Consider the following 57,671-nt stretch of genomic DNA (forward strand, 5'->3'; position numbering starts at 1 on the left):
CCTCTTTGAAGGTAGCGGGTAACTGTCATTGGGCTAGTGCCAATGTGTTGGGCTGCTTCTTTACGCGAAAGCTCTTTTAAGAAAACTAGTTCAACTGCAATTCTTGTTTTTTCCTCCATTTGACTCATTGCGCCTTGTAGTTGCTGGCGATCCTCTTCTTGTTGCTGTAAGCTCGTAGAGCGAGGGTCAGCAAGTGCTTCTCCTAAAGTAATTGGGCAATCGACATGATGAACAACAGTAGTATCTAGGCTTAAAGTAATTCGGTTTTGAATTGCTAATTTGCAATCGAGCCACTCTTGTATAGAAACTTGTAAGCAGCAAGCAATTTCGATATCTGTTGGACAGCGCCCTAATGAAGAAGTTAGTTTTTTACGTACTTTTTGTCCCTGGTTATAAATTTCTTGCCAACGTCGAGGAATTTTAATAGCACACGCGCGATCGCGTAAAAAATGAAGAATTTCCCCACGAATATAAGGCACAGCAAAAGAACTAAAAGCATAGCCTTGACTCGGATCAAATCGTTCAATTGCTCGAATCAAGCCCAAGTAGCCAATTTGTTCTAAATCTTCGTATGGCTCAGTACATTGATGGCTGAATTGATGTGCTATTTTCCTGACTAAACCACTGTGCAATTTAACCAGTTTATTTCGTAATTTAATCGAAGGTTTTTGATGATATGAAACAAGTAAGTTCCGTGCTTCTGAATAGTCAGCGTATTGAGTTTTCGGCATAAAAACTCCGATAATAATTAAAAAAGAGATTTTTAGATATTTGTGTAAAAAAATAACTAAGCTTGAATCCAAGCTGCAATTATTGTCGGTAGAGAAAGCATAAGAAACCATCGTTATTCCACTGAATTTATCAAGGTTGCCCTTTGACAAATCGGGATTTTTACGTATATTTTCTGAGTAAGTAGCATCGCTTCATTGTCTTCATAGCTAGACAGATCGCTCTGAGAATCATCGGGTAGTTATTCATTGGAAGTCTTCAGTAGCATTCAGTAACGACCGATTAAGACGAAAAAGGCTTGGCAAATTCACACATCTGAAAACGACAAAAAATTCAGTAGCTTGAGTAGGAACTAACCTCAAGCGGGTTCTACTGTCTTCAGTAGTGCGTGGAGGAACTAAAAGTCTTATCCAAAGACTTGGATTGAGAGGTTGTCGATAATCGTTAAAATCAAAATACAGTTCAACACACGATCGCAAAAAAAATACTGTCTACTTAGGGGATATGGAAGTCTTAGAAATCAAACGCGAAGTCGAAAGGTTATCTCAGCGCCTGGGTAAAACCCAGGACTATCTTTGACGTACCAGCACTAACCGCCAAAATTCAAGATCTTGAGCAAATCGCAGCGCAACCAGAATTTTGGGAAGATCAAGCAAGTGCGCAGCAAACGTTGCAAGAAATGAACGATCTCAAAGCACATTTACAACAACACGCACAATGGCAAGCGAGTTTAGAAGATACTAAAGCTGTGCTGGAACTATTAGAGTTAGAAGCAGACGAAGCACTGCTAAACGAAGCTGCCGCGAATGTAACGCAACTTAATCGAGAACTCGATCAGTGGGAGCTACAGCAGTTACTCTCTGGTCCTTATGATGAAAAAGGCGCAGTTCTCACAATCAATGCAGGTGCAGGAGGAACAGACGCTCAAGATTGGGCAGAAATGCTGCTCCGGATGTACACGAGGTGGGCAGAAAATCAAGGATATAAAGTCAATCTTGCTGAACTTTCTGAAGGCGATGAAGCGGGAGTTAAGTCAGCTACGCTAGAAATTTCTGGTCGTTATGCTTATGGGTACTTGCAAGGCGAGAAGGGAACGCATCGCCTAGTACGCATTTCCCCTTTCAACGCCAACGGTAAGCGACAAACAAGCTTTGCTGGTGTGGAAGTCATGCCACAAATAGATAATTCTGTGCAGTTGGACATACCAGAAAAAGACTTAGAAATTACAACATCAAGGGCTGGTGGTAAAGGCGGACAAAACGTTAACAAAGTAGAAACCGCAGTCCGCATCGTCCATATTCCTACTGGGATTGCAGTGCGCTGTACTCAAGAGCGCAGTCAGTTGCAAAATAAAGAAAAAGCACTGGCGATCCTCAAAGCAAAGCTGCTGATCGTTGCGCAAGAACAACGAGCGCAAGAAATCGCCCAAATTCGTGGCGATATGGTAGAAGCTGCTTGGGGAAACCAAATTCGCAACTACGTCTTTCACCCCTATCAATTAGTGAAGGACTTGCGGACTAATGTGGAAACAACAGCGATCACCGATGTTATGAATGGCGAAATCGATTTGTTTATCCAAGCCTACCTACGTCAAGAAAATCAACTTGTAGAGAGTAACATTGCTTAGTTGAGGAGAAATAGAGGAAACAGAGGGTAGGCGGGCAGTTGGGTTATTGAGTATTAAAGAGCAATCATCATCAAAATCAAATTTCTCCCACACTCCCACTAGCCTCTAGCTGCTGCTTTAACAAACTGTTACATTAAAGGAAGAATATTTCTAGCCGTATATCGCGTGCAAGCGACAATACTTAATTATGAGCAATTCGTCTTTACCAGAGCAAACTGTAAGCCATCCGACGCAATCACCTTCAACCACCACCGAACTGCGACCAAGTTATGTTAAGCTTGCCATGCGTAATATGGTGCGTAAGCGAGCTACTTCGTTGCAACATTTTGTTTTAACGACTGTTGGACTTTTAGCTGTTCTGGTAGGGCTTGCTTATCTAACTCGATGACAAAACAACTGCAAGTCGAAATCAATGTCGAAAACTGTTTTTTAGATTCCCCAACAGCAAAAGATTTATTAGTAAACCAACAAGTTAATTCCAATTTCATCGCCATAGAGACGTGGGAAGCTTGGTTTGCGTGTTGGATCGAAAGCCTGCAAAAATATCTTCCTCCAGCATTGGGATACGAACTGAGCCTGCGCTTAACTGACGATGCAGAAATTCAAGTGTTAAATGCGCAGTATCGACAGCAAAACAAGCCTACCGATGTACTAGCATTTGCAGCATTAGAGACAAATTTCCCTCTGCCGAGTGAGATGCGATCGCGTCTTCCTTTATATCTTGGTGATATAGTAATCTCGGTTGATACAGCTGCACGGCAAGCAAATCAGCAGAATCACTCGCTGACAATTGAGCTAGCTTGGTTAGCAGCGCATGGTTTGCTTCATCTTTTAGGTTGGGATCATCCCGACGATGACAGCCTCAACCAAATGCTCAACGAGCAAACTCACTTACTAAACAAAGTTAATCTTGTCGTGATGTAGCTAATCAAATTTCTATTGCCAGTTGTTACTTTCCTGTGAGACGATGAATTACCGCTATTCAAGCAAGTTTCCTCAATAACTCCTGTGTTCTGGTTTCGTGTATATGTCCCAAGAAATTTCTACATCACAGCCAAACCGACCAGAAATAGCTTCGAGAAAGCGGGAGTTTTCTTGGCGAGTCGCTGCCAATTTATTAATTAGTTTTAAATATGCCTGGAATGGGATAAGTTACACTTTTGTTACCCAGCGCAATTTTCGGATTCATTTATTAATTGGCGCTCTAGCAATCAGCTTGGGCATTTTATTACATTTACAACCGATTGAGCTAGCCGTTATTAGCATTACGATTGGATTAGTACTGGCATTAGAGGTCTTGAACACAGCAATCGAGTCGGTCGTCGATCTCACAGTCAAGCAAACTTATCACGAACTCGCTAAAATTGCTAAAGATTGCGCAGCAGGCGCTGTTCTTGTTACTGCGTTAGCCGCTGTATTTGTTGCCGGAATTCTCTTATTACCTCCCTTGCTCGTCTTATTACGCGCCGCTTTATGATAAAGAAGAGTAAGAATGAGGATAAATAACCTTGCTCATCGTTATCGATAACTACGACAGCTTCACCTACAATTTGGTTCAGTATCTCGGAGAACTCGCAGCCGATTTTCCGGTAGCGGCAGAAATCCAAGTTTACCGTAACGACCAAGTTACCTTAGAGCAAATTCGCCAGTTGCAACCAGCAGGTATTGTCATCTCGCCAGGACCTGGACGCCCCGACGATGCTGGAATTTCGTTAGATATCATTCGTCACCTAGGACCAGATTTACCGATTCTCGGTGTGTGCTTGGGGCATCAAAGCATTGGTCAAGTTTTTGGCGGCAAAATTGTTTCTGCGCCAGAACTCATGCACGGTAAAACATCTGAAGTTTCACATACAGGTATTGGTGTTTTTAAAGGATTAGAAAATCCTTTGACCGCAACTCGGTATCATAGTTTAGCGATCGATGGGCAAACCTGCCCAGACGTACTAGAAATTACGGCTTGGGTAGACGATGGCACAATTATGGGTGTAAGACACCGAAACTATCCGCACATTGAAGGCGTCCAATTTCACCCAGAGAGTGTGCTGACAAATTCAGGAAAGCAGCTACTACGAAATTTCCTGGAACAACTGGAGAAAAGATGAAACGGCGACAATTAATGCAATATGCTGGGGCGGGGTTGCTGACAACCGTGGCGACGACCCTAGGCAAATTTCAACCTGCTGTCGCACAAGCAGGTTCGTTAACAGTTCAATGGTTAGGTCATACGTGTTTTCTGTTTAATGGAGGCGGAACCCGCGTTTTAGTCAATCCTTTTCGGACATTGGGTTGCACCGCAGGCTATCGCCCTCCAAACGTTGCGGCAGATCTAGTACTGATTAGTAGTCAGTTACTCGATGAAGGTGCTGTAGAATCAGTGCCAGGAAATCCCCGCTTGGTTTTTGAACCAGGCGTTTATGATTTTAATAATATCCAGTTTCAAGGAATCGCCACCGACCATGATCGCGTCGGCGGAAAACGTTTTGGTACAAATGTCGCGTGGCGCTGGACACAAGCAGGTATCAACATTCTGCATTTGGGAGGTGCGGCGGCACCAATTACGACTGAGCAAAAAATCTTAATGGGAACTCCTGATGTCGTTTTTGTTCCTGTGGGAGGCGGTCCTAAAGCTTATAATCCTCAGGAAGCAAGAACAGCAGTGCAAGCACTGAATGCAAAACTTGTTATTCCGACGCACTATCGTACCCAAGCCGCAGACGAAGCTAGCTGCGATATTGTTGCGCTTGACGAATTTCTGGCAGTCATGGACGGAATGCCTGTACGCCGCGCAAATTCTGACACAATTAGCTTGAGCGCAGTAGACTTACCACAAAATGGTTCGGCAATTCAAGTTTTAAGTTATCAATTTTAGCGATCGCCTCACACACCCACCTTAGCAGCCTTGTTCAAGGTGGTTCGACTACAATTAAGCATAAAGAGCAACTTTAAAAGCAGCAATGCAAGCAGAATATCGCCAGCGTCGCGAACAGCTGATGACGAAAATCGGTAATGGAACTGCAATTTTTCGCAGTGCGCCGACGGCAGTTATGCACAACGACGTGGAATATACTTACCGTCAGGATAGCGACTTTTTCTATCTAACAGGATTTAATGAACCTGAAGCTGTCGCAGTTTTAGCGCCGCATCACCCAGAACATCGCTTTATCTTGTTTGTCCAGCCCAAAGAACGAGAAAAAGAAGTTTGGACGGGCTATCGTTGTGGCGTGGAAGGGGCAAAAGAACGCTATGGCGCAGACGAAGCGTATCCGATCGCCGAACTCGATGAAAAATTACCGCAGTATCTCGAAAAAGCCGACCGGATTTATTACCGCTTGGGACGCGATCGGGCGTTTAATGACAAAATTCTCAAACACTGGCAGCGCCTACTCGCAACGTATCCTAAACGCGGTACAGGACCAATCGCCATAGAAGACGTTGGCATACTGCTACACGCGATGCGACTAACAAAAAGTCCAGCCGAATTAGAATTAATGCGCAAAGCGGCGGAAATTTCAGTCGAAGCCCACAATCGGGCAATGGCGATCACGCAACCAGGGCGTTACGAGTACGAAATCCAAGCCGAAATTGAACACGTCTTTCGCCGACGCGGTGGTATGGGACCTGCGTACCCCTCGATAGTTGCTTCTGGTACAAATGCGTGTGTGTTGCACTACATCGAGAACAACTGCCAAATGCAGGATAATCAACTGCTACTCATCGACGCCGGATGTGCTTACGAGTACTACAACGGAGATATCACGCGGACTTTCCCTGTCGGCGGTAAGTTTACACCGGAACAAAAAATACTGTACGAAATTGTCTTAGAAGCACAACAGCAAGCGATCGCACAAGTAAAACCAGGAAATCCTTACAATGCCTTTCACGATACAGCCGTGCGCATCCTTACTGAAGGTTTAGTCGAATTGGGTATCCTCAAAGGTGAAATCGACAAACTCATCGAGGAAGAAAAATACAAACTTTTCTATATGCACCGTACAGGACACTGGCTAGGTTTAGATGTTCACGATGTTGGCGTTTATCAACATGGTGACAATCCTCAAATTTTACAGCCTGGGCAAGTTCTCACCGTCGAACCAGGGCTTTACATCGTTCCCGATACCAAACCCGCCGAAGACCAACCCGAAATTGATCCCCGCTGGAGTGGTATTGGTATCCGGATCGAAGATGATGTGTTAGTCACGGAAACTGGTAACGAAGTTTTAACCGCAGGTGTTCCTAAAGCAATTTCAGAATTAGAAAGGTAAAGATGGTAAACAGTTGACAGTTTGTAAGCATTTATAATGTCCTAACGCTATTGACTAGGTTGACAGTTGATAATGGTACTACTTCCACGACGGCTACTTCGTGCTGATTGGTTCTCACCAAAGCAGAACGTTATTTTGGTCGATACACCATCTGCGGCTAACGAAATAGCCTTTATGCTAGGCGGCGAGTGGGACGGATGCAACAGCGTTGTGTTAGATAAATGTGACGAGGTAGCTGTCAATACTGCTGCTAGCCTGATCCAAGCGCAATGGTGTTATGCAGGGGCAGAAGTGACTTATCTTGCCCGATTAACTGCTAACGAGTTACTACGACGCTATCAAGCAGGCGAGAGAAATTTCACCAATGCTAACTTAAGAGGAATCTCGCTCGATTCTGACAACTTAAATGCCATCAATCTTAGTTGGGCAAAGCTTACAGGAGCTACACTTCAACAAACAAACTTAACTTATGCTGATTTAACCGCAGCCGACTTAATAGCGACTAATTTAAGTTTGGCAAACTTAAGTAGAACAACGCTAGCAATGGGCAACCTAACACGGGCGAACTTATCACAAGCAAACCTCATCGGTGCAAATTTATATCGCGCTTGCCTGAGAAATGCCGACCTCACACAAGCAGACCTCACCGGCGCAAACTTAACTCTAGCAGATCTCACTGGTGCAAACCTCAATCAAGCTAAACTAACTCACGCCAATTTAACAGGGACAAAGATACAGCTTTTAGATGAATAGTAGAGGTCAGGGTTTTTGAGAGTACAGGCACAAGGGAGACTTTGTATTCTTTGTGGTTCTTTTCAACACCGCACCAACTGCGACTCTTTGCCTACCTTATTCATCTCAGCTTCAGCCGCCGCTAAATGCTTCAACAAAGTCGTCTGTGCAAGTGGTCCTTGAATGTGACTCCAAGGCAAAACCTGATCGCGCGACCAATCGCTATACACGTAAAAATCTAAATCAGGAATCTGCCCGCGTAACGTTTTAAACGCCCGTCGGTAACTCCCCAACGAGTCGCCGTAATGCCGCGTTAACTCTAATAACTGTGATAAACGGCGATCGCCCCGCGACAACAAAGCTTGAATCACCGACCAATTGTAACTTTCTGGACGAAAATCAATTCCTTGGGGTTTAAGTTGCTTCTGCAAAAACTGCGATCGCTTCTCAGCTTGGCGGTTGACTCCATACCACTGAAACGGCGTATGCGCTTTCGGAACAAACGTACTGCATCCTAACGTTAATCGTAATCCAGGTGCGGCTTTTTTCAGCAATTTCATCATCGCGACAGTTTGTTCGAGATCTGCCATGTCTTCTCCAGGAACTCCCACCATCCCGTAGAGTTTTAAACTGCTTAATCCTCCAGCTTTGGCATTAACCGCAGCTTGCATAATTTCATCATTATCGAGTTTTTTATTAATGATCCGCCGCAAACGTTCTGAACCACTTTCGACGGCAATTGTCAACGATCGCGTGTCACGTTTTGCTAATAATCGCGCGAGTTTTTCTGTTACGGTATTTGTGCGTACCGAGGCAATACTTAAACGGATATGGTTGTACTCTGGCTTACTCAAGTACTTTAACAAAGCATCAAACTCAGGATGCTGAGTCACCGACGCGCCTAATAGACCAATGCGATCCGTTACAGCTAATCCTCGTTCTATTGCTGGAATGAGTGAACTCTCAAAACTTGCAGTCCGAAATGGAAGTGTTAAGTAACTTGCCAAGCAAAAGCGACACATTTCAGGACAACTGCGTACCACTTCCACCATGTAAATATTCTCCCACGCAGCTTTTTCGGTGACTACGGTAGAAGCAGATAACGTGTTACCGCGATAAGTTTGCTTTTCTACAACGTTGGGAACTGCTGCGAGAGGTTCAATTAACTCAATCGTACCTGTAGGATCGTGATACGTAACTTCGTACAAACTGGGGATATAAACTCCTGGAACTTGTGCCAAATGTTGCAACTGAGTTGGGCGATCACTATTACGAACTTCTTTGTAAGCAGCAATAAAATCTCCTAGTAAATTTTCCCCATCGCCTAGCAAAATAACATCAAAAAAATCCGCAAACGGTTCTGGGTTTGCTGTCAATACTGGACCACCGCCAAAAACCAGGGGATCGCTGTTACTGCGCGCCTTTGCCCGAATTGGAATTTCCCAAGACTCAAGTAAATTGAGAATATTAACGTAATCGAGTTCCCACGACACAGAAAAACCAACCAACTCAGGATCGCGTGGTAATTGTTCGTGAATATCAGTAAATAAGCGGCTTACTTGCACATCTGACCGCATTGCTAAAGTTGCCCACACGACTTGATAACCCAAGCTAGTGATTCCCACGCTGTATTCATTGGGAAAGGCAAAAATCGTACGAATCGCATCGCTATCTGGAGTTGCTGGGTTAAATAAAAGGCGTTCGTTGGCAAAAACAGAGGCAGTCACTGGCGTTAATTAGCTTCATTTAGCTATTGAGTCATCTATATCTTATTTTAAGCCCTAAAATTATTAAGTTGAAAATGAGTGTAATTAAGTTAGCAAGAATAATAGGTAATGCTTGTAGATAAATTCCATAAACTAACCACAAAAATACACCAGTTGAAAATATCATTAGCATCCCTAAAGAAACATCTTTAGCTGATTTTGATTGCCAGGTTTTAAATAATTGCGGTAGGAAAGCAATTGTGGTTAATGTTCCGGCTATTAGCCCTAAGATTGTGACGGAATTCATTTAATTTAGTAAGTAGGTGGGCATAATTAAATATCACATACAATATTTATCGGGTAATAGGTAATGGGTAATAGCTCATACTTAACCAATGACCAGTTAGCAACCCTTAAGTTACGTTTATTTTTACTCATTTACTTAGATAATATAAGCAAACTACTTCAGGAACAGAGAAAGCATAGACAGAAGTAAGCTGTTAGCTAAGATATGTTTTCAGTGAATTCTCTTTCTATTTCTTGAAGCGTTTGATGCAAATTTTCTGAGTGCAACCAACCAACAAAACCACTGTAGAGACATTTACCTTCGGGACAACTGACGAAAACGTGATCTATTCCTAATAGGTTTTTCCACGTGCAAATAGAAATCCCACTTTCTAAAGTAAAGCAAACTTGGGCTTTGCTAAAGTCTCGATGATGCGTGTCTGTGATACCAGAAACGAGTTGCAAACGCTGAATGAGTAAGTCAGTTAATTCAGGTTCGGAAATGTCGCTTAGTGTTTTTTCACTAGCCCAAAAATCTTGAATGACAATTGTAACATCCGAGTGATGGCGCATAATTGCGTGCGATAAGCCAGGAAGTAAAACAAACTGGGCATTGCGAAACTTAGTTGAACTTATCGGAATTGTGCCATCGCTACCGTTGTCAAAATCTCCGGCAATGATTAACGTGGGGATCGCTTTGGCGATCGCTTCGGCAATTTCTCGGCGATTTTTGCCTAAGTCGCGTGCAATACCTACTCCCAAACTTAGGGGATCAAGCAATCTTGCTAAGTCTGCCCCTCCGACAGGTGAGGCGATCAGCACTAATGATTCTACTCTTGACCACCATTCGGGATGACGATTGAGGACTTCAAGCCAGATTAATCCTCCCATCGAATGACCAATAATCCGGATAGGCATGTTGGGATATCGCAAATTGGTTTCAATCGCAATTTTTTCGACCGCCGCGATTAAAGGTTCAATGCGCAACCAAGTATTGATAAAGCCCAAGTTGGGGGAGACAACAAGTGTTTTTGGAGTTGCGAGACGATTTGCTAATGATGTGATCGCCCTACCTGTATCTGCCCATCCGTGTTGGGCATAAAGGATAAAATCTGGTTTATCAATTGGCATTGTGTGCAAAAAAGTTATCTACCCAGTGCTATATTAACGATCTTTAATATAATTAGACTTTTCAATTTCTTTCGTATTTACCCAACCCTGATACTGAAATTAGCCCTTCAGTGAGTAATAACTGATCCAGATTATTTAGCAAACCATTGATTTTGTCGAGGCTCTTACTATCCATTGATAATCCTCCCAGAAGATTTTTCAAATCAATTTCAAAAGATTTTGGTAATTTCTTGCATAAAGATTTAGCAAATTGTACCAAGCGTTTTTCTCCTGGATGAGGTAGATAATTAACTGCAAAAATAATAACAAAATAACTTGCGACTAATGCCGCTACACGATGATTAATACTCACAAAGTCACTCTACGACTCATAGCTAATTTTATTTGGTGTGTATAATGAGATGTGCTGGCGGAGAATTGGGTAATTTTTAGCAACGATCGCACGTCTTAATTCTTCGGGATACGGTTGCAAAGCTTGATGTTGCAGATATTTGAACCAACCATCGCGATCGGACACAGGATGTGATTTCAAAATATTCCACCACAGACAGGTTGAATAGCCGACAGATGCTTGGTGATTGACTAAAATGCTTTCTAACTGTTTTTCTATCCAATTAGGCGTCCTGTACATCACATCAACACCACATCCTGTAGCTGTATCGAGCCATTCATCACCAGATTCCCAAAATTGATTATTAATTTCTATCCGAGTTGCAAATTTGTTGGCAATATCAGCACGAACATTTGTAAGAATTTATTATGTCAGGATAATTCGATATTTTGCGCTTGTTAACCGACGAATTAATTTGTTAACACTTTACACTGTCCTTGATGGCGCAATAGATGATCGCACAGCACCAAAGCTACCATGGCTTCTACCATAGGTACAGCACGGGGTAACACGCAGGGATCGTGTCTTCCTTTAGCCGCCAATAACGTATCTTCACCTTCACGAGTAACCGTACGCTGTTCCTTGCGAATCGTCGCCGTCGGTTTAAACGCTACGCGCAAAATAATATTTTCCCCGTTAGAAATTCCTCCCTGAATGCCCCCTGAACGATTTGTGAGAGTACGTACTTCGCCGCGTTCATCGGTGTAGAACTCGTCATTGTGTTTGCTACCTGTTAGCAGCGTACCGGCAAAACCAGAACCGATTTCAAAACCTTTAGACGCAGGTAAAGACATTACGCCTTTAGCAATATCAGCTTCTAGTTTGTCAAAAACAGGTTCTCCCAAACCTTTGGGAACATTCCGCGCCACACATTCTACAACCCCACCAATTGAATCTCCCTGACGCCCAATTTGTTCTATATGTTCGATCATGCGTTCGGCACATTCCGCATCAGGACAGCGGACGATATTACTTTCAACTTGTGCAGTCGTTACCGTGTTGGGATCGATAACACCTTCTAAATCTTTGATACGCTTGACATAACCAATAATTTCAATACCAGCCACCGCGAACAGGATTTTTTTGGCGATCGCACCAGCGGCGACTCTCCCGATTGTCTCGCGGGCAGAAGATCTACCACCACCTTGCCAGTTACGAATGCCATATTTTGCATCATAAGTCGCATCCGCGTGTGATGGACGGTACTTTTGCGCCATTTCATCGTAGTCTTGCGGGCGAGTATCTTTGTTACGGACTAAAATTGCGATCGGTGTCCCCAAGGTTTTGCCTTCAAACACGCCTGATAAAATCTCGCACGTATCTGCTTCTTTGCGCGGTGTGGTAATTTTGCTTTGACCTGGACGCCTGCGGTCGAGTTCTTGCTGAATTTCTGCGGCAGAAATTTCTAGGCGCGGGGGACAACCATCAATCACTACCCCAACGCCACCGCCGTGAGATTCGCCAAAGGTTGTCACCCGAAATAATTGTCCAAAAGTATTACCCATAGTGTTGGGGTGAATGATGTTTTTACCAAACTTAAAGATATCAAGATTTTACTGCTTAGTTTGGGTGTCTTGCTGGTTAGGTATGAGACAGTATACGCATTTCCTCTCATATACTCATATACATGGAAGTCTTAGTAGCTTGTGCGCCTTCTTCACTTGTCTGGGAAAACGGCATAGGCATTCGTGCCAAATACCACAAAATTACTGAATGACCAGCAGCGATCGCCAAATAAATTCGGTAGGATTACTGTGGACACTTGGCGATAACTTCTACAAAAGTGTTACTCACGGCGCAATAATCATGTCAAAAACATCATTAACGTTAATCAATACTTAAAGTTTTCTTGTACGGTGCATCAGTTTTGTTTTGTTATAAACTTTGCATCATCTCGTACAAGATCTAAAATATCCAGAACGATATGCAAAGGTTGAAACACGAGTTATCTTTTGTAGAACTGCTAGTAGTAAGGTAGGATGACCAGCATCGAATCAGTTTCGCGCTCAGACTTAGAGCAAAGACGACAAATGTTGCGTACTCACAGACGCCTTAAACTGTTACACGCTGCATGGCAAACCTTGGCAGTCAGTGGAATACTTGGTGGCTTAGTTTGGGCTACGACTCGACCGATTTGGGTATTACGCGAGTCGAGTCAAGTGACGATCGAAGGAAACCAACTCCTCGCAACACAAGCAATTAAATCATTGTTACCGATTACCTATCCACAGTCATTATTGCAAATTCAACCTGAAGCGATCGCAAAAACGCTAGAGTCGCAACCCACGATCGCCGATGCGAATGTGACGCGCGAATTGTTTCCCCCAAGTTTACGCGTCCAAGTTACCGAAAGAATTCCGGTGGCGATCGCCTACATTAGACCACCCCAAACTGTGACAACCGACGCGCAAGCTAACATGGGATTTGTCGATGCGCAGGGAGTGTGGATTCCTTTTCAAACTTATGCTGCCCAATCTACAAATTTGAAACTACCACAATTAAAGGTTATTGGTCCCTTGGAACGTTATCAGTCTTATTGGGCTTCAGTATATCAAGGTGTTAGTCGTAGCCCAGTTAAAATAACCGAAATTGACTGTCAAGATCCCACGAATATTATTCTTAAAACTGAATTAGGAGTTGTGCATCTTGGTGCCTATACTTCGAGACTAAATCAGCAACTACAAGTCCTCGACCAAATGCGGCAACTTCCTCAACAATTAAATTCTAATCAGATTGCTTATATTGATCTTTCTAATCCCGATGCTCCTACAGTACAAATGAACCAGGTGGAAACGGTTAAACCTGATACGCCACACCAGTAAGGTTAGTGTCAATATGTCAAGATGTATAAGCACAATTCGTGATTTTTCTTTATAGTAAAGATTTTTTTTGCGTTTTTTTACCTGCAATGTCCCTCAAATTCAATAGAGAACTGTCTTGTAAACCAAGTATAGTAAACTTATTCAAGAAGTTTTAATACTGGCGAATCCACAAGTAAAATCATTATTTTTCAAAGCAAAAAGAGTTGAGTTCATTTAATTAAATTGATAAAGAGGATAGTGTAGGCTATTTCCTATGCAGGATATCGCATTCTCAATTGTCGAAAGTCGCTAGGCGATCATGAAAACAGTGTAGCAGTGCATGAAAAAGTAAAAGTATTGGCAAGCAAAGTTAACTACATGCGAAAATTTTACAGAAGATTTAATGAAATAAACACATTATCATCAATTAGAGTAGCGTGACAATTCCACAAACAAAGTTGTTTTATCAAAACTATCAACGCTTCACTTTGGATTGAAAGATAAATCATTTATAAAGGTGAATTTATTAATTCTATTAATTATGTGTAACTCAATCAATTGCCAAAACTTAATATGTAGCCTTGAGTACTTGGCAAAGGGATTTGCTATTTACCAGTAAACACAATATTATAAATTCGATTAGGAACACCAACGAAAAGAGTTAGCAATTTGTATACACTCAGATTTTTATAAAGAACCGCAGCAATCCAATTGCTGTATTGACTCTACTTAAACTAGTAACAATACTAAGTTTCTAGCGATAGAGCGACATTTACAGTCATACCGAAGATCGATGGCAGAGTCAGAGGCGGTCAACCTATAGTAGACTCTTAGAAAAATCAAATCTAAAAAGTTGTTTACATATCCTTGTTAATGCCAATGGTGCTTAATAGTAAAAGAGAGCCTACGGATAAAAGCTCACAATCTACAGGACAGCCAGGCTATTCGCTGACTGTTAACTCGAATAATCCTTTTAACTCGTCAGGGATTCATTTTGGACAAAATTACGATTCTAAAGGAGTTCCTGAAGCAGACGATCAATTCGATGATATCGTGCCAGGTCGAGTCGCCAATATTAAAGTTATCGGTGTTGGTGGTGGTGGTGGTAATGCAGTTAACCGGATGATTGCCAGCCAAGTAAGTGGCATTGAGTTTTGGTCAATCAATACCGATGCCCAAGCTTTAACGAACACGTCGGCGACTCGGCGGTTGCAAATTGGACAAAAGCTGACACGCGGTTTAGGTGCAGGTGGTAATCCAGCGATCGGTCAAAAAGCTGCCGAAGAATCGCGTGAGGAAATTGCCGCAGCTTTAGAAAATGCCGATCTTGTTTTTATTACTGCTGGTATGGGTGGCGGAACAGGGACAGGCGCAGCACCAATCGTGGCAGAAGTTGCAAAAGAATTAGGTGCATTGACGGTGGGAGTGATTACACGTCCTTTTATGTTTGAAGGGCGGCGGCGTACCTCACAAGCCGAACAAGGTATTGAGGCACTTCAAAGCCGTGTAGATACGCTAATTGTTATTCCTAATGATAAGCTGCTTTCGGTCATTTCAGAACAAACACCTGTACAAGAAGCTTTTCGGATTGCAGATGATATCCTCCGGCAAGGCGTACAAGGAATTTCTGACATTATTACAATCCCAGGATTAGTAAACGTTGACTTTGCAGATGTCCGCGCTATTATGGCAGACGCAGGTTCCGCATTAATGGGCATTGGTATTGGTTCCGGCAAATCGCGCGCTAGAGAAGCCGCCAACGCAGCAATTTCGTCACCTCTGCTCGAATCTTCGATTGAAGGAGCTAAAGGCGTCGTTTTTAATATTACTGGCGGTCACGATCTAACCTTACACGAAGTCAATGCCGCAGCTGAGACAATTTATGAAGTTGTGGACCCTAACGCCAATATTATTTTTGGTGCAGTTATCGACGAAAAACTACAAGGTGAAATACGAATTACAGTAATTGCTACAGGATTTTCTACAGAAGCTGCTGCCGAACCACAAGCAAGTACGCGAGTCATCTCGAAGCCGCAACCACAAGCCACACCAAGCGCACCATCTTCTCCCACAATTGAGATAGAAACAATAGAAAAGCCAGGTTTGGATATTCCTGAGTTTCTCCAAAGAAGGCGCAATCCTCGGTCTTGAGGCAAAGCGTAGACGTTAAAGCCACGTCTATGCCCGCACTGCTTTTAACTCCAACCACTGAATCACCTGTTCGCCTAAGCGAGTACCCTCTAGATGATCAATTTCCCGAATGCCCGTAGGACTTGTGACGTTGACTTCGGTAAGGTAGCCGCCAATCACATCGATCCCCACAAAATATAAGCCGTCTTGGTGCAATTTCTTGGCAATATCGGCGCACATAGATTGTTCGCGTTCGGTAATGCCAATTTGAGCTACAGTCCCACCTGCTGCCATATTGTTACGAAACTCATTTCCCGACGAAAGTCGATTGAGTGCGCCAATAGGTTTACCGTCAAGGAGAATAATCCTTTTGTCGCCTTCTTGGGCAGCGGGTAAGTAAGTTTGTACCATAACGGGTACGCTGCCTTGCAAGGTACTTAACTCAACCATCGAGTTAAAATTGCGATCGCCTGCTTCTAAATACAGAATTCCTTCTCCGGCTTTATTTCCCAAAGGTTTCAGAATTGCTGCGCCTTGTGCCTCGACAAACTCGCGGATTGTTTGTTTATTAGAACTGACAATCGTTTCTGGAATCCAGTCGGTAAATTGCAGCGCATACATTTTTTCGTTAGCTGCCCTGATCCCTTGGGGATCATTGATAACTAAGGTTTTCGCAGAATCGATATAATCCAAAATGTATGTCGCATAAAGGTAAGAAACCGTTACCGGTGGATCGGTACGCATAAAAACGGCGTCCATGCTTTCTAAGGGGGCGAAAGTGCGATCGCTTAACTCAAACCAAGGATTCTCCGCAACCCATCGTCCTTGCGCGAGTTGCACAGGTTTTAGCTGTACTCGTTCTAATACAGCCCAAGCTTTACCAGTGATAACACTTAACAAGTTTGCTTGAGTTACCCAAATAGAATGACCTAGCGCTTGTGCGGCTTCCATCAAGGCGACGCTCGTATCATGTCCTGGATCGAGCCGTGCAATGGGATCAATAATAAAAGCAAGTTTCATCGCTTTTTTACGCTGCTAATAGTTGATCGAGCTTGCCTTGAAATTCCAATTCGTACAAGTCGTCACAGCCGCCGATATGATTGTCATTAATAAAAATCTGCGGTACCGAACGTCTACCATTCGCGCGTTTTGCCATCTGTGATCGCGCTGCCTCATCACCATCAATCACGTATTCTGTAAACTCGACGCCTTTCTCTTTCAGCAAAGCTTTGGCGCGAATACAAAAAGGGCATCGGCTCCAGGTATAAATTTCGATGTTGGGATTCATAAGCTCTTCCAAGGTTGAAACAAAAACCGCTGAGTAATAATTCTTAAACTTTATTTTAAACTGTGTCAGATGCGGTAAGCGGGGATCATATTAATCAAAATAAGAGACTAGAATTCATGCTAGTTCACTGCATGAGAGCTAAAAATAAACTGTTCCCTGCACCGACGCTCTGTAAAAACTACGACTCCTCGGCTTCTTGATAAAGTTGCTCTAGTGCTTGATGTTGAGTCCTTCGTGAATGCTGCCGATATTTTGTGTCTAGCTTGGGTTCGTATTGTCTTTTACCGCGCTTGGTTTTCAGTTTCAAACTCGACTCAGGGTCGGCTTGCTGATTGATTTGCTCTTGATATGCGATCGCTTCCTCTAGAAAAGCTAAATAATGCTCGTAGCGTTCCCAATCACCGCGCACCGCACAATTAGGCTCATTACGGTGTAAACAATCGCTAAACTGACAACTTTGTTGTGCTAGTCGCTGTCGTGCTTCTGGAAAATAATTTGCTAACTCGTGTGGGTGGCACGTCAAATCTGGTTGATTAAACCCAGGAGTATCTGCGAGTAATCCGCCGTCAGGTAATGTAAAGAGTTCTACATGACGAGTCGTATGTCGCCCGCGACTTAGTTTTCCAGAAACCTCGTTGGTACGCAGGTGAACTGTCGGAATCAAAGCATTAATCAAACTTGATTTTCCCACTCCCGAAGGTCCAGCCACCGCAGAAATACGCAGTTTGAGCAGGTCGCGTACTTCTGAAATACCGATTCCATCACGTATGCTGATAAATACGGGTTGATAGCCCCATTGCTGTAAGCGATCGCGCCATTGTTGCTGTTGTTCCAGCGTCAGTAAATCGCTTTTGTTAAAACATAAACGCACGCCGAGTCCTGTAGATTCAGCTTTCACCAAAAAGCGACTCAGTTGGTAGGGTTCTAGGGGGGGTTCTGCTAAAGCAAAAACCAAAAGAATTTGCTCAGCATTGGCGATTGGCGGACGATCTAATTGTGATTTTCGTGGCAAAACCCCTGCGATCGCGCCTCTACCACCCGCCCAATCAGGTTCCACAATTTCGACGCGATCCCCAACCATAACTTGCTGCCCTAGTTTCTTCAGCCGTGCCCGCCGCGTACATAAGAGGGATGAGCGATGAGGAGCGAGGGATGAGGGATTTAGGCGGACTTGACAGTAGTTTGCTTGTACGGCTAGAACTGTACCTATCAACGGTGCATCAGCGTCGTTAAGCCTCTCGTTTGATGTCGCTTCATTGCTCATGCCATCGTCAAGAAATGCCTACAAGACATTGACACGAACACAAAAGAATGGTAAGCAACAAAGATCTGCTTCATCCCTGACCTCCGACCTCTGACCTCTGATCCCTCACATTCGTATCACCAGGACGCAGGACTAACAACGCAAAATAACCATTGCATTCGGTAATTTCTTCAACTAGATAACCTGCCATCATCAAACTATCAGGAACCTGCTCAATTGGCTCACCAGGGTCTAGCCAAACTTCTAAGCACGACCCTGGCGGCATTTTTTCCAAACGCAGCTTTGTCCGCACAAAGTTTAGCGGACACGGAGTACCGCGCAAATCGAGTTGCGCGTGCGGTTGAGATAGCGCGGTTTGATTCATCGCTGGAACAGATTTCCTAAAAATCCTTCTAGACCACCTTTGCCGGTGCGATCGCCCTTGATTTTAGCTAATTTCTCCAAAAGTTCTCTTTCTTCTGTTGTAATTTTTGTGGGAATGTCGATCAAAATTGTTATCAAATGATCGCCGCGACTCACAGGATTACCTAAGCGCGGAACACCGTGATTTTCGAGCGTAATGACTGTATTCGGTTGCGTTCCTGCTGGTACGACGAGTTCTTGTGGCCCATCGACGGTGTTTACCTGTATCCGACAGCCTAGAATTGCTTGCAGATAGCTAATTTTGATCTCTGAGAGAATGTTGATGCCTTCGCGTTGAAATTCTGCATCTTCATTCACAAATAAATAGACATACAAATCTCCTGGAGGACCGCTGCGCTGACCTGCATCGCCTTCGCCAGAAATCCTTAAGCGCGTACCATTATCTACCCCAGCCGGAATTGTAATTTTCAGTTTCTTGGTAACTTGGCGGACACCATTACCTTCACAGGCATCGCACTTTTCTTCGATCATCTGTCCTGTGCCATTACACGTAGGACAAGTAGATACTTGGGTAAAACTACCAAAAGGCGTACGTGTCACGCGCCGCACTTGACCAGAGCCACTACACGTCGAACAAGTACGCGGTCGAGTTCCTGGTTTTGCACCCGAACCGCTACAAACCTCACACGTTTCCAAGTGCGAAATGCGTATTTCTTTTTCGCCGCCAAAAACCGCTTCGCGAAAGTCTAATTTGAGATCTAGCCGTAGATCGTCGCCGCGAACCGGACCACTGCGCCGTGATCGCGTTTGTCCTGCACCAGAAAAACCGCTAAAGAAGCTTTCAAACAAATCGGCAAAGCCGCCCATGTCACCCATATCTTGGAATCCGCCGACTCCAACTCCACCAGCAACACCAGCTTCGCCAAAGCGATCGTAACGCGCGCGGGTTTCGGGTTCAGAAAGCACTTCGTAAGCCCGATTAATTTCTTTAAAGCGCTCCTCTGCTCCCGCTTCTTTGTTCACATCTGGGTGATACTTGCGGGCTAATCGCCGATAGGCGCGCTTGATTTCTTCTTTGTCGGCATCACGAGAAACACCTAAAATTTCGTAGTAGTCGCGGGCCATAAAGCGCTGCTTTGCTCGAGGTTAGTATTTGTATAAGTCTTAATTTATTTTAGATTATTGACAATCAAGCCATTATTCCCATACTACAACCTTAGTGGGGTACTGATAAGTACGCGATCGTCATTGCATATCATACTTTCTTAGGTTGCTAACAGGTAATGGGTAATTGTTGATAAATAGTCTTGCCGCAGTTTAGCAATTACCAGTTACCAATGACCAATTACCAGCCTTTATCTTCCGCCTGTTTTCAGTCAGTTCGTGTTACTCAATCGCTTCATAATCAGCTGTCACGGTGTAATCTTCATCAAAATCAAAATCTTCTGCAACGGTAGCATTATCTGCGGTGCTGAAATTGCTCGATTCAAAGTCACCTTTTTCCGTCGATACCACATCTTCGGTACTGATTTGTTGATTTGGTGCTTTCTCAGCGTTGTTATAGACATCTGTACCGATCACAAAGAGTGTTTGTTGAAAGTTATTTAATATTTGCTTGGCTTGCTCGACAGTGATTTCTTCAACAAAAGCGGCGCGTAGTTCCTCAGCTTTTTGGCTCACTTCCAGCTTCAGGCGATCGCTGATTAAGTGTTCATTATCCTTTAGCGTTGCTTCGTAGCTATACAACAAATCTTCTGCTTGGTTGCGCAAAGCAATCATTTCTATACGTTTTTTATCTTGTTCCGCATAGATTTCTGCCTCTTGACGCATTCGTTCGATTTCAGCAGCGCTTAAACCCCCAGTATTTGTAATGCAAATACTTTGCTCGCGCCCCGTACCTCTGTCTTGAGCCGAAACTTTGAGAATGCCATTGACATCGATTTCAAACGATACCTCAATTTGTGGGATTCCTCGCGGCGCGGGGGGAATTCCGGTTAAGAGGAACTTGCCAAGGCTTTTGTTGTCTTTGGCTAGTGGGCGTTCTCCCTGAAGCACGTGAATTTCTACCGACGATTGACCATCTGTTGCTGTGGAAAAAACCTGCGATTTACTCGTTGGAATCGTCGTATTGCGTTCGATAACTTTTGTAAAGACTTCGCCTAACGTTTCGATGCCAAGTGAAAGCGGTGTGACGTCTAACAGTAAAACATCTTCAACTTCGCCGCCCAATACCCCGCCTTGAATTGCTGCGCCTAAGGCTACTGCTTCATCGGGATTGACCGAACGTTCAGGAGTCTTGCCGTTGAAAAACTTTTGCACCGCATTGGTAACTGCTGGAATGCGCGTGGAACCACCAACCAAGATAATGCGGTCAATATCAGCAGGTTGCAAGCCACTATCTTTCAACGCCTGACTCATAGGTTGGATTGTCGCGGCGATTAAATGGTTGACTAATTCTTCAAATTTAGCGCGCGTCAGTTCCATTTCTAGATGCTTAGGACCACTCGCGTCAGCCGTAATAAAGGGAAGATTGATTGATGTCGTCCCCAGCGTCGAAAGTTCAATTTTGGCTTTTTCAGCGGCTTCCCGCAACCGCTGTAGCGCCATTTTGTCTACCGATAAATCAATTTTTTCTTGTTCGTGAAAACAGGCAAGCATCCAGTTAACGATACAGCTATCAAAGTCATCGCCGCCAAGATGATTGTTACCAGCCGTTGCTTTGACTTCAAAAACACCGTCGCCTAGCTGTAATATCGAGACATCGAAAGTACCGCCGCCAAGGTCAAATACCAGAATTTTTTGCTGTTGTTCGAGTTTGTCCAAGCCGTAAGCTAAAGCTGCTGCTGTAGGTTCGTTGATGATGCGTAGCACTTCTAGTCCAGCAATTGTGCCAGCGTCTTTGGTTGCTTGACGTTGAGCGTCTGTAAAGTACGCTGGTACCGTAATCACAGCTTGGGCGATCGCTTCACCTAAGAAACCTTCGGCCTCTTGTTTGAGCTTCCGCAAAATCATCGCAGAAATTTCTTGAGGGGTGTAGGTGCGATCGCGGATTTGGACATCTACGGTATCGTCGCGACCTTTAATACATTTGTATGGCACTCGGCTGCGCTCTGTAGCTGTATCGTCCCAGCGACGTCCGATAAATCGCTTGATGCTGTAGATCGTATTCTCCGCATTCGTGACAAGTTGGCGCTTCGCCAGTTGTCCGATGAGGTGATCGCTACCTTTACCAAAACCCACAACGCTGGGAGTTGTTCTTCCCCCCTCTGAATTGGCAATAACCATAGGTTGACCACCTTCTAAAATGGCAACACAACTGTTCGTGGTGCCTAAGTCGATGCCAATGACTTTTCCCATGTTTTCTAGTCGTAAGTGCGATTAGATTTTCAGAGTTTGTTTGACTCTTGGGGCAATTGCATCCACGGCGTCGATATTATACGGTTATTGCCAATGTGTGATTGACTACTCAGTGTCTGACGCTGCTGAGGTTTCTCCTGGTTCAGGAGCCGCCGCAACTTTCACTAAAGCATGACGTAAAACGCGATCGCCTAGGAAATATCCCCGGACTAATTCTTCTAACACTGTTCCTTCAGGATGTTCATCCGTAGGTTCACGCATTACGGCTTCATGATAGTTCGGATCAAATGGACTTCCTTCGGAGCGCATTGCAGAAACTCCTAGACGTTTCAAGGTATCTACCATTTGCTTATAAACGCTTTGGTAGCTTTTATGAATTGTCATTTCCGCGTCAGTTTGAGGCTTGATTTGCGATCGCGCCCGCTCAAAGTTATCGACTACAGGTAACAACTCGGTAATCGTGTCGCGTTTAATTTTTTGCTCAATTTCTTCTTTTTCCTTCTGCGTCCGCTTGCGGAAATTCTCAAAATCTGCCCCAATCCTTATATATTGAGAGGTGCGCTCCTCCAACTGCGATTTGAGCGATTCTACCTGTGCTGTTAATTCAGCTAATTGTTGCTGCCCTTGTTCAAAAGCAGCCGCCACAGTATTTTCCTCACCAGTCGTTTCGCCTGATGAGCTTGTGGAGTCTACTACTTGAGCATTTACCTCGGAATTATCATTCAAATTCATTGTTTCAGCTGAGGTGTTACTCTCTTGTTCTGCGATTTCTGTTTGCTTATCCTCGTCAACCATTATGCACCAATCTTAGATACTCGAAACTGCGTTGTATACTTACTTGTTTCACCGTACCTTTTCTAGGATGCACTAATTACACCCTAAGTAGCAAAACCTAGCGTAATTTTTTAGGAGTGTGGGAGAGTAGGAGCGTTGGACAGACCAAAATACTATTTTACCAACTACCCACTGCCCTCTGCTCCCACTCATTGCGTTACATAGCAACTTTACGAGAGTTTCTGGGAATACTCTTATGTGGAAACATTTCACGACTGATGTATGACCTACTCCCCCTCACAGCGGCGTGCCCTGATCGTCAAAAATGACTTTTCTCCTTTCGGCAATAAGGTGATTGAGTCGGGGTATGTCAGCAATGAACAGATGCAGCAAGCTCTGAGCGAAAGTCGTAAATCAAAAAGACCTATTATTGAAGTTTTAGAATCGCTGACTGGACGTCAACTATCACCCGACTTACTAAGATTTTACAAAAAACAGCAACTTTTTGAACTCAAAATTGTTTACGGAGTTGAATTTATCGACCCTGAGATTAATCAAATCGCTACCAATCAAGTTGCGAATTTAATCGACACGCTGATTCCGGTGGATATTTGCCGCCGTTTTCAATTAATTCCTTTATCGCAAACTGCTGATCCTCCTTCAGTGTTAGTTGCGATGGTCGATCCTGACCATCTTGAAGCGCAGGATAATTTGACTCGAATTCTCCGTCCCAAAAGTTTAGGATGGCAACGCATCGGCATTACACAAGAAGACTTTCAACAGTTGCTGGCAAAATACCTCGATGCCCAAGTCGAACAGCAAAAACAGCGAGAAATTCAAAAATCAGTTGATGTTCAATCGGAAATCGAAGGTTTAGAAGGCTTTGATTTACAAAATGCTAACGATGAGATAGAAGCCGATTTAGGCGCAGCGATTCAAAATGCTGAAGCAGCACCTGTCATTGCTTTAGTCAATAAAATTCTAGTTAAGGCGCTGCAAGAAAAAGTTTCAGACATTCACATCGAACCGCAAGAAGAACATCTCCGAATTCGCTTTCGCAAGGATGGCGTTTTACGTCAAGCGTTCGAGCCATTACCTAAGAAAATTGTTGCTGCGGTTGTCGCGCGTTTTAAAATTATTTCAGACTTGGACATCGCTGAACGAAGGATGCCCCAAGATGGACGAATTCGGCGCGTATTTGAAGGACGTAAAGTAGACTTTCGCGTTAGTACGCTACCGAGTCGTTACGGTGAGAAGGTTGTCTTACGAATTTTAGATAACTCAGCAACTCAACTTGGTTTAGATAAGCTGATCAGCGATGAAGAAAGTTTACAGATCGTCCGTGAAATGGCAAGTCGTCCGTTTGGATTGCTGTTAGTCACAGGGCCAACAGGTTCGGGAAAATCAACAACTTTGTATTCGATCTTGGCAGAACGTAACGAACCAGGAGTCAATATTAGTACTGCGGAAGATCCAATTGAGTATTCGTTACCAGGGATTACTCAGGTACAAGTCATTCGCGATAAAGGGATGGATTTTGCCTCGATTTTGCGGTCATTTTTGCGGCAAGATCCTGATGTGATTCTTGTCGGCGAGACGCGCGATCGCGAAACCGCTAAAACCGCAATTGAAGCCGCACTGACAGGACACTTAGTATTGACAACACTTCATACAAATGATGCCGCAGGTGCGATCGCTCGCCTAGATGAAATGGGTGTTGAGCCTTTTATGGTATCAGGAGCCTTACTCGGTGTTGTTGCTCAGCGTTTGGTGAGGCGTGTCTGTTCAACATGTCGTATTCCCTATACGCCTTCTTCTACCGAATTAGCGCGCTTTGGCTTAACAAGTTCGCAAGACAGCGGTGTCACTTTTTATAAAGCGAAAACTTTACAGCCTGAAGAAGTCGCAATTGCGAAGAGTCAAGGTGAACTTTGTCCTGACTGTAACGGCGTTGGTTACAAAGGACGTTGTGGAGTGTATGAAGTGATGCGGATTAATCAACGGCTGCAAACTTTAATTACCGAAGGCGCACCCACCGAACGCATCAAAGAAGTCGCGGTGGAAGATGGGATGAAAACTTTGCTATCTTACAGCCTTGACCTTGTGCGGCGAGGTTTGACCACGCTCGAAGAAGTTGAACGCGTTACCTTTACAGATTCTGGTTTAGAAGCAGAACTCAAAGCCAAACGCAAGAGTTCTTTAGAATGTCGCACTTGTAGCGCAGAGTTACAACCAGAGTGGCTAGAATGTCCCTACTGCATGACGCCACGTTTTCAAGATTGAAGAGCAATTTAGTCAACGACTCAAGAATTAGGAGATCAATACGATGGATTACATGATTGAAGACCTTATGGAGCAAGTTATTGCTTGTGGTGGCTCCGATTTACACATTTCTACTGGTTTACCTCCTTATATCCGTATCAGTGGCAAGTTGACTCCTACAGAGTACGAACCGTTAACGGCGGAACAATGCCAGCGGTTGATTTTTGCGATGTTAAATAATACACAGCGCAAGCACCTTGAGCAAAACTGGGAACTTGATTGCTCTTATGGAGTGCGAGGCTTAGCACGTTTTCGTGTCAATGTTTACAAAGATCGCGGCACTTACGCAGCGTGTTTGCGGGCACTTTCTTCCCAAATTCCCAGTATGGATGCGTTGAAGCTACCAGATATTGTGCGGGAAGTTTCTGAAAAGCCAAGGGGATTAGTTTTAGTTACAGGTCCAACAGGTTCTGGGAAGTCAACAACGTTAGCGTCAATGATTAACAACATCAATATGACGCGATCAGAACACATCTTAACGATTGAAGACCCGATTGAATTCGTTTACGAACCAATTCAAAGCTTAATTCATCAACGTCAAATTGGAGAAGATACCAAAAGTTTTGCTAATGCTTTGAGAGCAGCATTACGTGAAGATCCTGATGTGATTCTTGTTGGTGAAATGCGTGACTTAGAAACAATTTCGCTGGCGATTTCTGCAGCCGAAACAGGTCACTTGGTATTTGGTACATTGCATACAAGTTCCGCAGCGCAGACGGTTGACCGGATGGTGGATGTTTTTTCGCCTGAACAACAACAGCAAATCCGCGTTCAGTTGTCTAACTCGCTCGTAGCTGTATTTAGTCAAACGCTGGTACCGCGCAAAAATCCTAAACCTGGTGAATTTGGTAGAGTCATGGCGCAAGAAATCATGATTGTGACTCCGGCGATCGCAAACTTAATTCGCGAAGGCAAAACCTCTCAAATCTACTCAGCAATTCAAACGGGTGGAAAACTAGGAATGCAAACACTAGAAAAAGTTCTTGCTGATTTGTATAAAGCCGGAACGATTTCTTTGGAAGCAGCAATGTCTAAAACCTCAAAACCTGATGAGTTACAGCGCCTGATTGGTGGTAATATACCCACAGCACAGACAATGGCAGCTAGATCCGCTTCGGGTAAACCTGTACTTGTAAATTAAGTTTTTTCAGTAAATAATTGACGGCTAATAGTTCATTGATGAGTTTCTTTCAAAAGCTTATTATTCCTACTTTGTTTTGAGCTATTAGCTACTTTTTTAGAGATTATGTGGAGTGTACAACCAATTACCTAAGCTGAGTATATTATAGTAATTAAGGTATTTCAGCTACATTATTGAGTTTTAAGTTAATAAATCAGTAAAAGTTCTCTACTTGTTGAATTAAATATCTTTACTTTTATTATTCATTGTATAGAATTCTGTCAAAATAAGTTATGCCTACCTATGTTGCTAGCGTCAGAGACTCGAAAGGACAACTTAGAAAAGAGAAGGTTACGGCAAACTCTCCAAGTGAGGCGCGTTCGAGTTTAAGAAACCAAGGTTTATTTATTCAAGAAATCAAACAATCTTCAGAATTAGACCTGAGCAAAATTGACTTCCAAAAAATAACATTAATCTTATCAAAAGTTTCAGTTAAAGACAAAGCAGTATTTTCACGACAATTTTCCGCATTAGTAAATGCTGGAGTAGCAATCGTCAGAAGCTTGAGTGTATTAGCAGAGCAGTGTTCTAATCCTAAACTCAAAAAAGCTTTATTAGAAATAAGCTCTGACGTGCAACAAGGTGTCAACCTTTCTGAAGCAATGCGCAAGCATCCCGATTGCTTCGATAACTTATATGTCAGTATGGTTCAAGCTGGGGAAGTCGGCGGCGTACTCGATGAAGTTTTAAATCGATTATCTAAGTTACTTGAGGATATAGCACGGCTACAAAATCAAATTAAATCAGCGTTAGCTTATCCTGTTGTTGTCGGTTTATTAGCACTTGCTATCTTTATTGGAATGACAGTTTTTCTAATTCCAATTTTTGCGAATATTTTTAAAGATTTAGGAACAGAACTACCAGCATTGACACAATTTATGTTAGGTATTAGTGCCTTCATTCAAGGCTTTTGGTGGATGATTCCCATCATAATTGTTGCGTTTGGCTTTGCTTACCGTAATTACTATAAAACTCGAATTGGCAGAGAAACCATTGATCGTCTTTCTTTAAAAATGCCGCTATTTGGTGATTTGATTCAAAAATCAGCAGTTGCACGTTTTAGCCGTACTTTTGGTGCTTTGACGCGTTCGGGAGTCCCCATTTTGACTGCTTTGGAAATTGTAAGGGATACAGCCGGAAACCAAGTCATTGCGAATGCGGTAGATGCATCGCGACAAGATATTCAACAAGGGGGAATGATTAGTATTGCTTTGCAAAAAGAGCGAGTCTTTCCACCTATGGCAATTCAAATGATTAGTATTGGCGAGGAAACCGGAGAACTCGATCAAATGCTGATGAAAGTTGCGGATTTTTATGAAGATGAAGTCGAGCAAGCAGTCAAAGCATTGACGAGTATTTTAGAACCTTTAATGATTGTTGTTCTGGGTGGGATGGTTGGCTTAATTTTGCTTTCTATGTATCTACCTATGTTTAAGGTGTTTGAAAGTTTAGGTTAGATCTACAGAAAATGCAAAAAATTAGCTTCTCAAGTTTTTCGCACTCATTATGACTATTAAACAAGTTCAATACGAAAGTTGCTTAGCAGAATATGCAAACACTACTGGTGCGATCGCGCTACTAAAGCAGTATAGATTTTACTTAGAAATGCTTCCTAGCTTGCGACGTGCTGACGAGAGTGTTATCACAATTCCTTTACCAGTGGTGCGGCTTCGTCAGAGTAAGTATAACCATAGTGAGCTAACAGCAACTGCAACACAACTTTCCTGTGATGTTGCTATTTTAATGTGCGATCCTGAGTGGAAAATTAAAACTGGGGTCGAAATTATAATATTTATTCATCGTCCTAACGAAGACTTTTCTGATTTACTCAAACGCTGGCGGCAAACGCAAGTTTTACTAGATAAAGATTATGAATGGCTTTTACCATCTTCATATCAACATATTTTGAATGAAGGGGCTAATAAACTTTATCCTTTATTTGTTGTTTTTGATGAGACTTCAGAACGCATTAAGCTAGGGCTACAAGGAGCAAGTTTACCATTTGTTAATGAAACACTTTCTAGAGGAAACGAGGAAGATGCAGTAGAAAGCTTATCTTCATGAAAATTACTCGTTTAAGGATAAACAAAGTTTAGGAGTAAGCACCACTTTTAATTTAATGAATCAAAGCGCTTGATAGATATGATATTGAATCCGGTTGATTAGTAATGAGAAAAATGGTGAATAGTCACTACTCACTAACCACTCATCTGGCTATTTAAGCGGAGATAATATGATTTATTGAGCCGACTGTACTTAGTAGGATGAAAATACCTGTACCACTTGAGTTTCTGACGACGCTATTATTACATGAAGTTCCATCAGCACTGTAAGATCTGATTCATTCGCAATAAGAAAGGATTTTATCAAAGAGGTCTCTTAGCTATGAGACTTATACAGCAACCTCTTTAGTTACTTTGTCGCCCCCTCAAGGAGCAGAGGAGAAATTAATCGTAGTTCTCATTATAGTGAAACAGTCCCCATGCATTGCGGGACTTCCGAGCCAGTTCTGCTTCAAAGTCCCCCAAATATGGGAATTTAGGGGGCAAAAAGCTTGGAGCGAAGCTAGTCTAAACTTGTGTGTACACTGTGTAGCCTTACCCAAGGAAAGGTTGGGAGGGGTATACCGATGATGTGTAGCTACTAAAAAGGGTATTAGTATAAAACAGTATTTCAACTAAGGTGCTGATTGAGTTTAGATAAAATACCTGCCCAAGTGATATCAGCGAAATTCGGTAACACGACATGAGCGTTTCCGACGCGTTCTACAGGACCTAAACCTACTGACCACATTCCGGCGGCTAGGGCTGCTTCAATGCCTGCGGTGGCGTCTTCAAACACAACACATGCAGCGGGAGGAAGCTTGAGTTGATTCGCGGCGTAGAGAAAGAGATCAGGAGCAGGTTTAGGGCGCTCTACACTATATCCATCGGCGATCGCATCAACTAATTCGGTAATGTTTAATTTTTCAATGACAGTACGCGCGTTTTTACTTGCCGATGCAATCGCAATTTTTATTTGTTGTTGGCGAAGTTCAGTAAGGAGCGATCGCACGCCTGGTAGTAAGTCACTGGGTGACATTGACTCGATGAATTCTTGATAGTAGCGATTTTTGCGTTCCATCATTTCTTCGAGTTGGGCTGCGCTATATGTGCGATCGCCGACAATTTTGAGCAGCGACTCGCGGCGAGAGATTCCACGTAATGCTTCGTTTGCTTGGCGATCGAAGGGTAACTCTTCTTCGTCGGCTAAACGCTGCCAAGCGCGGTAATGATACTCTGCAGTATCAGTTAATACGCCATCGAGGTCGAAAATTGCGCCGCGCAGGTTGATAGTGGGAGAAGCTTCGTCCATTTCTGGTGATGGGGATGGGTGGTACGAATTCATTTCAGATGCTGAATGAGTGATCTCAAAGGGATGCCACTTGCCGCGCCAATGTAGCTTAAACGCAAGTCGCGTCCAATGTGGGGGAAGGTGGGGGGTAGCAATTGGCTGATTATCTTGGAAACGAATTCCTGCAAAGCCAAAAACAATCGCTTGCCACGCGCCTCCAGCACAAGCGCCATGAATACCTTCGGCAGTATTCCCGCGCGTGTTTTCTAAGTCCACCAATGCGGCTTGCAAAAAGTGTTTGTACGCGGTTTGACTATCACCTAAATCGGCTGCTAAGATTGCATGAATCGCAGGTCCAAGCGACGAGCCATACGTGATATCGGTTCGCGGAGCGTAATAATCCCAATTGGTTTTTAAACTCTCAGGATTGTAAGGAAACTCCTGTAATTGCCGCATTAAGTACAGCAACATTAAAACATCCGGCTGTTTCAAAACTTGTCGTTTATTTGCCCCATCAATGCCCAGAATTGTTTGCATTGATTTGGTGCGGGGTTCGTAGTCTTGTAAGTTAATATCTTCTAAGTTGCAGAAGCCTTCAAACTGCTCGATGAAACCTGTTTCTGAGTGATACGGAACCCAAAGGTGATTCGCAATATCTTGCCAGCGTTGCCGACGTTCAGGCGTGATTTCGAGTTTTTGGGCGAGTGCGGCGGCTTGTTCGGGAAACGTGTGCTCCAACCACGCGTAGACAGCGATCGCTTTTTCTAAATGCCACTGCGTCATGCGGTTGGTGAAGGCATTATTGTTCACGTGATGCTCGTGATATTCATCCGCGCCGATTACTTCGCGCAGTTCGTAGCGTTCAAATTGGCTGTTCCACTCTACCCGACTCATCCAAAATACAGCAGTATCTAGAATGATTTCGGCACCATAATCGCGCATCCAAAGATCGTCGCCTGTCGCTTGCCAGTAATTCCAAATCGCATAAGCAATATCGGCACTGATGTGAATTTCGCGATCGCGGCACCAAATACGAATATCGCTCGCATACGGGTCGGAAGGTAGTGCCCAGCGGGGTGTGACTTCATCGCCTGTGTCGGCACTTTCCCAAGCGTACATTGCACCTTTGTAGCCGTAACTACGGGCTTTGCGCCGCGCCCCTTCTAAGGTGTGATAGCGGTAGGTGAGTAGACGGCGCGCTAATTCTGGCTGTGTGAAAGTAAATAGCGGCAGAATAAAAATTTCAGTATCCCAAAAAATGTGACCCCGATAGCCAAAACCAGATAACGTTTTTGCGGGAATACTCGCTTGTTGGTGATGCCAGGGAGCGCTAATAAGTAATTGAAACATACTATAGCGAATCGCTAACTGCGCTCGAATATCGCCTTCAACAATGACATCACTTGTGTGCCAAGCTGATTTCCATGCTTGTTTGTGCTGTTCCCAACATTCTGGATAACTCGGCAATGTTACTAATTTACTCTGCGCTGCCTTGAGGGGATATTCGATGTCTTGTGAAGTATAAACTGTAACTATCTTTTCTACTAACACCGTTTGTCCTATTGCAGCTTGATACGATGTAGTAAGCGTGGGATAGCCTGGTGCGCTTTCACGTTGAAATGTCGCGGCTACGCCCTGAATGATTAATTTGGCTGCCATCCCCAATTCAATTTGAGATTGACGAGTACGCGCCGCTAGCCAAATTGCAGGTTCGAGTTGCAGATCTTCGGTGAAATTTGTTTCCGTTTGGTCTTGAGTTAACAAATCCCAATGATTAAAACCCTGGTTTTCTGCGTAGCCATTGATACTTGCGTGAACAGCGATCGCGCCTTCCCAATCGATGGGTGTAATCAAACAGCGCAATCCTAAAACATGAGGATCGGCTAAACTGGCGAACCGTTCAAATTGGATATCGAGCGTTTTACCGCTGGGGCTACGCCAGCGAATTGACCGCCGCAGCAACCCGTAACGCAAATCAAGTCGGCGCTCGTAGGATAACACCTCGCCTTGGTCGAGGCTAAATCGCTCGCTACGTCGAGGATCGCCATTGAGTGTAATCGTTAATGGCAGCCAGTCAGGACAATTCACGAGTTCAGTGTACATCACGGGAACCGCGTCATAAACACCCTGAATCAATGTCACAGGCATCGCCCGCGGGTAGCCTTCTTCAAAACTGCCACGCGTTCCCAAGTAGCCGTTACCAATCGTGAATACGGTTTCTCGCGCATGAAGTTGGTTCGGGTCGAAACCTCTTTCAATGAGAACCCAGTCGGTATACAGCAGGTTGTTGGTTTGTGAGGATACCGGTGCTTGAGTGCTAGTAGTTTCCCCTAGAAATTGACTGACCGCCTGACTCATTTTTTACTCCTCTGCCCGTTTATCGCTGCTTATGCTCGTCTAAAATTTGCGCGGCTCTAGGTTTATATAACAAGTGGAATAAAGCATCGAGATAGCATTGCAGCGCTTCTCGACTGCTGTGCGAAATATAATCCCAAAAACCATATATTCTAGCAAACAACAGTAATTGTTTCACATGAGTTTGCCAATTGCAGTGGCGATCAATGCGCTGAATCGCGCGATCAGAAATCGTTTGCCACAATTGGGGATTTGCATCGCATTGGTTGAGAAAATTTAAAATTTTCCAGGTGGTGTCATCAAAGTTGGTGGGGTTGATGTAAAAACCGTTATCGCCATCTTGAATAATTTCGGCAATACCGCCAAATTCAGTAGCAAAGACAGGTAAGCCTGATCGCATCGCTTCGAGAACACTGCGCCCAAATGCCTCAAAGCGCGCAAAGTTGATAAAAATACCACGCTTGTCTGCGATCACGCGATAAACTTCGCTCATCTCGTCACTCTGAAGTTGCATCCCAATCCAGCGAATTTGTCCTGCGAGTTGATATTGCGCAATCAGCGCATGAAGTTTTTCGATTTCTCGTGCTTCTTCAGGAGTACTTGCTTCGGTAACGTGCTGTTTATTTGTAATCAAAATCAAATTGCAGCGATTGCGCAGTGTTGGCGACTGCCCAAACCAGGCAATTAATCCTGTTTGGTTGTTCGTTTGACTAATCGAACCGACGGCGAGAATCGGGCATTTTTCCGCGTCGTCTAAGGTTCCAAAAATCGCAGCGTCTTGGCGATGAAACAGCAGATCGCGCACGCGATCGCGTTGATGTCGTGATTCGGTTTGGAAGTAGGGATAGTAGCGCAACTCATTGATACCAGGTGGAACGACATTGAATCGAGGGCTAAATAAATTGATACCATCTACCACATGGTAAAGCTGCGGCATTGTAAAACATTTGTAAGATTCGTACTGACCGATCGCATCTGGAGTGCCCACGATTTCTTGATACGACGAAGCAATAACGAAATCTGCCGCGTTCATACTAATCAGATCTGCCGTAAATTGCGCTGAGAAATGGTAGTGTGGCTCAAATTCTTGCCAGTAGAGATCGCTAAACAAGTATCTCGATTTTTCTAACGAATGCGCAATATTGCATTGAATTGCATTGAATTGGCGCGCAAGGAGAAATGATACCAAGTTGCCATCGCTATAATGACCAATGACGAGATGGGGATTTCCGCCGAAATGTCTGACAAGTTGCGGTGCAGCATCAAGGGCGAAAGATTCGAGATAAGGCCAAATTTCAAACTTCGAGATCCAGTTTTGCGTCACATTCGGGTTAAACTCCCGAAACGGGACGCGCAAAATCCAACCGTTTTCTGTACCTTCGAGTTTTTCAATGCGTTGATTGCAATAAGTTCCTTCGCAGTTGGGAATGAGCCGCGTCAAAATTGTAACCTGCGGTTGAATACCCAGCCATGCAAGTCCTGCTTGTTGAACATCTGCTTGCAGTTGTTGTTCTAGGTGTCGTGCTTGTTCTAGAACATAAATAACTTGCCCCATCGTTTCAGCGCGTCCCAGAACTTCTTCTTGCCCTACCCAACCGTGAATGGATACCAGCACAACGCGCAAAAAGGCAGGAATCCGCGATACAAAGGCTTCGAGTAAAGCCGGCGATGGAGTCGTCAAGAGGCGTTCAAGCAATTCAAGCGTTTCGTAAACTCGTCCGGCGGTATTGCCCCACCCTGGTTCAAAACCTAATTCCTGCAAAGCAGGGTGTAGCGTAGTATAAGGCGTATCTGATGGATATTGACTTACTTTTTTCAAGGCTTGCGCCACTGACTCATGCAGTTGCATTCTTGATGAAATGCGATCGCCAATCAACAACGGAATACCATCAAATTCTTGGCGCTGTAAAACTCGAAACAGTGCTTGTACCCAATAGTCAGGATTTGCCGATAGTTGATCGCATAAATAATGATTGAGAAATGTTAACCCCTGACCAATGTTTCGCGGGTCATCAATGCTGGGCGTGTCGCGATGAAATGGTTGAAAGTTAATTTTCAGAATTTGCGAATGTTCGCTGTGGACAAAGCGATCGCGGACATCAAGCAGCGCGCGTACCGAAACAGGTTTAAACTGTGATAAATCAGCACTCAACCACCAACTTTCTTGACTAGCAATGCGCGTGCGTAGCATCAACCAAATAGCGCCGTCTTCTAAGAGCATCTCATGAATCGCATGGATGAGTTCGCCAATGGCTGATGAGCGAAAGAAATAAACGGGTTTTTCTTGTTCCTGGCAATAGTTGGCAAAGGCATGGAGAATTTCATTTCTCAGCAGATATACCCGATCAATCGCAGATAATTGCTCAATAAACTGCTGAAAATCCTTTTTCTCTTCACTCTCTAAAACTGCCCGAATTAACGTTTCCATAATCGACTCCTGGCAATTGCCCATCGCTAGCGCAGAGTCAGGACATAAACTTATCTGCACAAAGCAGTTTGACTATGACATGAATTCTCAATTGAGAAGCATTATCTTCATCAACGTTGAGCGTCAACTTGAATTTTGCCTCTTTATATTTGAAAGCTACTGTCATACCTCCCTTGATCAAATAGCGACGTGACTGGAAGTGACCTAATTATGCCTCCTTGAAAGCAGGATATACCACAAACTAAGGGTGTAGATTCGTGTGGTATTCTTAATTTCTTTCTATAAATAAGCTTAGTGAATAAATTCGCGGCTAAACAAATTTTGAAACTCTGACTTTCAAGTGTGCGTAGGTACACTTTGTCTAGGTAGCCCCGAAGGAAGTTGGAGGGCATCTAAGATTTACACCCAATCGATATTTTGCCCTGCCCAAAAATGAGCGATCGCCGACACTGAAACATAACCGTCCAACTGCTATAACTCTCAAGCAGCGATGCGTGTTATCACTCATTTCCGATTTGCCATAGCACATCGAGCATAACTGCGATACGATCGCATATCTGAGGCATTCCGGTGACTAGGGTAATGACAACAACACTCACCCTAATAGCGACTTATGATGTTCGCTTAGTTACCCTTTCGGTAGTTATTGCGCTCTTTGGTTCTTAAATTGCTTTAGATCTAGCAGGACAAATTGCCTCGGCGCAAGGATGGGCAAAAAAATTATGGCTTATTGGCGGTACAGTTTGTTTAGTTATGAGCATCTGGGCAATGCACTTTATTGCGATGCTTGCTTACCAGTTACCAATGCCAGCAGTGTATGACTTGACGATTGTCTTTGTCTCGATGGCGATCGCAATTACGGGTGCGGGTACTGGATTATTTATTATTACCAATAAATAAGCAACCTCTGCAATGGTTCTCTTTACCAGCAGGCGCATTGTTTGTGGGGTTAGGAATTGTTGGTTTGCACTTGACTGCGATGGCGTCGATGCGCGTTGCTGCTGTTCCAGTGTACAGTCCACAACTGATGATGCTTGCTGCTACTACGGCTGTCGCGTGTTCGGGTAGTGCTTTATGGTTAGAATTTCACCCTTGGACGATACAGGCGATCGCTTCTAGTATCCGTAAAATCGGCAGTACATTTCTCCTCCTCGCAACGGCAATTTTAGGAATGCACTACATTGCGATGATTGCTGTTAACTTCCAGCCCAATACGCAAATAACAGCACAAACTTTTTATGATCGCGCTTCCGATTTATTACGCGATGCTGATATTGCTATGTATCGCGCAAAAACGCATGGTAATTAAAGCGCGCTACGAGATTTTTAACACTGAGATGCATGTGCAAGCAATGGCACGCTTGCAATTAGAAAATGATTTGCGCCGCGCCATAGAACGAACGTCAAGAGTTTCAACTTTACTATCAACCGATTGTATCGCTCAACAGCGGTAGAATAGCTAGCTTTGAAGCTTTACTCCCACATTGGTAGCAGCTTATTAAAGCTTTGAAAACCGGCTAGCTGCAACAATTTGTTCTACAGTCAGGTTTATCTCTGGAAAAGTTGGCGAGATAATTCTATCTGCACCTTTAAAAGCTTGTGTTTGATACTTATTATCGATTAACTGGTGAATAAAAACAGTAGGTACTTTCGGCGAACCTAAGATTGTGCGAGAAGCGATCGCTAAATAATCAACAATCCAGTATTCAAAAATTCCTAACCGCTGATACTCATCATACTTATCAACATAATCATCTTCCCAATTTGTAGAAATAACTTCTACCGCAAGTTGACTCGGTTCCGTCACCGCACCGTAAGTCGATACATTACTGTTCCATAATGTACTAGAAACAACCCCAACATCAGGGTTTCTTCCTTGTTCCTTCCCAGATGCTGTAACAGTTCGGATTATGATATCTTTATCAAAAATGTAATCGAGTTTTAATCGCTCAATTTCTCGATCCATGCTTTTAACGAGGTATCATGCTACATTTTTGTGCGCCCTCGTCGGTTCCACCTGAACAATTTCTCCATCCACCAGTTCAAAGATACCTTTACCGTCTGGGTACTGTTCAAGAAATTCGATGAAACTCAATTTTTTTACTGTGGTGATATTCATACGATTTGAGAATTGCGATTTTGATCGCGTATCAGGTAAAGATTTGGTATTTAGTCACGACTAACTTTGCTACTCCAAAAATCCTGTAGCATCGAATCATCAACAACGTAGGCTGAATCACCATCGCGGATCGCACGTTTCCCCAACCGAGGAAAAATACCGATATCACAATCTTTTTTTTCACCACCCATGAGATAAACAAGATCTTCACTAAAAGGATTGCGGAGATGGTGTGGTTGTTGCGGTAACCCAAAGCCCATAAAGTCACCTGCTGCGACTTCGTATTCACTATCACCAATTTCTGCAATAGCTTTCCCCGCGAGGATATAAATCCATTCTTCCTCGTGATGATGCAAATGATAAATAAATGATTCCTTACCTGGTGGGACGCGCGCGATCGTCACTGCAATACGCTCAAGTCCAACTATACGACTGAGTGTCCGCATATAAAGTTCTGAATTTGGGTTGAGTGGGTGGTGAAATTCAATCTCATCCATCGAGTGAATCTCTGATGCTTTGAGTAAAGAAGGTGGTTGCTGCTCCATAATGACTCTTCTCATAATTTGATTCAATGATTTAAGCTACTCACAATCTTGGCACAAATAAGCTGAGCGTAACTGTGACTACATTAGAGAAGGGGGTTTTGAGGAATTGTGATTTCATGCTGCATTGCGGACAAATTTTACAAGGGCGCTATCAACTGCAAGAAAAACTCAAAGATTCGCTACTCAAGCAAACTTGGCTAGCAGTCGATCTGGCGACACAACCAACAACGTTTGTAGTGATTAAACTACTAACTTTTACTAATGCTACAGGGTGGGAGGAGTTAAAACTATTTGAACGTCAAGCCCAGGTACTCAAGCAGTTAAATTATCCACAAATTCCACTCTATCAAGACGAATTTTGGCTAGAAGCGCAGCCTGCTTATTATGTTCTCGTTCAAGAATACATTCCTGGTAGATCGCTTGAACAGTTACAACAATGTTGGAGTGAAGCACAAATTCACCAAATTGCGAAACAGGTATTAGATATCCTTGTATACCTCCACGATTTACATCCGCCAGTCATCCATCGTGACATCAAACCGAGTAATTTAATTTGGGGTGATAACGATAAAGTTTATTTAGTTGATTTTGGTGGAGTTCAAGATCAAACTGTATCGCCAGGCGCAACATTTACAGTAGTCGGAACTTATGGTTATACACCATTAGAACAATTTGGCGGTAAAGCTGTTGCAGCATCGGATTTGTATGCTTTGGGTGCAACTTTAATTCATTTACTCACTGGCATCCTACCCGCAGACTTGCCGCAACACAACTTACAATTGCAATTTGCAGAATTAGTCAATTGTAGTCCGAGTCTAGTGAGTTGGTTGCAGAAAATGACCGAACCCGCATTAGAAAAGCGATTTGGTTGTGCACGTCAAGCGCTAGCTGCTTTAGAATCTGGAATCGTGCTTGATGCAACTTTGGTAAATAACTCTGGTAAGGGTGGTTTATTTAATGCATCGATCGCCGTACCCGCAGAAATTCAAGGTTGGAACTGGGGCGCTTTTTTACTTGCACCATTTTGGTTAGTCGCGAATCGCGTGTGGATTGGGGTATTATCCTGGGTTCCCATCATGGGATTTTGGATGGCGATCGCGCTTGGTGTTAAAGGTAACGAGTGGGCGTGGAAAAGTCGCCGATGGGAAAGTATTGAACACTTCCAAAAGTCTCAAAAACGCTGGGCGATCGCTGGAATTACTGTGGGAATTGCCATTAATCTTATCGTTTGGCACTTGGGAGTATTGTTTTTACTTTCAACTCTTTTTTAAAAATGGTAATGGGTAATTACTGGTGTTTGTTTGATGATGGACGAGCCGAGTTTAAATTTTCAACTCAGCTAATCCTAAATACTCAATACCTGCGGGGGTAATTTTGAAGCGACATGGTAGTATTTTTAATCCCAATGCGATCGCTGCACGCAATAATTGACCATAAATTGGATCGGCACTATCTCCAGGTGCAAATGTGGTACAATCACCGCGATTGATAAAGTACAACATCACCGCATCGCTTGCTGGTATTAATGCGGTAAGTTCGCGTAAATGTTTTTGTCCGCGTGTTGTTTCGGTATCAGGAAATAACGCGGTACGCCCGTCAACCCAAGTTGTGCTTTTGACTTCGATGTATGTTGTGCGATCGCCATCTAAAACAAAATCTACTCGACTTTTTTTATCTGTACCATAGGGAACTTCAAAACGAATGTTGTTGTAACTTCCCAAAGGCAACAAGTTTTCTTCTAACGCTAGCTTGACAATGCGATTCGGTAAACTTGTATTTACACCTACCCAAGTCGGTTCATTGTCATTCACCAGAATCATTTCCCAGGTGTACTTCAGCGATCGCTTTGGATTGTCACTATAAGTCACCTGTACAGCACTATCAGGTTGACAAATTCCTGTCATAGGTCCAGTATTCGGACAATGTGCTGTCACAACTTCCCCAGACGCCAACTGCACATCTGCAAAAAACCGCTTATAGCGTTTGAGAAGAACACCAGGATACAACGTTGGGTAGTGGTAAAGAATCATCAATCAAGCAAAAGCAATGTTACTACTGTAACAGCGTTGGTTCAATCAATTTCCTGTATTCCTAGGCGATCGCCCGATTTGCTTGTGCATCCATTGCCAAAACGGCCATTGCCGCATCAATATTATACGGACATGGTGGTTTGTGTGGTTTATAGTCTTTTTCGCTCGTTGCGCGATGGCGTAATACCGCATTGACTAATACACATGGTTCTGGAGATAAATTAATTGCTCCATGCAACACTCCTGGGGGAATTTTTACTACTGTAGGTTTGCGATCGCTCAAGGGTATATATTGATAACGGCGATTCACCAACACCACTAACACAAAACTTCCTTTGACTACCAATAGTTGGTCTGTTTGTGTTTTATGAACAAAAAGATCGTCAATTGTGTTTGGTGGAATCTGTACCAGCATTGTCTCGTGACTTGATTGAGGGGTATAAAACTCAGTCATACCCCCCTTTATTGCTGATAGCGGACGAATCTCTACACTCCTGACCGAACTCATACCAGCACCCATAGATTTCAAGACCTAGCTTCTAGTCTAAGCCACCTTTTTATAAAAAGTTGTTACAAATGAACAAAAATACCCAAAATATGATATGGAAATAGTGTTAGCAAAAAGCTCATTGCTAATTGCTAACAGAAGAAATTACTAATTGATCGACACAGTCAAACTTCTGGGATCGCCAAAATTACCGTTGAGAATGACACCGCGTTTATTTGCATAAAGGTGACGCAGAATTTTGTAAATTGTCTCAACTTGGTCAGTTGCTTGGGCTTTTTCTGCGAGTTCAGCGAGGGAAATCGAACGGCTTTCATCTTCGAGAATTTGTAAGACACGTTTTTGTAAACCTAAAACCGCAGCAGCAGCTTTTTTCCCAGCCTCAACGCCTGGTTGATGGTAAGCATTGACATTAATTAGAGAACCATACAAACCAACAGCGCGCTCGTAAAGTGCAATCAGGGCGCCTACAGTGCGTGGATTAACTTGTGGAATTGTGGCGGTAATCGAATCGCGGTGGTTATCGTATAAGGCTTGGCGCGTTCCTTGCAGGAATCCTGATAGATAATCACCGGATGTCGTTCCTGGTTCTAATTCAGGTGAAGATCCTTGGCGGTCTTCTAATACTTCTATAAAAGTGGCAAAGAAATTCGGCACACCTTCGCGTAACTGTTGCACATAGGCGTGTTGATCGGTCGATCCTTTGTTGCCATATACCGCAATTCCTTGATTGACAACATTACCATCCAAGTCTTTTTCCTTACCGAGTGATTCCATCACCAGCTGTTGCAAGTAGCGGCTGAATAATAGTAAGCTGTCTTTGTAAGGTAGAAGCACCATGTCTTTTTCGCCGCGCCCGTTACCAGCGTAGTACCAACTCAATGCAAGTAAAGCCGCTGGATTGTTTTTAATATCGGGTACGCGCGTTGCATCATCCATTTCTTTGGCGCCAGCTAGCATCGCTTGGATATTAATTCCCTGTAAAGCCGCAGGTAGCAACCCGACAGCAGACATTTCTGAGGTACGTCCGCCTACCCAATCGAACATGGGAAAGGTTGCTAACCATCTTTCCGATTGCGCAAGTTGATCTAATTTGCTATCAGGAGTGGTAATGGCGATCGCATAGTGAGAAAAATCTAAATTCTGCCCTGCATAAGTTCTTTTGACTTCGAGCATTCCGTTGCGTGGTTCTGGGGTTTCACCTGATTTAGAAATCACAATGACTAACGTGCTTGCTAGGCGATTGCGCAGGCGTGTCAAAACGCGGTCAATTCCCGCTGGATCAGTGTTGTCAATAAAATGAATTCCCAGTGGGGGAAAATCTGGGGAGAGGGCTTCGGCGACAAATTGCGGTCCCAACGCCGAACCACCAATCCCAATTGAGAGAATATCGGTAAAGCGCGGGGCTTGTGGCGGATGAATCGCACCACTATGAATTTTGCGGGTAAAAGTTTCGATTTGTTCAATCGTTTGCGTAATATCGTGTTTGATTTCTGGCGTTGGGGCAAGATCCGGATTGCGCAACCAGTAATGACCTACCATGCGATCTTCGTCAGGATTAGCGATCGCGCCTCCTTCTAAAGCTGCCATATCTTGAAACGCTTTTTCAAACTTCGGTTGCAATTGCGCGACAAACGCATCATCAAATCTCATGCGACTGACGTCTAAATAGAATTCTAAACCTTCGTGGTAATAAAGCCAGTCTTGGTAACGTTGCCACAGTGTTGCAGCATCCATAGTCAATCTCTACTTACTCGTATCATCACACCAGTTTAATTTAAGTGTTCCACGATAAACGTTCAGCCCTCTACAGTGGGATTGTTCTGTGCGATCAGCGATGTGCTGTAGAATTCTTTTTTAAAGAGGTCAGAGGTCGGATATCAGGGGTCAGGGGGAAGAACTTGAACCGTAGCGGGAGGAATGCTGCTGAAGGCTTATTAAGCATCAATCTGATTTCTGATCCCTGACTCATTTTAACATCAATACGCTGCAACGAACACTAACGTCTATGATCCAGAATTTATCAGGTTGGGTTGGTTATCTAATTTTTCTTATCATCTCAACTGCTGTTTTTGCTTTATTTAGTTTAGGCTTAAATTTGCAGTGGGGATTTACTGGGCTAATTAACTTTGGTCATGTCGCCTTTATGACCATAGGCGCTTATACAACGGTTTTGCTAACCTTGCACGGCGTTCCTCTGATTATCGCTGCACTTGTTGGAGCGGGCGCCGCTGCATTGTTAGGATTGATTATTGGTTTATCGACACTACGTTTACGGCAAGATTATCTAGCAATTGTCACGATTGGTGTCTCTGAATTACTACGATTAGTTGTTAATAATCAAGATTTACCAACAGGAAATGGGTTTACACCAGGTTCGTTTGGCGTACAAGGCTATCCTCTACCACTTGTAAGTTTTGACCCAACGTTGCTGACACGTTTGGGTATGATTGCATTGCTGACGTTGGTTGTTGGAGTGTGTTATTGGCGTTTGTGGAAGTGGGTGGTGGGAAAGGCGCAGCAGAAATTGCAGAAATTGCAGGGGCAAGGCAATGCCTTGCCCGTACGAAATTTTTTATCACGGTTGATGTTGGGGGTTTTGGCAGCGGGATTGATTTTAGTGTTGTTTTTCGCAGGTGCGATCGCGCTCTATAATTACACGAGTTATGCCAATGCAGGGTTGATGCTAATTTCAGTTTTGGTTTTAGCGTTGGTGTTTTGGCGGCTAGAAGTATTGGTGCGATCGCCTTGGGGAAGAGTCCTCAAAGCGATTCGGGAAGATGAAGATGTCGCGACGGCGTTGGGAAAAAACGTGTTTTGGTACAAGTTGCAAGCGTTGATGTTGGGAGGTGCGATCGCCGGAGTTTCGGGCGCATTATTAGCATGGCAATTGACAACGATTTACCCTGATAATTTCCAACCACAAATTACGTTTGATGCTTGGACGATGGTGATTTTAGGTGGTGCAGGAAATAATGTTGGCACGTTACTCGGTGCGGTGGTTTACTGGGCGTATGACGCGATTACGCGCTTTGCTTTACCTGCAATTTTCCCGCTGGATGAAGCGCGATTAGGTGCATTTCGGATTATGGTGATTGGTTTAATTTTGATGTTACTGATGCTGTGGCGTCCACAAGGGATTTTAGGTAAGAAGGAGGAATTAACGCTGGGAAAATGAGTAGCTAGTAGTTAGTAGCTTGAAAAAGGAATTACTCATACACAATGGATACACCCTTATTAGCAGCGAGTGGTTTAGTTAAAAGTTTTGGTGGAATTAAAGCCGTTGACAATGCCGAAATTACTGTAGCACCAGGTAGTATTACAGGTTTAATTGGTCCCAATGGTGCAGGGAAAACAACATTGTTTAACTTGTTATCAAACTTTATTCGCCCAGATAAAGGTCGCGTAATTTTTGATGGCAAACCGATTCAAGAGTTACAATCGCACACAATTGCGCAACAAGGAATGGTGCGGACGTTTCAGGTAGCCCGAACGCTTTCGCGGCTATCGGTGATGGAAAATATGCTGCTAGCAGCGCAAAATCAACTTGGAGAGAACTTTTGGCAAGTGCAGTTCCGACCATACCTGATTAAGAAACAAGAACGTCACCTGCAACAGCGTGCAATGTTGCTTTTAGAATCGGTTGGGTTAGCGCATATGGCGTATGAGTATGCAGGGGCGCTATCAGGGGGACAGCGCAAGTTACTGGAAATGGCGCGGGCGTTGATGACACAACCGAAGTTAATTTTATTAGATGAACCTGCGGCGGGGGTAAATCCTACATTGATCAATCAAATCTGCGATCGCATCCAAACTTGGAACCGTGAAGGAATGACGTTTTTGATTATAGAACACAATATGGATGTGATTATGTCTTTGTGCGATCGCGTTTGGGTACTTGCTGAAGGTCGTAATCTTGCAGTTGGTACTCCGAGTGAAATTCAAAGTAATCCACAAGTTTTAGCAGCGTATTTAGGTCAATAGATGATCGGTTCGCCAGAAGTCAACAAAATCATCAGAAAAATTTTATCTCCTGTACTGCGAGGTAATGGCTTCGATAAAGTCAAGACGAGAAATAATTGGGCTGACCGCGATCCTTGTATTTGGGTTTTAAATATTCGGGCAGTAAAACCGCATTCTTTTCCTTCTGTGTCAGTGAGTGTTTGGTTAGGAATTTACTATAAGTTTATTTCTCCAGATATTCCAGGAAGATTACTCGTTGATACTGATAAAGATGGTAAACTTATTCCTAAAGAATGGATGTGTCATATTAGAAATCATTTAGTTTTAGCTGAACTAGACCAATCTAAATATACAAAATCTCTGCGTTCTTCTGCTGAAGCTAATAGAAACGATATTTGGTGGATAGAACCTGACGGTAGTAATTTAGAAGACGTGATTCACGATATTAAAATAGCTTTTTTTAACTCAAGGAATTCAGTGGTTTAATGCTTACTTCGATTTAGAATATGCTTTTAGTTGCATTGACTTTCTCGCACCTGATTTTTTAGTTGAAGACATTGATGAAACAGGAAGAATGGTAACCACGCTGCAAGAGACTTCGCCAAATACCTTGGTTATCAAGATAAAGTCGTAGCGTATGTAGCGTGGGAGGAGAGTCGAAAACGAGAATATTTAAAGCGCGTGTGTGAGTTTGGTGGAGGGGTTATTGATACCTGCGATTTAGAAATAGAATTAGAATTAAACCGCAACGTTATCCTTGAAAAAGATACTTTTACAAACTCAGGTTTTGTTTTTTCCAAAACAACTTACCCTGGTCATGGTCCTCGCTGGGATCAATATTGGAAAGTCTCTCAAGATGTACCGATTAATTCACGTCTTGATAATTCTTAATAAATTAGTATAAATACATACAAATCGTGGCTATTTGTAGTGTATATCTTTGAAAATCTGTCAAAGAGCGTGCTATATACAAAGTTGAATTGTGTGAGGAGAGTTTGTGTCAAAAGTATTACGCCGAATGGCGAATAATAGCCTATTTGTACTGCATTTTTTGCTGTATCAATTCACAAGCGTTGCAAGTGCTTCAGAAGCAAACCCAGATAACCTTTTAACTCAGTCTAAATCTGCATCAACGCCAGAAATGGCGCAAGTCACGTCGGTTTCCCAACTTTCTGACGTACAGCCGACAGATTGGGCGTTTCAAGCGTTGCAATCGTTGGTTGAGCGTTATGGTTGCATTACAGGATATCCTGATGGAACTTATCGCGGTAATCGCGCATTAACGCGTTATGAATTTGCGGCGGGGTTGAATGCGTGTTTGAATCGCGTTAACGAATTGATCGCCGCAGCAACAAGCGATCAACTAAGTCGGGAAGATTTAGCTACTCTCCAAAGATTACAAGAAGAATTTACAGCTGAACTTGCAAGCTTGCGTGGAAGAGTCGATGCTTTAGAAGCGCAAACCGCCGAACTTGAAGCAAATCAGTTTTCTACCACAACAAAACTTGTAGGGGAAGCTATCACGTATCTTGGTGATGCCTTTGGTGAAACTGCGAGCGATATTAATAATACAACACTCGGTTATCGCGTTCGCCTGAATTTTGATACAAGTTTCACTGGACAAGATCGCTTGCGAACTCGCTTACAAGCAACAAATTTAAGATTATTCGATTCAGGCGGAACGTTTGGCGGTAGTCAAGGAACTCGTGAGGGACAAGACGTTACAGATCCACCAGAACTATTTGGATTTGGTAACACAGGTGAAACACGTGTAGCACCTAGTAGTATTGCCCAGAGTGGTGAAGTTATCTTAACTACGTTGCAGTATCAGTTTCCTGTAAGCGATCGCTTGCGCATTTACTTAGAAGCAAATGGAACCGATCCGACATCCATTACCGATCCAATTAGTCCATTTTCTGTTACGGCAACAGGTGCGGTATCTAACTTCGGACAACTTAATCCGATGTATATTCCCATCGGTAACCAAGCTGGTATTGGGGCAAACTTTTTAGTCACACCAGAACTCAGCTTAGACTTTGGCTATTTAGGAGGAACTAACGCCAATAACCCAGATTCAGGCTTATTTAACGGCGATTACAGTGCGTTTACCCAGTTAGTTTACAATAGCGATCGCGCTAGATTAGGTTTATTTTATCTCAATGGTTACTCTAGTAATTTTGGCGTTGATACGCTTGCAGGTAGTAATCCCGCAAAAGTGATTGTTGTCAACGATGTCAACAACCCTGAAAATAATTTGAATAATCCAATTGTTGCAAATGTCTACGGCGCACAAGTTAATTTCCGCGTTTTTGAAGGATTTGAAATCGGTGGTTGGGTAGGTTATACTGCGGCGCGGGCTGTGGGTGAAATTAAAGGCGATGCAGATATCTGGAATTATGCCGTAACGTTATATTTTCCTGACTTATTCCGCGAAGGAAACGCTGGTGGTATTGTTGTCGGTATGCAACCACGCCTCACAGGAACAAGTAATGCTATTTTAGCCGCAGCAATTGGTTTACCCGACGGGCAAAGAAGCGATCGCGATACAGGTTTACATCTCGAAGCTTTCTATCGCTATCAGTTAACCGATAATATCTCAATTACGCCTGGTATCTTTTGGTTAACTGCACCAAACCACGACGCGCGTAATCCTGATGTTGTGATTGGCGTGATTAGAACTTCGTTTGTATTCTAATGAAAACTGATCGCCGATCCTAGTTAACTAAATATAAAATGTGGGGTAGGTATCTTGCCTGCCCACGTTGACTCACTTAGTAACTCAATCCTGTGAACAATAAATCAGTATGTGATAGTTGGTTTGCAACTCACAAAATTAGCGATCTCCTCTACTGCATCAACGAAATTCACTACTGGGAATGGAATCGGGCGAATATCTGGTTAATCAAAGGACAAAAGCAAGATTTACTCATTGATACAGGTTTAGGTGTTGCTAGCTTGCGACAATACATCGCAAGTTTAATCGATAAACCGCTACTGGCGATCGCTTCTCACGTTCATTTCGATCACGCGGGTGGAATTCATGAATTTGACGAGATTGCGATTCACACCGCTGAAGCTGAAGCTTTACGCCACGGAGATTGTCACGCAGCTTTGTGCAATCCTGAATCAGGTTGGATACTTGACGAACACTTTTCGCAATTACCCTATCCAGGTTTTACCGCGACACAGTATACTTTTCAAGCCGCAGAACCGACTCAATTATTACAAGAAGGCGACGTCATTGATTTAGGCGATCGCGCCTTTGAAATTTTACATCTTCCTGGGCACTCTCCTGGATGCATTGCCTTATACGACCCATTTAGCCAAGAACTTTTTTCTGGCGATATCATTTACGATGGTGACTTACTCGATCAACTTCCTGGTAGCGATATTTCCGCTTACATTGCATCTTACGAATACCTACAGCACTTACCTGTAGAAATCGTTTACCCTGGACACTATCACATGTTTGGACAACAACGAATGCAAGAACTCATTGCAGATTATCTTGCAGCCAAACGTCAACCTGGTTGCCCTGCAAAAAATTTTAGTCTCAATACTCAAGAAATCGTTAAGCAACACACGCATAGAAGTGGTGGCTAAACACTAGTCAAATCTTTTCTCGAAACTGATCGAGACCATTGAGGATCAATTCGAGTCCGAACTCGAAATCATGAATACCATCATAACGACCTTCAATGACGTGATGCGTAAGCTGATTGAGGTAAGGGTACTGATCCGCAGGGATGAATGCAACGAAGTTTTTCGCGACCTCTGCATACTCTGTCGCTGCGAGGGGAAAGTTCAGTTCCTGAAGCGTAAATCCATAAATATGGCTATCGATCGCATTCCACGCCCGATCTGCCATCTCAAACGAAAAGCCTGCTTTGCATAAACAGCCTAACGTCGCATCTACATAGCGCAACATCGCTGAACCTGTATTCATCTGTGACATTAACGCCATCGTTGCCCAGGGATGACGCAACAGCACCTCGTGAGCCGAGATCGCCCGTCGCCGCATTGCTGTTTTCCAGTCAGTTTCAAGGCTAGGCACTTCAATCTCGCTCACTACAATATCAACAATGCCACATAAGATATCGTCCTTATTGGTGACATGATTATACAGTGACATCGCCTTGACGCCCAATTTCTGAGCTAGCTTCCGCATGGAGAGTGATTCAACGCCTTCCTCGTCGGCTATGCGCATAGCCGCGTACAGTATTTTTTCTCGACTTAGTGGGGTTGGGGGAGGTGTATGAGAGTTTTTTTTTGCCATTTAATCGGATCAATTCTTAACGCACAAAACAAGTAAATTCTAGGGTTTGAGTTTGCTTTTCATCTTGACAAACTTACGGCGTAAGTTAAACTTACAGTGTAAGTCAAAATATTGAAGGTCATGAAAATATCGAATACCCCCATCCCCGTACTAGGGGACAACAAAAATGACAAAATGAAAGCGATCGTCCTCACCAAATACGGTTCACCAGAGGTGTTGAGTCTGCAAGAAGTTGACAAGCCGGTTGTGCCAGACAATGGCGTACTGGTGCGGGTTCATGCTGCGTCTGTTAATGCTGGCGACTGGCATCTCATGCGAGGGACTCCATTCTTCATTCGTTTCATATTTGGGGGAGTCCTCAAGCCAAAAATCAAGATCATCGGTTGTGATGTAGCAGGGCAAGTTGAAACGGTTGGTAAAGATGTCACGCAGTTTAAGCCTGGTGATGAAGTCTTTGGAGACTTGTCTGAGTGTGGTTTCGGTGCATTTGCCGAGTACGTTTGTGCAACAGAAACTGCCTTGGTGCTAAAACCAGTTGCTATAACATTTGAAGTAGCTGCAACTGTTCCTGGGGCAGCCCTTGCTGCTTTGCAGGGTTTGCGAGATGTGGGTCAAATTCAGTCAGGGCAGAAAGTGTTGATCGCTGGTGCATCCGGCGGTGTGGGTTCTTTCGCAGTGCAAATTGCCAAGGCATTTGGTGCTGAGGTGACTGCTTTATGCAGCACAAAAAAAATGAATATGGTGCGATCGTTTGGCGCAGATTGCGTGATTGACTACACTCAAACAGATGTCACCCAACATGGGCAGCGTTATGACCTAATATTTGATGCAGCAGCGTATCGTTCAGTTTTCGACTATTTGCCAATATTGACTCCTGGGGGAACCTACGTCATGGTTGGCGGATCTATTGCTCGATTTTTCCAAGTAATGCTTCTTGGATCTTGGATTTCGAGAACCAGTCACCGGAAGGTAAAATGTCTGGCTTCAAAACCTAATCAAAAGGATCTCGTTACTTTGAGAGAGTTGATGGTAGCAGGCAAGATCGTCCCCTTTATCGATCGATACTACGACTTGAGCGAAGTCCCTGCCGCAATTCGTCATCTTGAACAGAGACAAGTGATGGGAAAAGTTGCCATTGGTATTTGATATGCAGTCTATTAGTTTGTATTCATAATAACAAAACAAAATTCTCTCTTACCTATACTTGTTATAATATGTACACTTAACGCGCCTTGTTATGGTATTCACCATTTCAACCAAAGCAATATCAAAAATTGACACTTCTTATTATTTGCATCATAAAAAGCATCTGTGGAATGCGATCGCAATTGCCTATACTTTAGGTGGATACGGTAGTGCGATCGCGCTGATTCTCCTTTCCAATTTTTGGCTCAACGCCTTAGGAGTTGTATTGCTTGCTCATAGCCTGATTATTTCAGCATATCTATCCCACGAATTTATGCACGGCACGATTTTTGCTGAACGCAAGTGGAATGCCGTTGGTGGTAATATTATGCTGTGGCTAAACGGTGGCTGTTATGCTCGATTTAGAGATTTAACGCAAGATCACATTGCACATCACATCAATCGTGTTGATTTTGCTGCATTTAACATTGCGGATTTGATGAACAAGCTACCCGCATTTATCCGCAACATCATCTTAGGATTAGAGTGGCTGCACTTCCCAATTGTTTCATTTATCTTTCAGTGGCGCAGTATTTTTGCACCTTTTTGGGAACCGCAACGACAGGATGAACGCGGAAGAATTATGACGCTTCTCATAGTACGTGGATTACTATTGACTGGATTAGCATTGATGTCACTCAAAGCGCTAGCACTATATTTTCTCAGCTACATTGGTATGATTATTGTGCTACGATTTGTTGATGCTTTTCAGCATACTTATGAAGCGATTCCTGTCGGTTCGCCGTTACCGAAACGAGATTACACCTACGAACAAACCAACACATTTTCTAACGTGATTTCGCAACGTTACTGGTGGCTGAACTTGTTACTTTTAAACTTTGGCTATCACAACGCACATCACGAACTGATGAAATGTCCTTGGCATAGTTTACACGAACTTGACCGCGAGATATTTACAGGCGAAGAAGTGCACTACGTTACGCTACCGAAATTATTAGGAAACTACCATCGCTTTCGGATAGAGCGAATTTTCTCGGATCAAGGGACTGCAATTAATGAACAGGGTAACTTGCAATTAGAGACGTTTTATGGTGCGATCGGTGTGTCGTTCTTAGTGAAGTTTTAATTTCATGCAATTACCTGAAGCTTTAGAAAACGTTTTTGCGGATAATCGCGAACCTGATGCAATTTTTAATGAATTGCTACCTGCATTATGTAATATATTGCAAACAGATCGGTGCTTTCTGTATCTGCGCAATCCGTACAATCAAACGGGAAAAGTAGCATATTGCTGGCGACGAAGTGCAGAAATTCCTAATGTCATAGATTCAGAATGGAGTAAAGAACCTGAATCACTCGCCGCAGAAGACCCTTTGTTTTCCGCAGCGTTACAAGCTAAACCTTCTGTGTATGTTGAAGATGTCGAAATGGCAAATTCGGAAGTTGTTAATTTAGATTTTGAACGCAAACATTTTGGTCATCGCGCCTTAATTCACGCTCACCTATGCAAAGATGGTTTATTGTGGGGAATTTTGCAACCGTGTATTTTTGGTAAATCCAGAGTTTGGAGTGACAGCGATCGCGCCATCATCACAGAATTGGAACAACGGTTAACACCGCTAGCAATCACTTACGTTAAAACTGTTGGAATTTAGCTTTTAACAATTGCGCAAACAGTGCATCACTTCGCGTTTAATTGCTGTAAATTCGGGAGTTAGTTTAATTTCAACATCGCGATTTTGTGGTAGATCAACAAGAATTTCTTGTTTAATTTCTCCTGGATGCGCACTCATGACAAAAACACGTTGTGATAAAAAGACAGCTTCTTCAACATCGTGCGTGATCATCCAAATTGTTGTATGAGTTTGTCGCCACAAATCGAGTAAAAATTGCTGCATTTGCTCTTTGGTTTGAGCATCTAATGCACCAAAAGGTTCGTCCATCAATAATACATCCGGTTCATTCGCTAAAGCACGCGCGATCGCGACTCGTTGTTTCATTCCCCCTGATAATTGCTTAGGATACGCTTTGGCAAATCGAGTCAATCCCACAACATCCAAAAAGTAAGCAATGCGTTCGTTGCGTTGTTTTGCACTCAGCGATCGCAGTCGCGAACCAAAGCCGATATTACCAGCGACAGTTAGCCAAGGGTACAAAGTATAATTTTGAAATACCATACCGCGATCAGGTCCAGGACCAAGCACAATTTCACCATCAACTTTGACTTCGCCGGACGTCGGTTGCATTAATCCGGCAATAATATTAATTAACGTTGATTTACCGCAACCAGAAGCCCCGACAACACAAACAAACTCGCTTTCGTATAACTGAAAATTAATGTTTTGTAAAACTGCGAACGATTTACCTTGACTTGGAAAACTTTTGCTTAAACTACTAACTTCTAACTTTGGTTGTTTGCTGCGATCGCCAGCTAGTATTGTATAAGTTTCTAGCGAAATTCGAGTCATTACATTTATTTATCAATGCAAGTCGGAAATACTTTTTATCTAAGCAAATAACAAAGTAATAAACTGTTAAATAAGATACAATGCTGTTGGTTGAATAATAAGCATAATTTTCTCGAATCTTATTACTTTAGCTTCCAGCTTCATTTTGTGATGACTCAGGTATTTTCTCAACCGCGCAAAAGATATCTTCCACCTTCGACGTTTTGGAGTTTGCGTCAAGGATTTCCGCAATGGCTGCGTCTTTTCCTATCAGCGATCGCCTTAGCTTTACCATTATTACTATGGGCATTAATTAGTTACAGTGGATTAACAACTCCTGTCTTTTTACCAACACCTACAGCGGTAATTGATGCAGGAATTCGGATGTTTACCGAAGAAGATTTACACTTAGATATTATTGCAAGTAGTTTGCGCGTTGCGGCGGGGTTTCTTGTGGCTGCATTCGTTGGTGTACCCATTGGAATTTTAATGGGAACTTTCTACAGCATGGAAAGTTTATTTAGTCCAATTGTTGGTACAGTTCGTTATATGCCGGTTGTGGCATTTGTGCCTTTAATTATTATTTGGGTTGGTTTAGGTGAAGCGGCAAAAGTTTTGATTATCTTTCTGGGAGTTGTTCTTTATAATGCAATGATGGTTGCGGATGCGGTTAAATTTATTCCGGATGAAATGCTCAATGTAGCATATACGCTAGGTTCCAATCGCCGAGAAGTATTATTTCGCGTGATTGTTCCTGCAACGTTTCCGAGTGTTTTAGATACATTGCGTGTTAATATTTCTGGAGCGTGGAATTATTTAGTCATTGCTGAATTAATTGCTTCGCAAAATGGCTTGGGATATCGCATTGTGCAATCGCAGCGTTTTTTACAAACTGACAAAGTTTTATTTGCGATCGCCATCATCGGAGTTATCGGTTTACTCATTGATTACGGCTTAAAATTACTTTCTAAAGCTTCAACACCTTGGGCAGATCAAACTCGTAGCTATTAAAGCTTGTGTTGCCATACCCAAACCGACAAGTGTCATCATTAACGCACTTGCGGTAGGTAAAAAGCGCAATAATCTGATTTGGGTAGGTAGCCGCTTAAATAAATCTTGCGCATAAATGAGAAGTAAGCCTAAAGCTGTGAGACCCCCTGCTAAACCCAAACTAAATGCGAAGACTAAGAGTAATCCCCAGCCAATATGACCAAGTGTGATCGCACTTAAGAGTAATACTAAAGCTGCTGGACAAGGGACAAGCCCGCCAGAAACTCCAAGAGCAAATAAACTACGCCAGTTCATTAGCAACCTGAGCCAAGACCAATGGGAAGTGCTTGAGCCGTTAATTCCACCAGCTAAGACTGGCGGTCGTCCCCGTCAAGTAAATATTTGGGTAGTCCTCAATGCAATTTTTTATGTCTTAACTCTAAGGATGCACTAGGCGCAACCTGCCTGGAGACTTTCCTCACTGGCAAACGGTGTATACGTATTTCCGCAACTGGCGCATTGATAGAACGTGGGTGCAGATTCATGAGCGTCTGCGAGAATGGGCAAGAGTAGCACAAGAGCGCCATCCCAGCCCATCCGAAGTAATTGTCGATAGCCAAAGAGTCATTCATTGCGGCAATGGTAAGTGAGGCGTTAGGGTTTGATGCAGGGAAATTGGTGAAAGGACGCAAGCGATTTCTGGCGGTGGACACTTTAGGAAACGTAACTCTGATGCGAGTGCGAAGGAATTTGCCACTCAATAAAAGAAAGTCCGCTCGCATGTAATTACTCATAAAAATCTTATTTTAGTGTACGAAGGTACACTTTGCCTCAATAACTCTGACTTCAGTCAAAGGGCGCCTATAATTCATGCAGGAGGTCTAATCAATAGTTGATAGAAAGTGGTGAGTTACAAATGTTAAGTGTGGAGTTAGTTACAAATTATTCTATTCAATAGCTCTATCATCGCAGTTAACTTAAAACTTTCTTACATATGAAACAAATCAATTTAGCAAAAACCGCGTTAATTTGCATTGATATGCAAGCAGGAGTTTTCACAGGTGAAGGAAACTTACCGCATGTCGGAACAGCTGAAGTTCTCCCTAAAGCGAAAAAAGTTTTAGCAGCAGCGCGAGAAGCCAAAATACCAATTATTCACTTTCAAGAAGTCCATCGTAAGGAGATGGTAGATTTTGGTAGAGAATTAGATGGTGCTGAACTTGTGCATTGTTTAGAAACTTGGGCTAGCACCAACTACTATTGGGAACTCGCACCGATTGATGGCGAGTTTGCTATTACTAAAAGGCGATACAGTTGCTTTTTTGGTACAGATTTAGAAATTCTTTTGCGTGGGTTGAAAGTTGATACTGTTGTGTTAATGGGAACGATGACAAATGTTTGCGTTCATTACACCGCAGTTGATGCGCATCAACGCGACTATCACTTTCATGTTATAGAAGATTGCAGTGCTGGTTCCGATTGGGATGCACACTGGGCGGCTTTAACAGCAATGGAATATTTACAAACAGGTGCGCGTATTCTTCACACTGATTTTATTGCCGCTTTGCATCCCGTAGCAGTTAAGTAAAAGTGTATTTTTTATGCTTGCACTTCTCGTAAAAACCTTGGTTCTAGAGTGTTACTCAAATCTGGGGCTTGGGGAATTTGTTTTTGGGAAACAAGAAATTGTGACAAGTCGTTCATGTGATCGAGCAAATATATATCACTTTGGGGATTACCCAGCATTTCTAAATTGGTTGGTAAATCGATGAGTCTGACGCCTTTGAGTTGTTCTTCGACTTCTTGGGGTGTCAACTGCAAGCGTTTACCTGCGATCGCTAGTGCTTCATCGCGGTTTGTTTCCATAAATTCGCGCGCCTGCAAAATTCCTCGAATAAAACCTGTAACAGCGTTGGGGTTTGCTGCGATGAACCTCGTACCGAATAAATACACATCCACAATCGCGCTTGGCATTTTAGAAGTATCGTAAATAATTCTGCCGTCTTGCTGCGCTTGATCTGCTTTTTGTAAGAATGGTGAATAAGTGACTGCAATCTCAGTTCTTCCTGCTTGATACGCCGCTGCTGCTGCATCAGGTGTAACGTTGGTGAGTCTGACATCATCACCACTCAAGCCTGCTTCTTTCAGAACTTGGAGTAAGAAGAAATGACTGACTCCGCCAACCTCGACAGCAACTTCTTTACCTTTAAAGTCAGCAATACTGGTAATACTATTACGCGCTAAAATTCCATCGCCGCCTAGCGAGTTATCCGCTGCCATAATAATGCGATAGTCTACGCCTTTAGCAGCTAAAGATACAGCTTCCGAGGTAACGACAGCTTGACTGTCAAGTCGTCCTGCGCCAAAAGCAGCCATTGCATCGGTAGCTGAACTAAAATCTCTAAAATTGAGGTTTAAACCGTTTTCTTGAAAAAAGCCTTTCTCTAAAGCAATATACAAAGGCGTGTAACCAATCCACAGCGTACTTCCTGATGTCGCTGAAACTTGGTTTGTCGTAGATGATGTGTTAGATAGCGTTCCTGATTGCTGAGTACACGCGTGTAGCGCCAAACTTCCTGCAAACCCTGTAAATAAAGATAATGCTTGACGGCGCGTCCAATGTGAATGATTACTCATACTCATGAGTATCTTTATCCCTAAATTGCTCTCTCGCACCATTAAGCGATTTATTTTAGTGAAAAAATGTTAATAAAAATACAATTTGCATAGTTATAATTCTATAACTTTTTAGGTATCTATTAGTAGCATCTACGCATGAGCAGACAAATTGCTGCTTTATTAATCTACTTGCAATGAAAAAATTTAGGCTATTATTTTCGATTTCGCTTGCAGCAATCGTTGCTTTCATCATCGTTGTCAGTGATGGCATAAATAACAAAATTGCTGCTCAATCACAATACGCTGGGCGCACTTTGGTGATGGTAACATCTGCTGATTACCCACCTTATGAATTTAGAGATACAGCAGCTGGAAATGAAATTATTGGCTTCGATATTGATATTGCAAATTATATTGCCCGCGAGCTAGGATTTGAATTAAAAATTCAAGATACAGACTTTAGTGGTATAATACCAGCCTTACAATCGCAACGTGCTGATTTTGCGATGGCGGGGATGACACCTACAGCCGAACGCCGACAGAATGTAGACTTTTCTGATATTTATTACGAAGCAAAAAACACAATTGTTGCGCTTAAGGGTAGCAACTTTCAGCAACCTGAAGATTTAGCAGGGAAAAGAGTCGGCGTTCAACTTGGTTCAATTCAAGAAACTGCGGCGAGAGAATTTAAAGATGTCACAATCGTTCCCCTCAACCGCACCGGGGAGATTATTCAAGAAGTCAAAGCAAGGCGCGTTGATGCGGCAATTATTGAAGATACGATCGCCACAGGCTTTGTTGCAAACAACCCCGATTTAGAATTTAACACGATTGATGCAGGCGAAGGCGGTTCCGCGATCGCATTTCCTAAAGGTTCTCCCTTAGTTGCTGAGTTCAACCGCGTCTTACGGCAAATGCAAAGTAGCGGAGAAATAGACAGGTTAGTTAACAAGTGGTTTGGCGGCGAACCCGCAACGACAGCAACTGCAAATGATGGGGCGTTTTCTTTTGCACAAATTGCGCCGAGTATTCCCTTTATTCTACGCGGTATTTTAGTCACTTTACAGTTCACTGCCTTATCCGCAGTTTTTGGGTTTATTTGGGGAACAATTCTTTCCCTATTTAAAATCTCGACTTTTAAACCGTTAGTTTGGTTTGCAACAGCTTACACATCAATTTTTCGCGGGACACCATTACTATTGCAAATTGCTTTAGTTTACTACGCTACACCCCAAATCACCGGCTACAATATTCCCGCGCTATTAGCTGGGGTGATTACATTTACCCTTAATTCGGGTGCGTACATTTCTGAAACAATTCGCGGCGGTATTCTGGCGGTTGATAAAGGACAACGCGAAGCAGCACTTTCTTTAGGTGTTCCTTACCGACCAATGATGTTAGATATTATCTTACCTCAGGCAATCAAAAATATTTTGCCTGCGTTGGTAAATGAAAGTATTGCGTTACTTAAAGATTCAGCTTTAGTTTCTACAATTGGTGTAGCAGATCTATTGCGTCGCGCTCAAATTGTTGGTGCAGAAAGGTATATCTACTTTGAACCGCTGATAGTTGCTGGCGTTATTTACTACTTAATGGTGATGAGTTTAACTTGGGGGGGCTATGCGCTTGAAAGAAGATTACAACGTAGCAGTTGATGTTGCGGTTGATGTTGAAGATTTATATAAATTCTTTGGCAATCTTAAAGTTTTACGCGGAATTTCTACTAAAGTTAATAAAGGCGAAGTTATTGCTATTATTGGTCCAAGCGGTTCAGGAAAATCAACTTTCTTGCGCTGCATGAATTTACTAGAAACGCCAACATCAGGGAAAATTTACATCGATGGTGTCGATATTACATCTCGCAAATGCGACATCATGAAAATTCGGCAAAATGTGGGAATGGTGTTTCAGCACTTTCATTTGTTTCCACATATGACGGTGCTAGATAATGTGACGTATGCGCCTATCAATGTTAAGCACGTCGATAAAGCAGTAGCGCGACAAGAAGCGATGGATTTGCTAACTAAAGTAGGGTTGGCAGAAAAAGCTGATGTTTATCCTTCTAAACTATCTGGAGGACAAAAACAAAGAGTAGCGATCGCGCGATCTTTAGCAATGAAACCGCAGGTTATGCTATTTGATGAACCTACTTCTGCACTCGATCCCGAAATGGTGAAAGAAGTGTTGGAGGTGATGAAAGATTTAACGCAAACTGGCATTACAATGGCGATTGTGACGCATGAAATGGGCTTTGCAAGAGAAGTCGCGCACCGAATCTTATTTCTAGATGAAGGGCGTTTAGCTGAAGATGCAACCCCGCAGGAGTTTTTCAATAATCCGCAATGTGATCGCGCGAAACAATTTCTCGAAAAAATGCTGTAACTTAAATTTAGCAAATAAATTCGCAGCTAAACAAACAAAGTCCACGAAGGTGGACTTTTTCATAAAAATATTATTTTAGTGTGCGTAGGCACACTTTGTTAATGTAGCCTTGACTTCAGCTTAAATGTCGAGTTCAGCAAGATTCAAGCGTGAACCGTAAGTCTCGATAAATTCGCGACGAGGTGCAA

Annotated in this window: 57 protein-coding genes and 1 pseudogene (2 of these 58 cut by a window edge); 32 read left to right on the plus strand and 26 right to left on the minus strand. The window is 43.2% G+C overall.

Annotation, left to right across the window (positions count from 1 at the left end):
- A protein-coding gene (locus NIES1031_RS16775) for an RNA polymerase sigma factor SigF (RefSeq protein WP_073550746.1) crosses the window boundary here: on the minus strand, window positions 1-731 show its 5' portion. The gene continues 55 nt to the left of window position 1, outside the view; 731 of the gene's 786 nt are visible here — the first part of the coding sequence; its start codon is at window positions 729-731; the stop codon falls past the left edge of the window.
- A 502-nt stretch (window positions 732-1,233) separates the two neighbouring features.
- Between NIES1031_RS16775 and prfB the strand changes: the two genes are divergently transcribed.
- The 8 genes from prfB to NIES1031_RS16815 all read left to right on the plus strand — a co-directional run bounded on the left by prfB (window position 1,234) and on the right by NIES1031_RS16815 (window position 7,374).
- Window positions 1,234-2,356 (plus strand): peptide chain release factor 2 gene (gene prfB, locus NIES1031_RS16780; protein ID WP_143167799.1). Its coding sequence is split into 2 segments (ribosomal slippage): window positions 1,234-1,305 and window positions 1,307-2,356, totalling 1,122 coding nucleotides; the frame shifts between segments, so codons are not numbered across the junction.
- Window positions 2,357-2,543: 187 nt separating this feature from the next.
- Complete coding sequence (locus NIES1031_RS16785; RefSeq protein ID WP_073550660.1) at window positions 2,544-2,744, plus strand: DUF3285 domain-containing protein; 201 nt, start codon at window positions 2,544-2,546, stop codon at window positions 2,742-2,744.
- Window positions 2,741-3,280, plus strand: coding sequence for an rRNA maturation RNase YbeY (gene ybeY / locus NIES1031_RS16790; protein ID WP_178378163.1), 540 nt, complete (start codon window positions 2,741-2,743; stop codon window positions 3,278-3,280). Before NIES1031_RS16785 ends, ybeY begins: the two co-directional genes overlap by 4 nt.
- Window positions 3,281-3,383: 103 nt before the next feature.
- Window positions 3,384-3,833 (plus strand): diacylglycerol kinase family protein, encoded by a 450-nt coding sequence (locus NIES1031_RS16795; RefSeq protein WP_073550661.1) that lies wholly within the window; start codon window positions 3,384-3,386, stop codon window positions 3,831-3,833.
- Between the two features lie 31 nt (window positions 3,834-3,864).
- On the plus strand, window positions 3,865-4,461 hold the full coding sequence (locus tag NIES1031_RS16800) for an anthranilate synthase component II (protein ID WP_073550662.1): 597 nt from the start codon (window positions 3,865-3,867) through the stop codon (window positions 4,459-4,461).
- Entirely contained in the window at window positions 4,458-5,228 is a 771-nt protein-coding gene (locus tag NIES1031_RS16805; protein ID WP_073550663.1) for an MBL fold metallo-hydrolase, read from the plus strand. Before NIES1031_RS16800 ends, NIES1031_RS16805 begins: the two co-directional genes overlap by 4 nt.
- An 85-nt stretch (window positions 5,229-5,313) precedes the next feature.
- Window positions 5,314-6,621, plus strand: coding sequence for a Xaa-Pro aminopeptidase (gene pepP / locus NIES1031_RS16810; RefSeq protein ID WP_073550664.1), 1,308 nt, complete (start codon window positions 5,314-5,316; stop codon window positions 6,619-6,621).
- Window positions 6,622-6,693: 72 nt separating this feature from the next.
- Window positions 6,694-7,374 (plus strand): pentapeptide repeat-containing protein, encoded by a 681-nt coding sequence (locus NIES1031_RS16815; protein WP_073550665.1) that lies wholly within the window; start codon window positions 6,694-6,696, stop codon window positions 7,372-7,374.
- Between the two features lie 62 nt (window positions 7,375-7,436).
- Here the strand turns inward: NIES1031_RS16815 and NIES1031_RS16820 are convergent, their stop codons facing one another.
- From NIES1031_RS16820 to aroC, 6 genes are all read right to left on the minus strand, one after another.
- Window positions 7,437-9,080: a B12-binding domain-containing radical SAM protein gene (locus NIES1031_RS16820; RefSeq protein WP_073550666.1), complete on the minus strand. Its 1,644-nt coding sequence runs from the start codon at window positions 9,078-9,080 to the stop codon at window positions 7,437-7,439.
- A gap of 31 nt (window positions 9,081-9,111) precedes the next feature.
- On the minus strand, window positions 9,112-9,366 hold the full coding sequence (locus NIES1031_RS16825) for a SemiSWEET transporter (protein WP_073550667.1): 255 nt from the start codon (window positions 9,364-9,366) through the stop codon (window positions 9,112-9,114).
- 197 nt (window positions 9,367-9,563) lie between these two features.
- Window positions 9,564-10,475: an alpha/beta fold hydrolase gene (locus tag NIES1031_RS16830; RefSeq protein ID WP_073550668.1), complete on the minus strand. Its 912-nt coding sequence runs from the start codon at window positions 10,473-10,475 to the stop codon at window positions 9,564-9,566.
- A 61-nt stretch (window positions 10,476-10,536) separates the two neighbouring features.
- Window positions 10,537-10,827, minus strand: a complete 291-nt coding sequence (locus tag NIES1031_RS16835; protein WP_073550669.1) for a hypothetical protein — start codon at window positions 10,825-10,827, stop codon at window positions 10,537-10,539.
- 9 nt (window positions 10,828-10,836) lie between these two features.
- A complete protein-coding gene (locus NIES1031_RS16840) occupies window positions 10,837-11,106 on the minus strand; it encodes a hypothetical protein (protein WP_073550670.1) in 270 nt (89 codons plus the stop codon).
- Between the two features lie 170 nt (window positions 11,107-11,276).
- The gene (gene aroC / locus NIES1031_RS16845) at window positions 11,277-12,371 is read right to left on the minus strand and encodes a chorismate synthase (RefSeq protein WP_073550671.1); all 1,095 of its coding nucleotides are present in this window, start codon (window positions 12,369-12,371) and stop codon (window positions 11,277-11,279) included.
- Window positions 12,372-12,845: 474 nt separating this feature from the next.
- Between aroC and NIES1031_RS16850 the strand changes: the two genes are divergently transcribed.
- Window positions 12,846-13,688 carry a cell division protein FtsQ/DivIB gene (locus tag NIES1031_RS16850; protein ID WP_073550672.1) on the plus strand — a complete coding sequence of 281 codons (843 nt, stop codon included), beginning with the start codon at window positions 12,846-12,848 and terminating at the stop codon, window positions 13,686-13,688.
- An 858-nt stretch (window positions 13,689-14,546) separates the two neighbouring features.
- On the plus strand, window positions 14,547-15,818 hold the full coding sequence (gene ftsZ, locus NIES1031_RS16855; RefSeq protein WP_073550748.1) for a cell division protein FtsZ: 1,272 nt from the start codon (window positions 14,547-14,549) through the stop codon (window positions 15,816-15,818).
- Window positions 15,819-15,845: 27 nt separating this feature from the next.
- Here ftsZ and gshB read toward each other — a convergent pair whose 3' ends face one another.
- The 7 genes from gshB to grpE form a co-directional block, all read right to left on the minus strand.
- Entirely contained in the window at window positions 15,846-16,817 is a 972-nt protein-coding gene (gene gshB / locus NIES1031_RS16860) for a glutathione synthase (protein WP_073550673.1), read from the minus strand.
- Window positions 16,818-16,824: 7 nt separating this feature from the next.
- On the minus strand, window positions 16,825-17,085 hold the full coding sequence (gene grxC, locus NIES1031_RS16865; protein ID WP_073550674.1) for a glutaredoxin 3: 261 nt from the start codon (window positions 17,083-17,085) through the stop codon (window positions 16,825-16,827).
- A gap of 178 nt (window positions 17,086-17,263) precedes the next feature.
- Entirely contained in the window at window positions 17,264-18,349 is a 1,086-nt protein-coding gene (rsgA, locus tag NIES1031_RS16870) for a small ribosomal subunit biogenesis GTPase RsgA (RefSeq protein ID WP_073550675.1), read from the minus strand.
- A gap of 70 nt (window positions 18,350-18,419) precedes the next feature.
- Window positions 18,420-18,713 (minus strand): sulfurtransferase TusA family protein, encoded by a 294-nt coding sequence (locus NIES1031_RS16875; RefSeq protein ID WP_073550676.1) that lies wholly within the window; start codon window positions 18,711-18,713, stop codon window positions 18,420-18,422.
- Entirely contained in the window at window positions 18,710-19,837 is a 1,128-nt protein-coding gene (dnaJ, locus tag NIES1031_RS16880) for a molecular chaperone DnaJ (protein WP_073550677.1), read from the minus strand. The genes NIES1031_RS16875 and dnaJ overlap by 4 nt, the downstream gene beginning before the upstream one ends.
- A gap of 261 nt (window positions 19,838-20,098) precedes the next feature.
- Entirely contained in the window at window positions 20,099-22,069 is a 1,971-nt protein-coding gene (dnaK, locus tag NIES1031_RS16885; RefSeq protein WP_073550678.1) for a molecular chaperone DnaK, read from the minus strand.
- 105 nt (window positions 22,070-22,174) lie between these two features.
- Entirely contained in the window at window positions 22,175-22,864 is a 690-nt protein-coding gene (gene grpE, locus NIES1031_RS16890; protein ID WP_073550679.1) for a nucleotide exchange factor GrpE, read from the minus strand.
- A gap of 261 nt (window positions 22,865-23,125) precedes the next feature.
- Between grpE and NIES1031_RS16895 the strand changes: the two genes are divergently transcribed.
- From NIES1031_RS16895 to NIES1031_RS16910, 4 genes are all read left to right on the plus strand, one after another.
- Window positions 23,126-25,126 carry a GspE/PulE family protein gene (locus NIES1031_RS16895; protein ID WP_073550680.1) on the plus strand — a complete coding sequence of 667 codons (2,001 nt, stop codon included), beginning with the start codon at window positions 23,126-23,128 and terminating at the stop codon, window positions 25,124-25,126.
- A gap of 43 nt (window positions 25,127-25,169) precedes the next feature.
- On the plus strand, window positions 25,170-26,306 hold the full coding sequence (locus NIES1031_RS16900; protein ID WP_073550681.1) for a type IV pilus twitching motility protein PilT: 1,137 nt from the start codon (window positions 25,170-25,172) through the stop codon (window positions 26,304-26,306).
- Between the two features lie 272 nt (window positions 26,307-26,578).
- Entirely contained in the window at window positions 26,579-27,802 is a 1,224-nt protein-coding gene (locus NIES1031_RS16905) for a type II secretion system F family protein (RefSeq protein WP_073550682.1), read from the plus strand.
- 49 nt (window positions 27,803-27,851) lie between these two features.
- Window positions 27,852-28,409, plus strand: a complete 558-nt coding sequence (locus NIES1031_RS16910; RefSeq protein WP_073550683.1) for a hypothetical protein — start codon at window positions 27,852-27,854, stop codon at window positions 28,407-28,409.
- A gap of 609 nt (window positions 28,410-29,018) precedes the next feature.
- Here NIES1031_RS16910 and pgmB read toward each other — a convergent pair.
- Complete coding sequence (pgmB, locus tag NIES1031_RS16915; RefSeq protein ID WP_084544383.1) at window positions 29,019-32,036, minus strand: beta-phosphoglucomutase; 3,018 nt, start codon at window positions 32,034-32,036, stop codon at window positions 29,019-29,021.
- 19 nt (window positions 32,037-32,055) lie between these two features.
- Window positions 32,056-34,461 (minus strand): sucrose synthase, encoded by a 2,406-nt coding sequence (locus tag NIES1031_RS16920; RefSeq protein ID WP_073550684.1) that lies wholly within the window; start codon window positions 34,459-34,461, stop codon window positions 32,056-32,058.
- Between the two features lie 753 nt (window positions 34,462-35,214).
- Between NIES1031_RS16920 and NIES1031_RS16925 the strand changes: the two genes are divergently transcribed.
- The 3 genes from NIES1031_RS16925 to NIES1031_RS25750 are packed head-to-tail and all read left to right on the plus strand — an operon-like array spanning window position 35,215 to window position 35,915.
- On the plus strand, window positions 35,215-35,361 hold the full coding sequence (locus NIES1031_RS16925; RefSeq protein WP_084544384.1) for an MHYT domain-containing protein: 147 nt from the start codon (window positions 35,215-35,217) through the stop codon (window positions 35,359-35,361).
- A complete protein-coding gene (locus NIES1031_RS25745) occupies window positions 35,324-35,770 on the plus strand; it encodes an MHYT domain-containing protein (RefSeq protein ID WP_236738874.1) in 447 nt (148 codons plus the stop codon). The genes NIES1031_RS16925 and NIES1031_RS25745 overlap by 38 nt, the downstream gene beginning before the upstream one ends.
- The gene (locus NIES1031_RS25750; RefSeq protein ID WP_236738875.1) at window positions 35,760-35,915 is read left to right on the plus strand and encodes a hypothetical protein; all 156 of its coding nucleotides are present in this window, start codon (window positions 35,760-35,762) and stop codon (window positions 35,913-35,915) included. The genes NIES1031_RS25745 and NIES1031_RS25750 overlap by 11 nt, the downstream gene beginning before the upstream one ends.
- A 44-nt stretch (window positions 35,916-35,959) precedes the next feature.
- Here NIES1031_RS25750 and NIES1031_RS16940 read toward each other — a convergent pair whose 3' ends face one another.
- Together NIES1031_RS16940 and NIES1031_RS16945 are read right to left on the minus strand one after the other, a co-directional pair.
- Window positions 35,960-36,427 carry a Uma2 family endonuclease gene (locus NIES1031_RS16940; RefSeq protein WP_236738876.1) on the minus strand — a complete coding sequence of 156 codons (468 nt, stop codon included), beginning with the start codon at window positions 36,425-36,427 and terminating at the stop codon, window positions 35,960-35,962.
- A gap of 203 nt (window positions 36,428-36,630) precedes the next feature.
- Complete coding sequence (locus NIES1031_RS16945; protein ID WP_073550686.1) at window positions 36,631-37,125, minus strand: cupin domain-containing protein; 495 nt, start codon at window positions 37,123-37,125, stop codon at window positions 36,631-36,633.
- A gap of 116 nt (window positions 37,126-37,241) precedes the next feature.
- Here NIES1031_RS16945 and NIES1031_RS16950 point away from each other — a divergent pair, with 116 nt between their 5' ends.
- A complete protein-coding gene (locus NIES1031_RS16950) occupies window positions 37,242-38,396 on the plus strand; it encodes a serine/threonine protein kinase (RefSeq protein WP_073550687.1) in 1,155 nt (384 codons plus the stop codon).
- Between the two features lie 51 nt (window positions 38,397-38,447).
- On the opposite strand, the gene sfsA is transcribed toward NIES1031_RS16950, so the two are convergent.
- The 3 genes from sfsA to NIES1031_RS16965 all read right to left on the minus strand — a co-directional run bounded on the left by sfsA (window position 38,448) and on the right by NIES1031_RS16965 (window position 41,397).
- Window positions 38,448-39,155: a DNA/RNA nuclease SfsA gene (gene sfsA / locus NIES1031_RS16955; RefSeq protein ID WP_073550688.1), complete on the minus strand. Its 708-nt coding sequence runs from the start codon at window positions 39,153-39,155 to the stop codon at window positions 38,448-38,450.
- Between the two features lie 61 nt (window positions 39,156-39,216).
- Window positions 39,217-39,663, minus strand: coding sequence for a cupin domain-containing protein (locus tag NIES1031_RS16960; RefSeq protein WP_073550750.1), 447 nt, complete (start codon window positions 39,661-39,663; stop codon window positions 39,217-39,219).
- A 147-nt stretch (window positions 39,664-39,810) separates the two neighbouring features.
- Window positions 39,811-41,397, minus strand: coding sequence for a glucose-6-phosphate isomerase (locus NIES1031_RS16965; RefSeq protein WP_073550689.1), 1,587 nt, complete (start codon window positions 41,395-41,397; stop codon window positions 39,811-39,813).
- A 271-nt stretch (window positions 41,398-41,668) separates the two neighbouring features.
- Between NIES1031_RS16965 and NIES1031_RS16970 the strand changes: the two genes are divergently transcribed.
- The 6 genes from NIES1031_RS16970 to NIES1031_RS16995 all read left to right on the plus strand — a co-directional run bounded on the left by NIES1031_RS16970 (window position 41,669) and on the right by NIES1031_RS16995 (window position 47,226).
- A complete protein-coding gene (locus tag NIES1031_RS16970; RefSeq protein ID WP_073550690.1) occupies window positions 41,669-42,838 on the plus strand; it encodes a branched-chain amino acid ABC transporter permease in 1,170 nt (389 codons plus the stop codon).
- 44 nt (window positions 42,839-42,882) lie between these two features.
- Window positions 42,883-43,644, plus strand: a complete 762-nt coding sequence (locus NIES1031_RS16975) for an ABC transporter ATP-binding protein (protein WP_073550691.1) — start codon at window positions 42,883-42,885, stop codon at window positions 43,642-43,644.
- Window positions 43,645-44,109, plus strand: a complete 465-nt coding sequence (locus tag NIES1031_RS16980) for a DUF4304 domain-containing protein (protein ID WP_073550692.1) — start codon at window positions 43,645-43,647, stop codon at window positions 44,107-44,109.
- A 195-nt stretch (window positions 44,110-44,304) separates the two neighbouring features.
- The gene (locus NIES1031_RS16985) at window positions 44,305-44,514 is read left to right on the plus strand and encodes a hypothetical protein (protein ID WP_073550693.1); all 210 of its coding nucleotides are present in this window, start codon (window positions 44,305-44,307) and stop codon (window positions 44,512-44,514) included.
- Window positions 44,515-44,620: 106 nt separating this feature from the next.
- Window positions 44,621-46,318 carry an iron uptake porin gene (locus NIES1031_RS16990; protein ID WP_073550694.1) on the plus strand — a complete coding sequence of 566 codons (1,698 nt, stop codon included), beginning with the start codon at window positions 44,621-44,623 and terminating at the stop codon, window positions 46,316-46,318.
- A gap of 92 nt (window positions 46,319-46,410) precedes the next feature.
- Window positions 46,411-47,226, plus strand: a complete 816-nt coding sequence (locus tag NIES1031_RS16995) for an MBL fold metallo-hydrolase (protein ID WP_073550695.1) — start codon at window positions 46,411-46,413, stop codon at window positions 47,224-47,226.
- A gap of 7 nt (window positions 47,227-47,233) precedes the next feature.
- Here NIES1031_RS16995 and NIES1031_RS17000 read toward each other — a convergent pair whose 3' ends face one another.
- Window positions 47,234-47,899 carry a TetR/AcrR family transcriptional regulator gene (locus NIES1031_RS17000; protein WP_178378164.1) on the minus strand — a complete coding sequence of 222 codons (666 nt, stop codon included), beginning with the start codon at window positions 47,897-47,899 and terminating at the stop codon, window positions 47,234-47,236.
- A gap of 120 nt (window positions 47,900-48,019) precedes the next feature.
- Between NIES1031_RS17000 and NIES1031_RS17005 the strand changes: the two genes are divergently transcribed.
- The 3 genes from NIES1031_RS17005 (at window position 48,020) to NIES1031_RS17015 (ending at window position 50,700) form a co-directional block, all read left to right on the plus strand.
- Window positions 48,020-49,045 (plus strand): NAD(P)-dependent alcohol dehydrogenase, encoded by a 1,026-nt coding sequence (locus tag NIES1031_RS17005; RefSeq protein WP_084544385.1) that lies wholly within the window; start codon window positions 48,020-48,022, stop codon window positions 49,043-49,045.
- Window positions 49,046-49,136: 91 nt separating this feature from the next.
- Complete coding sequence (locus NIES1031_RS17010; RefSeq protein ID WP_073550696.1) at window positions 49,137-50,171, plus strand: fatty acid desaturase family protein; 1,035 nt, start codon at window positions 49,137-49,139, stop codon at window positions 50,169-50,171.
- A 4-nt stretch (window positions 50,172-50,175) separates the two neighbouring features.
- Window positions 50,176-50,700, plus strand: coding sequence for a GAF domain-containing protein (locus NIES1031_RS17015; RefSeq protein WP_073550697.1), 525 nt, complete (start codon window positions 50,176-50,178; stop codon window positions 50,698-50,700).
- Between the two features lie 3 nt (window positions 50,701-50,703).
- On the opposite strand, the gene NIES1031_RS17020 is transcribed toward NIES1031_RS17015, so the two are convergent.
- On the minus strand, window positions 50,704-51,513 hold the full coding sequence (locus NIES1031_RS17020) for an ABC transporter ATP-binding protein (protein ID WP_073550698.1): 810 nt from the start codon (window positions 51,511-51,513) through the stop codon (window positions 50,704-50,706).
- Window positions 51,514-51,663: 150 nt separating this feature from the next.
- On the opposite strand from NIES1031_RS17020, the gene NIES1031_RS17025 reads away from it, so the two are divergent.
- Window positions 51,664-52,503 (plus strand): ABC transporter permease, encoded by an 840-nt coding sequence (locus NIES1031_RS17025; RefSeq protein WP_073550699.1) that lies wholly within the window; start codon window positions 51,664-51,666, stop codon window positions 52,501-52,503.
- Here the strand turns inward: NIES1031_RS17025 and NIES1031_RS23905 are convergent.
- A complete protein-coding gene (locus tag NIES1031_RS23905; RefSeq protein ID WP_073550700.1) occupies window positions 52,468-52,797 on the minus strand; it encodes an urease accessory protein UreH domain-containing protein in 330 nt (109 codons plus the stop codon). The two genes, NIES1031_RS17025 and NIES1031_RS23905, sit on opposite strands and share 36 nt — an antisense overlap.
- On the opposite strand from NIES1031_RS23905, the pseudogene NIES1031_RS25755 reads away from it, so the two are divergent.
- A pseudogene (locus NIES1031_RS25755) lies at window positions 52,796-53,208 on the plus strand (transposase); the annotation flags it as partial. The gene NIES1031_RS23905 and the pseudogene NIES1031_RS25755 overlap by 2 nt on opposite strands.
- Before the next feature lie 268 nt (window positions 53,209-53,476).
- Window positions 53,477-54,070, plus strand: a complete 594-nt coding sequence (locus NIES1031_RS17045) for a cysteine hydrolase family protein (protein WP_073550701.1) — start codon at window positions 53,477-53,479, stop codon at window positions 54,068-54,070.
- An 11-nt stretch (window positions 54,071-54,081) separates the two neighbouring features.
- Here the strand turns inward: NIES1031_RS17045 and NIES1031_RS17050 are convergent, their stop codons facing one another.
- Window positions 54,082-55,119 (minus strand): ABC transporter substrate-binding protein, encoded by a 1,038-nt coding sequence (locus NIES1031_RS17050; RefSeq protein ID WP_236738878.1) that lies wholly within the window; start codon window positions 55,117-55,119, stop codon window positions 54,082-54,084.
- A 176-nt stretch (window positions 55,120-55,295) separates the two neighbouring features.
- Here NIES1031_RS17050 and NIES1031_RS17055 point away from each other — a divergent pair, with 176 nt between their 5' ends.
- The gene (locus NIES1031_RS17055; RefSeq protein ID WP_073550703.1) at window positions 55,296-56,756 is read left to right on the plus strand and encodes an ABC transporter substrate-binding protein/permease; all 1,461 of its coding nucleotides are present in this window, start codon (window positions 55,296-55,298) and stop codon (window positions 56,754-56,756) included.
- Complete coding sequence (locus tag NIES1031_RS17060; protein WP_073550704.1) at window positions 56,722-57,483, plus strand: amino acid ABC transporter ATP-binding protein; 762 nt, start codon at window positions 56,722-56,724, stop codon at window positions 57,481-57,483. Before NIES1031_RS17055 ends, NIES1031_RS17060 begins: the two co-directional genes overlap by 35 nt.
- Window positions 57,484-57,603: 120 nt before the next feature.
- Here the strand turns inward: NIES1031_RS17060 and gyrB are convergent, their stop codons facing one another.
- Window positions 57,604-57,671, minus strand: partial view of a DNA topoisomerase (ATP-hydrolyzing) subunit B gene (gene gyrB / locus NIES1031_RS17065; protein WP_073550705.1) — the end only. It continues 1,873 nt past the right edge of the window; the window shows 68 of its 1,941 coding nt (coding positions 1,874-1,941); its start codon lies off the right edge, out of view; its stop codon occupies window positions 57,604-57,606.

The organism is Chroogloeocystis siderophila 5.2 s.c.1, from assembly GCF_001904655.1.
GTDB classification, from domain to species: Bacteria; Cyanobacteriota; Cyanobacteriia; order Cyanobacteriales; family Chroococcidiopsidaceae; genus Chroogloeocystis; species Chroogloeocystis siderophila.

Coding starts and splice junctions, on each gene's coding strand:
- NIES1031_RS16785 (WP_073550660.1), top strand. CDS start 2,544: ATGAGCAATTCGTCTTTACCAGAGCAAACTGTAAGCCATCCGACGCAA.
- ybeY (WP_178378163.1), top strand. CDS start 2,741: ATGACAAAACAACTGCAAGTCGAAATCAATGTCGAAAACTGTTTTTTA.
- NIES1031_RS16795 (WP_073550661.1), top strand. CDS start 3,384: ATGTCCCAAGAAATTTCTACATCACAGCCAAACCGACCAGAAATAGCT.
- NIES1031_RS16805 (WP_073550663.1), top strand. CDS start 4,458: ATGAAACGGCGACAATTAATGCAATATGCTGGGGCGGGGTTGCTGACA.
- pepP (WP_073550664.1), top strand. CDS start 5,314: ATGCAAGCAGAATATCGCCAGCGTCGCGAACAGCTGATGACGAAAATC.
- NIES1031_RS16815 (WP_073550665.1), top strand. CDS start 6,694: ATGGTACTACTTCCACGACGGCTACTTCGTGCTGATTGGTTCTCACCA.
- NIES1031_RS16825 (WP_073550667.1), bottom strand. CDS start 9,366: ATGAATTCCGTCACAATCTTAGGGCTAATAGCCGGAACATTAACCACA.
- NIES1031_RS16830 (WP_073550668.1), bottom strand. CDS start 10,475: ATGCCAATTGATAAACCAGATTTTATCCTTTATGCCCAACACGGATGG.
- NIES1031_RS16840 (WP_073550670.1), bottom strand. CDS start 11,106: ATGTACAGGACGCCTAATTGGATAGAAAAACAGTTAGAAAGCATTTTA.
- aroC (WP_073550671.1), bottom strand. CDS start 12,371: ATGGGTAATACTTTTGGACAATTATTTCGGGTGACAACCTTTGGCGAA.
- NIES1031_RS16850 (WP_073550672.1), top strand. CDS start 12,846: ATGACCAGCATCGAATCAGTTTCGCGCTCAGACTTAGAGCAAAGACGA.
- ftsZ (WP_073550748.1), top strand. CDS start 14,547: ATGGTGCTTAATAGTAAAAGAGAGCCTACGGATAAAAGCTCACAATCT.
- gshB (WP_073550673.1), bottom strand. CDS start 16,817: ATGAAACTTGCTTTTATTATTGATCCCATTGCACGGCTCGATCCAGGA.
- grxC (WP_073550674.1), bottom strand. CDS start 17,085: ATGAATCCCAACATCGAAATTTATACCTGGAGCCGATGCCCTTTTTGT.
- rsgA (WP_073550675.1), bottom strand. CDS start 18,349: ATGAGCAATGAAGCGACATCAAACGAGAGGCTTAACGACGCTGATGCA.
- NIES1031_RS16875 (WP_073550676.1), bottom strand. CDS start 18,713: ATGAATCAAACCGCGCTATCTCAACCGCACGCGCAACTCGATTTGCGC.
- dnaJ (WP_073550677.1), bottom strand. CDS start 19,837: ATGGCCCGCGACTACTACGAAATTTTAGGTGTTTCTCGTGATGCCGAC.
- dnaK (WP_073550678.1), bottom strand. CDS start 22,069: ATGGGAAAAGTCATTGGCATCGACTTAGGCACCACGAACAGTTGTGTT.
- grpE (WP_073550679.1), bottom strand. CDS start 22,864: ATGGTTGACGAGGATAAGCAAACAGAAATCGCAGAACAAGAGAGTAAC.
- NIES1031_RS16895 (WP_073550680.1), top strand. CDS start 23,126: ATGACCTACTCCCCCTCACAGCGGCGTGCCCTGATCGTCAAAAATGAC.
- NIES1031_RS16900 (WP_073550681.1), top strand. CDS start 25,170: ATGGATTACATGATTGAAGACCTTATGGAGCAAGTTATTGCTTGTGGT.
- NIES1031_RS16905 (WP_073550682.1), top strand. CDS start 26,579: ATGCCTACCTATGTTGCTAGCGTCAGAGACTCGAAAGGACAACTTAGA.
- NIES1031_RS16910 (WP_073550683.1), top strand. CDS start 27,852: ATGACTATTAAACAAGTTCAATACGAAAGTTGCTTAGCAGAATATGCA.
- pgmB (WP_084544383.1), bottom strand. CDS start 32,036: ATGAGTCAGGCGGTCAGTCAATTTCTAGGGGAAACTACTAGCACTCAA.
- NIES1031_RS16920 (WP_073550684.1), bottom strand. CDS start 34,461: ATGGAAACGTTAATTCGGGCAGTTTTAGAGAGTGAAGAGAAAAAGGAT.
- NIES1031_RS16925 (WP_084544384.1), top strand. CDS start 35,215: ATGAGCATCTGGGCAATGCACTTTATTGCGATGCTTGCTTACCAGTTA.
- NIES1031_RS25750 (WP_236738875.1), top strand. CDS start 35,760: ATGGTAATTAAAGCGCGCTACGAGATTTTTAACACTGAGATGCATGTG.
- NIES1031_RS16940 (WP_236738876.1), bottom strand. CDS start 36,427: ATGGATCGAGAAATTGAGCGATTAAAACTCGATTACATTTTTGATAAA.
- NIES1031_RS16945 (WP_073550686.1), bottom strand. CDS start 37,125: ATGGAGCAGCAACCACCTTCTTTACTCAAAGCATCAGAGATTCACTCG.
- NIES1031_RS16950 (WP_073550687.1), top strand. CDS start 37,242: ATGCTGCATTGCGGACAAATTTTACAAGGGCGCTATCAACTGCAAGAA.
- sfsA (WP_073550688.1), bottom strand. CDS start 39,155: ATGATTCTTTACCACTACCCAACGTTGTATCCTGGTGTTCTTCTCAAA.
- NIES1031_RS16960 (WP_073550750.1), bottom strand. CDS start 39,663: ATGAGTTCGGTCAGGAGTGTAGAGATTCGTCCGCTATCAGCAATAAAG.
- NIES1031_RS16965 (WP_073550689.1), bottom strand. CDS start 41,397: ATGGATGCTGCAACACTGTGGCAACGTTACCAAGACTGGCTTTATTAC.
- NIES1031_RS16970 (WP_073550690.1), top strand. CDS start 41,669: ATGATCCAGAATTTATCAGGTTGGGTTGGTTATCTAATTTTTCTTATC.
- NIES1031_RS16975 (WP_073550691.1), top strand. CDS start 42,883: ATGGATACACCCTTATTAGCAGCGAGTGGTTTAGTTAAAAGTTTTGGT.
- NIES1031_RS16980 (WP_073550692.1), top strand. CDS start 43,645: ATGATCGGTTCGCCAGAAGTCAACAAAATCATCAGAAAAATTTTATCT.
- NIES1031_RS17000 (WP_178378164.1), bottom strand. CDS start 47,899: ATGGCAAAAAAAAACTCTCATACACCTCCCCCAACCCCACTAAGTCGA.
- NIES1031_RS17005 (WP_084544385.1), top strand. CDS start 48,020: ATGAAAATATCGAATACCCCCATCCCCGTACTAGGGGACAACAAAAAT.
- NIES1031_RS17010 (WP_073550696.1), top strand. CDS start 49,137: ATGGTATTCACCATTTCAACCAAAGCAATATCAAAAATTGACACTTCT.
- NIES1031_RS17015 (WP_073550697.1), top strand. CDS start 50,176: ATGCAATTACCTGAAGCTTTAGAAAACGTTTTTGCGGATAATCGCGAA.
- NIES1031_RS17020 (WP_073550698.1), bottom strand. CDS start 51,513: ATGACTCGAATTTCGCTAGAAACTTATACAATACTAGCTGGCGATCGC.
- NIES1031_RS17025 (WP_073550699.1), top strand. CDS start 51,664: ATGACTCAGGTATTTTCTCAACCGCGCAAAAGATATCTTCCACCTTCG.
- NIES1031_RS23905 (WP_073550700.1), bottom strand. CDS start 52,797: ATGAACTGGCGTAGTTTATTTGCTCTTGGAGTTTCTGGCGGGCTTGTC.
- NIES1031_RS17045 (WP_073550701.1), top strand. CDS start 53,477: ATGAAACAAATCAATTTAGCAAAAACCGCGTTAATTTGCATTGATATG.
- NIES1031_RS17050 (WP_236738878.1), bottom strand. CDS start 55,119: ATGAGTAATCATTCACATTGGACGCGCCGTCAAGCATTATCTTTATTT.
- NIES1031_RS17055 (WP_073550703.1), top strand. CDS start 55,296: ATGAAAAAATTTAGGCTATTATTTTCGATTTCGCTTGCAGCAATCGTT.
- NIES1031_RS17060 (WP_073550704.1), top strand. CDS start 56,722: ATGCGCTTGAAAGAAGATTACAACGTAGCAGTTGATGTTGCGGTTGAT.